At 68.8% G+C, this 42,620-nt stretch carries 47 protein-coding genes and 1 pseudogene (1 of these 48 only partly in view); 29 read left to right on the top strand and 19 right to left on the bottom strand.

Annotated elements, in window-relative coordinates:
* Positions 1-90 precede the first annotated feature (90 nt).
* The gene (locus tag U3653_RS15990; RefSeq protein ID WP_195080539.1) at positions 91-1,896 is read right to left on the bottom strand and encodes an acetyl/propionyl/methylcrotonyl-CoA carboxylase subunit alpha; all 1,806 of its coding nucleotides are present in this window, start codon (positions 1,894-1,896) and stop codon (positions 91-93) included.
* Between the two features lie 197 nt (positions 1,897-2,093).
* Positions 2,094-3,011: a sulfurtransferase gene (locus U3653_RS15985; RefSeq protein WP_195080642.1), complete on the bottom strand. Its 918-nt coding sequence runs from the start codon at positions 3,009-3,011 to the stop codon at positions 2,094-2,096.
* Positions 3,012-3,179: 168 nt separating this feature from the next.
* Between U3653_RS15985 and U3653_RS15980 the strand changes: the two genes are divergently transcribed.
* On the top strand, positions 3,180-3,953 hold the full coding sequence (locus U3653_RS15980; protein ID WP_195080540.1) for a helix-turn-helix transcriptional regulator: 774 nt from the start codon (positions 3,180-3,182) through the stop codon (positions 3,951-3,953).
* Here U3653_RS15980 and U3653_RS15975 read toward each other — a convergent pair.
* The 3 genes from U3653_RS15975 to U3653_RS15965 all read right to left on the bottom strand — a co-directional run bounded on the left by U3653_RS15975 (position 3,882) and on the right by U3653_RS15965 (position 6,676).
* Positions 3,882-4,514: a nucleoside triphosphate pyrophosphatase gene (locus tag U3653_RS15975; protein WP_195080541.1), complete on the bottom strand. Its 633-nt coding sequence runs from the start codon at positions 4,512-4,514 to the stop codon at positions 3,882-3,884. The genes U3653_RS15980 and U3653_RS15975 overlap by 72 nt on opposite strands.
* Positions 4,511-4,834, bottom strand: coding sequence for an acyl-CoA carboxylase subunit epsilon (locus U3653_RS15970; protein WP_323123973.1), 324 nt, complete (start codon positions 4,832-4,834; stop codon positions 4,511-4,513). The genes U3653_RS15975 and U3653_RS15970 overlap by 4 nt, the downstream gene beginning before the upstream one ends.
* 201 nt (positions 4,835-5,035) lie before the next feature.
* Positions 5,036-6,676, bottom strand: coding sequence for an acyl-CoA carboxylase subunit beta (locus U3653_RS15965; protein WP_195080543.1), 1,641 nt, complete (start codon positions 6,674-6,676; stop codon positions 5,036-5,038).
* 203 nt (positions 6,677-6,879) lie between these two features.
* On the opposite strand from U3653_RS15965, the gene U3653_RS15960 reads away from it, so the two are divergent.
* Both U3653_RS15960 and U3653_RS15955 read left to right on the top strand, forming a co-directional pair.
* Positions 6,880-7,068, top strand: coding sequence for a hypothetical protein (locus U3653_RS15960; RefSeq protein WP_195080544.1), 189 nt, complete (start codon positions 6,880-6,882; stop codon positions 7,066-7,068).
* A 27-nt stretch (positions 7,069-7,095) separates the two neighbouring features.
* On the top strand, positions 7,096-7,899 hold the full coding sequence (locus U3653_RS15955; RefSeq protein WP_323123972.1) for a biotin--[acetyl-CoA-carboxylase] ligase: 804 nt from the start codon (positions 7,096-7,098) through the stop codon (positions 7,897-7,899).
* Positions 7,900-7,929: 30 nt separating this feature from the next.
* On the opposite strand, the gene U3653_RS15950 is transcribed toward U3653_RS15955, so the two are convergent.
* Positions 7,930-8,883 (bottom strand): acyl-ACP desaturase, encoded by a 954-nt coding sequence (locus U3653_RS15950; protein ID WP_195080545.1) that lies wholly within the window; start codon positions 8,881-8,883, stop codon positions 7,930-7,932.
* 159 nt (positions 8,884-9,042) lie between these two features.
* Here U3653_RS15950 and U3653_RS15945 point away from each other — a divergent pair, with 159 nt between their 5' ends.
* The 3 genes from U3653_RS15945 to U3653_RS15935 are packed head-to-tail and all read left to right on the top strand — an operon-like array spanning position 9,043 to position 11,586.
* Positions 9,043-9,588: a PH domain-containing protein gene (locus tag U3653_RS15945; protein WP_195080546.1), complete on the top strand. Its 546-nt coding sequence runs from the start codon at positions 9,043-9,045 to the stop codon at positions 9,586-9,588.
* Between the two features lie 17 nt (positions 9,589-9,605).
* A complete protein-coding gene (locus U3653_RS15940; RefSeq protein WP_039796233.1) occupies positions 9,606-10,283 on the top strand; it encodes a response regulator transcription factor in 678 nt (225 codons plus the stop codon).
* A 1-nt stretch (position 10,284) separates the two neighbouring features.
* Positions 10,285-11,586, top strand: coding sequence for a sensor histidine kinase (locus tag U3653_RS15935; protein ID WP_195080547.1), 1,302 nt, complete (start codon positions 10,285-10,287; stop codon positions 11,584-11,586).
* Position 11,587: 1 nt separating this feature from the next.
* On the opposite strand, the gene U3653_RS15930 is transcribed toward U3653_RS15935, so the two are convergent.
* Complete coding sequence (locus U3653_RS15930) at positions 11,588-12,127, bottom strand: GtrA family protein (RefSeq protein ID WP_067803340.1); 540 nt, start codon at positions 12,125-12,127, stop codon at positions 11,588-11,590.
* A gap of 39 nt (positions 12,128-12,166) precedes the next feature.
* Between U3653_RS15930 and U3653_RS15925 the strand changes: the two genes are divergently transcribed.
* From U3653_RS15925 to U3653_RS15915, 3 genes are read left to right on the top strand one after another with little or no spacing between them, the layout of a single operon-like run.
* A complete protein-coding gene (locus tag U3653_RS15925) occupies positions 12,167-13,387 on the top strand; it encodes a 5-(carboxyamino)imidazole ribonucleotide synthase (RefSeq protein WP_397070742.1) in 1,221 nt (406 codons plus the stop codon).
* On the top strand, positions 13,380-13,895 hold the full coding sequence (purE, locus tag U3653_RS15920) for a 5-(carboxyamino)imidazole ribonucleotide mutase (RefSeq protein WP_195045335.1): 516 nt from the start codon (positions 13,380-13,382) through the stop codon (positions 13,893-13,895). Before U3653_RS15925 ends, purE begins: the two co-directional genes overlap by 8 nt.
* Before the next feature lie 3 nt (positions 13,896-13,898).
* Positions 13,899-14,624 (top strand): phosphotransferase, encoded by a 726-nt coding sequence (locus tag U3653_RS15915; protein WP_195080548.1) that lies wholly within the window; start codon positions 13,899-13,901, stop codon positions 14,622-14,624.
* A gap of 27 nt (positions 14,625-14,651) precedes the next feature.
* Here the strand turns inward: U3653_RS15915 and U3653_RS15910 are convergent, their stop codons facing one another.
* Entirely contained in the window at positions 14,652-15,017 is a 366-nt protein-coding gene (locus tag U3653_RS15910) for a helix-turn-helix domain-containing protein (protein WP_323123971.1), read from the bottom strand.
* A 237-nt stretch (positions 15,018-15,254) separates the two neighbouring features.
* On the opposite strand from U3653_RS15910, the gene U3653_RS15905 reads away from it, so the two are divergent.
* The 6 genes from U3653_RS15905 to U3653_RS15880 all read left to right on the top strand — a co-directional run bounded on the left by U3653_RS15905 (position 15,255) and on the right by U3653_RS15880 (position 21,655).
* Positions 15,255-16,454 (top strand): NAD(P)/FAD-dependent oxidoreductase, encoded by a 1,200-nt coding sequence (locus U3653_RS15905; RefSeq protein WP_195080549.1) that lies wholly within the window; start codon positions 15,255-15,257, stop codon positions 16,452-16,454.
* A gap of 175 nt (positions 16,455-16,629) precedes the next feature.
* Positions 16,630-17,589 carry an RNA polymerase sigma-70 factor gene (locus tag U3653_RS15900; RefSeq protein WP_195080550.1) on the top strand — a complete coding sequence of 320 codons (960 nt, stop codon included), beginning with the start codon at positions 16,630-16,632 and terminating at the stop codon, positions 17,587-17,589.
* Positions 17,590-17,617: 28 nt separating this feature from the next.
* Positions 17,618-18,670, top strand: coding sequence for a hypothetical protein (locus U3653_RS15895; RefSeq protein ID WP_323123970.1), 1,053 nt, complete (start codon positions 17,618-17,620; stop codon positions 18,668-18,670).
* Positions 18,671-18,850: 180 nt separating this feature from the next.
* Entirely contained in the window at positions 18,851-19,513 is a 663-nt protein-coding gene (locus tag U3653_RS15890; RefSeq protein ID WP_195080646.1) for a TetR family transcriptional regulator, read from the top strand.
* Positions 19,514-19,678: 165 nt separating this feature from the next.
* Positions 19,679-20,836 (top strand): acyl-CoA dehydrogenase, encoded by a 1,158-nt coding sequence (locus U3653_RS15885; RefSeq protein WP_195080551.1) that lies wholly within the window; start codon positions 19,679-19,681, stop codon positions 20,834-20,836.
* Between the two features lie 219 nt (positions 20,837-21,055).
* Positions 21,056-21,655, top strand: coding sequence for a hypothetical protein (locus U3653_RS15880; RefSeq protein WP_195080552.1), 600 nt, complete (start codon positions 21,056-21,058; stop codon positions 21,653-21,655).
* 159 nt (positions 21,656-21,814) lie between these two features.
* On the opposite strand, the gene U3653_RS15875 is transcribed toward U3653_RS15880, so the two are convergent.
* Together U3653_RS15875 and U3653_RS15870 are read right to left on the bottom strand one after the other, a co-directional pair.
* The gene (locus U3653_RS15875; RefSeq protein ID WP_195080553.1) at positions 21,815-22,036 is read right to left on the bottom strand and encodes a hypothetical protein; all 222 of its coding nucleotides are present in this window, start codon (positions 22,034-22,036) and stop codon (positions 21,815-21,817) included.
* Complete coding sequence (locus tag U3653_RS15870; protein ID WP_323123969.1) at positions 22,029-22,547, bottom strand: DNA-directed RNA polymerase subunit beta; 519 nt, start codon at positions 22,545-22,547, stop codon at positions 22,029-22,031. Before U3653_RS15870 ends, U3653_RS15875 begins: the two co-directional genes overlap by 8 nt.
* 237 nt (positions 22,548-22,784) lie before the next feature.
* Between U3653_RS15870 and U3653_RS15865 the strand changes: the two genes are divergently transcribed.
* Both U3653_RS15865 and U3653_RS15860 read left to right on the top strand, forming a co-directional pair.
* On the top strand, positions 22,785-23,669 hold the full coding sequence (locus U3653_RS15865) for a helix-turn-helix domain-containing protein (protein ID WP_195080554.1): 885 nt from the start codon (positions 22,785-22,787) through the stop codon (positions 23,667-23,669).
* Positions 23,666-23,869: a DUF397 domain-containing protein gene (locus U3653_RS15860; protein WP_195080555.1), complete on the top strand. Its 204-nt coding sequence runs from the start codon at positions 23,666-23,668 to the stop codon at positions 23,867-23,869. Before U3653_RS15865 ends, U3653_RS15860 begins: the two co-directional genes overlap by 4 nt.
* 109 nt (positions 23,870-23,978) lie before the next feature.
* On the opposite strand, the pseudogene U3653_RS15855 reads toward U3653_RS15860, so the two are convergent.
* Together U3653_RS15855 and U3653_RS15850 are read right to left on the bottom strand one after the other, a co-directional pair.
* Positions 23,979-24,278: pseudogene (locus U3653_RS15855) on the bottom strand (GNAT family N-acetyltransferase); the annotation flags it as partial.
* A 31-nt stretch (positions 24,279-24,309) separates the two neighbouring features.
* Complete coding sequence (locus U3653_RS15850) at positions 24,310-25,668, bottom strand: FAD-binding oxidoreductase (protein WP_195080557.1); 1,359 nt, start codon at positions 25,666-25,668, stop codon at positions 24,310-24,312.
* Between the two features lie 232 nt (positions 25,669-25,900).
* On the opposite strand from U3653_RS15850, the gene U3653_RS15845 reads away from it, so the two are divergent.
* Positions 25,901-26,221 carry a hypothetical protein gene (locus U3653_RS15845; RefSeq protein ID WP_195080558.1) on the top strand — a complete coding sequence of 107 codons (321 nt, stop codon included), beginning with the start codon at positions 25,901-25,903 and terminating at the stop codon, positions 26,219-26,221.
* 60 nt (positions 26,222-26,281) lie between these two features.
* The gene (locus U3653_RS15840; RefSeq protein ID WP_195080559.1) at positions 26,282-26,791 is read left to right on the top strand and encodes a GtrA family protein; all 510 of its coding nucleotides are present in this window, start codon (positions 26,282-26,284) and stop codon (positions 26,789-26,791) included.
* 107 nt (positions 26,792-26,898) lie between these two features.
* Here the strand turns inward: U3653_RS15840 and U3653_RS15835 are convergent, their stop codons facing one another.
* Genes U3653_RS15835 through U3653_RS15825 form a run of 3 tightly spaced genes read right to left on the bottom strand, consistent with a single transcriptional unit; the run spans position 26,899 to position 28,850 of the window.
* Positions 26,899-27,552 (bottom strand): Type 1 glutamine amidotransferase-like domain-containing protein, encoded by a 654-nt coding sequence (locus U3653_RS15835; RefSeq protein ID WP_195080560.1) that lies wholly within the window; start codon positions 27,550-27,552, stop codon positions 26,899-26,901.
* A 3-nt stretch (positions 27,553-27,555) separates the two neighbouring features.
* Complete coding sequence (locus tag U3653_RS15830; RefSeq protein WP_195080561.1) at positions 27,556-28,392, bottom strand: maleylpyruvate isomerase family mycothiol-dependent enzyme; 837 nt, start codon at positions 28,390-28,392, stop codon at positions 27,556-27,558.
* Positions 28,389-28,850 (bottom strand): HIT family protein, encoded by a 462-nt coding sequence (locus tag U3653_RS15825; protein WP_195080562.1) that lies wholly within the window; start codon positions 28,848-28,850, stop codon positions 28,389-28,391. Before U3653_RS15825 ends, U3653_RS15830 begins: the two co-directional genes overlap by 4 nt.
* 406 nt (positions 28,851-29,256) lie before the next feature.
* Here U3653_RS15825 and U3653_RS15820 point away from each other — a divergent pair, with 406 nt between their 5' ends.
* From U3653_RS15820 to U3653_RS15795, 6 genes are all read left to right on the top strand, one after another.
* Positions 29,257-30,453, top strand: coding sequence for a Re/Si-specific NAD(P)(+) transhydrogenase subunit alpha (locus U3653_RS15820; protein WP_323123968.1), 1,197 nt, complete (start codon positions 29,257-29,259; stop codon positions 30,451-30,453).
* Positions 30,453-30,770 (top strand): NAD(P) transhydrogenase subunit alpha part 2, encoded by a 318-nt coding sequence (locus U3653_RS15815; protein WP_062971051.1) that lies wholly within the window; start codon positions 30,453-30,455, stop codon positions 30,768-30,770. The genes U3653_RS15820 and U3653_RS15815 overlap by 1 nt, the downstream gene beginning before the upstream one ends.
* Positions 30,770-32,200: an NAD(P)(+) transhydrogenase (Re/Si-specific) subunit beta gene (locus U3653_RS15810; RefSeq protein WP_195080563.1), complete on the top strand. Its 1,431-nt coding sequence runs from the start codon at positions 30,770-30,772 to the stop codon at positions 32,198-32,200. The genes U3653_RS15815 and U3653_RS15810 overlap by 1 nt, the downstream gene beginning before the upstream one ends.
* A gap of 129 nt (positions 32,201-32,329) precedes the next feature.
* Complete coding sequence (locus U3653_RS15805; protein ID WP_195080564.1) at positions 32,330-33,451, top strand: DUF5925 domain-containing protein; 1,122 nt, start codon at positions 32,330-32,332, stop codon at positions 33,449-33,451.
* 171 nt (positions 33,452-33,622) lie between these two features.
* Positions 33,623-34,363 carry an LppU/SCO3897 family protein gene (locus tag U3653_RS15800; protein ID WP_195080565.1) on the top strand — a complete coding sequence of 247 codons (741 nt, stop codon included), beginning with the start codon at positions 33,623-33,625 and terminating at the stop codon, positions 34,361-34,363.
* Between the two features lie 117 nt (positions 34,364-34,480).
* Positions 34,481-34,837 carry a nitroreductase family deazaflavin-dependent oxidoreductase gene (locus tag U3653_RS15795; protein WP_323123967.1) on the top strand — a complete coding sequence of 119 codons (357 nt, stop codon included), beginning with the start codon at positions 34,481-34,483 and terminating at the stop codon, positions 34,835-34,837.
* Between the two features lie 5 nt (positions 34,838-34,842).
* Here U3653_RS15795 and U3653_RS15790 read toward each other — a convergent pair whose 3' ends face one another.
* On the bottom strand, positions 34,843-36,186 hold the full coding sequence (locus U3653_RS15790; protein ID WP_195080566.1) for an MFS transporter: 1,344 nt from the start codon (positions 36,184-36,186) through the stop codon (positions 34,843-34,845).
* Positions 36,187-36,572: 386 nt separating this feature from the next.
* On the opposite strand from U3653_RS15790, the gene U3653_RS15785 reads away from it, so the two are divergent.
* Both U3653_RS15785 and U3653_RS15780 read left to right on the top strand, forming a co-directional pair.
* Positions 36,573-37,538, top strand: coding sequence for an AraC family transcriptional regulator (locus tag U3653_RS15785; protein ID WP_195080567.1), 966 nt, complete (start codon positions 36,573-36,575; stop codon positions 37,536-37,538).
* 58 nt (positions 37,539-37,596) lie between these two features.
* Positions 37,597-38,019: an acyl-CoA thioesterase gene (locus U3653_RS15780; RefSeq protein ID WP_323123966.1), complete on the top strand. Its 423-nt coding sequence runs from the start codon at positions 37,597-37,599 to the stop codon at positions 38,017-38,019.
* A gap of 12 nt (positions 38,020-38,031) precedes the next feature.
* On the opposite strand, the gene U3653_RS15775 is transcribed toward U3653_RS15780, so the two are convergent.
* From U3653_RS15775 to pdhA, 3 genes are all read right to left on the bottom strand, one after another.
* On the bottom strand, positions 38,032-39,465 hold the full coding sequence (locus U3653_RS15775) for a dihydrolipoamide acetyltransferase family protein (protein ID WP_435406570.1): 1,434 nt from the start codon (positions 39,463-39,465) through the stop codon (positions 38,032-38,034).
* 65 nt (positions 39,466-39,530) lie between these two features.
* Positions 39,531-40,514 (bottom strand): alpha-ketoacid dehydrogenase subunit beta, encoded by a 984-nt coding sequence (locus U3653_RS15770; protein ID WP_195080569.1) that lies wholly within the window; start codon positions 40,512-40,514, stop codon positions 39,531-39,533.
* The gene (gene pdhA / locus U3653_RS15765; protein ID WP_195080570.1) at positions 40,511-41,623 is read right to left on the bottom strand and encodes a pyruvate dehydrogenase (acetyl-transferring) E1 component subunit alpha; all 1,113 of its coding nucleotides are present in this window, start codon (positions 41,621-41,623) and stop codon (positions 40,511-40,513) included. The genes U3653_RS15770 and pdhA overlap by 4 nt, the downstream gene beginning before the upstream one ends.
* Before the next feature lie 137 nt (positions 41,624-41,760).
* Between pdhA and U3653_RS15760 the strand changes: the two genes are divergently transcribed.
* The gene (locus tag U3653_RS15760; protein ID WP_195080571.1) at positions 41,761-42,252 is read left to right on the top strand and encodes an Lrp/AsnC family transcriptional regulator; all 492 of its coding nucleotides are present in this window, start codon (positions 41,761-41,763) and stop codon (positions 42,250-42,252) included.
* Positions 42,253-42,398: 146 nt separating this feature from the next.
* A protein-coding gene (locus tag U3653_RS15755) for an SDR family oxidoreductase (RefSeq protein WP_195080572.1) crosses the window boundary here: on the top strand, positions 42,399-42,620 show its beginning. The gene runs 585 nt beyond the window's last position; only the first 222 of its 807 coding nucleotides appear in the window; it begins with the start codon at positions 42,399-42,401; the stop codon falls past the right edge of the window.

The raw sequence follows: 42,620 nt of genomic DNA, 5'->3' as shown, positions 1-42,620 counted from the left end.
GGTTGAGGGGGGGGGCCCGGCGTCTTAACAATCGTGGGGGGGGGGGGCCGGGGGGCCCCCCCCCGCCCGTGTCCCGGCCTGCGCCGGGTACTACTTGATCTCCGCCAGAACGGTGCCCTGGGTGATCGCCGCGCCCGCCTCCACGGACAGGCCGGTGACCACACCCGCCTTGTGCGCGTTGACCGGATTCTCCATCTTCATGGCCTCGAGCACCACGATCAGATCGCCCGCCTCGACCGACTGGCCCTCTTCGACGGCGACCTTGACGACGGTGCCCTGCATCGGAGCGGTGACCGCGTCACCGGAGGCCGCGCCGCCACCCGCGCCGCCACGCTTGCGCGGCTTGGGCTTCTTGCGGATCACGCCCGCGCCGTTGCCCGCGGCTCCGGCCGCTCCCGCGCCGACGGTGAAGTTGCCCGGCAGCGACACCTCGACCCGGCGGCCGCCGACCTCGACGACCACCTTCTGCCGCGGCGCCTCCTCGTCCTCGTCGGCCGGGGCGCCCGAGCCGGTGAAGGGCTCGATGGTGTTGACCCACTCGGTTTCGATCCACTTGGTGTAGACGTCGAACTTCTCGCCGTCACCGATGAACGCCGGATCCTCGACGATCGCCCGGTGGAACGGGATGACCGTGGCCAGACCGTCGACCTCGAACTCGGCCAGCGCGCGCCGCGCCCGCTCCAGCGCCTGCGTGCGGTTCTCGCCGGTGACGATCAGCTTGGCCAGCATCGAGTCGAACTGCCCGCCGATCACGCTGCCGGCCACCACGCCGGAGTCCACGCGGACACCGGGGCCGGCGGGCTCCTTGTACACGGTAACCGGGCCGGGGGCGGGCAGGAAGTTGCGGCCGGCGTCCTCGCCGTTGATGCGGAACTCGAAGGCGTGGCCGCGCGGCGTCGGGTCCTCGGTGATCTCCAGCTTCTCGCCGTTGGCGATGCGGAACTGCTGGCGCACCAGGTCGATCCCCGCGGTCTCCTCGGTGACCGGGTGCTCGACCTGCAGCCGGGTGTTCACCTCGAGGAAGGAGACGGTCTCGCCCTGCACCAGGTACTCGACGGTGCCCGCGCCGTAGTAACCGGCTTCCTTGCAAATGGCCTTGGCCGAGGCGTGGATCTTCGCGCGCACTTCGTCGGACAGGAACGGCGCCGGGGCCTCCTCGACCAGCTTCTGGAAGCGCCGCTGCAGCGAGCAGTCGCGGGTGCCCGCGACGATGACGTTGCCGTGCTTGTCGGCGATGACCTGCGCCTCGACGTGGCGGGCCTTGTCCAGGTACTGCTCGACGAAGCACTCGCCGCGACCGAAGGCGGCGGTCGCCTCGCGCACGGCCGAGTCGTAGAGCTCGGGGATCTCCTCGATGGAGTGCGCGACCTTCATGCCGCGGCCACCGCCGCCGAACGCCGCCTTGATGGCGACCGGCACGCCGTAGGTCTTCGCGAACTCGACGACCTCGCTCGCGTCCTTGACCGGGTCCTTGGTGCCCGCGGCCATCGGCGCCTTCGCGCGCTCGGCGATGTGCCGGGCGGTGACCTTGTCGCCCAGGTCGCGGATGGATTGGGGCGAGGGGCCGATCCAGATCAGCCCTGCGTCGATGACGGCCTGGGCGAAGTCGGCGTTCTCCGACAGGAAGCCGTAGCCGGGGTGGATGGCGTCGGCGCCGGACTTGGCCGCTGCGTCGAGGATCTTGTCGAAGACCAGGTACGACTCGGCCGAGGTCTGCCCGCCGAGGGCGAAGGCCTCGTCGGCGAGCTTGACGAACGGGGCATCGGCATCCGGCTCGGCGTAAACGGCGACGCTGCCGATACCGGCGTCCTTGGCCGCCCGGATCACGCGCACGGCGATCTCGCCTCGGTTAGCTACGAGTACCTTTGTGATCCGCGCGCTGGCATGGCTGGGCACTGAGCCTCCTGTGTGCATTCTTCTGGTCGCTTCGCCGGGGGGTGGGGTCGCTGCGCAGGCTCCGCTCCCGTAATCGACAAACTTACGTCTCGGGCGAGTGTAGGCAGTCTGCCAACAGTCGCCGAACTCGGCTAGCCCTACTGAACAGTAGGTCGCGGATCACAACGTACGCGTCCTGTGTTTGGGAGACACCCCGGCTACCTGCTCCGCGTGCGTCGCGACCCGGCGCGCGCGGGGACTTCGCCGGGTTCGCCGCCCGTGGCGATCGGCATGCGCACCGAGTTCCCCCACTCGGTCCACGACCCGTCGTAGTTGCGTACGCCGCGCCGTCCGAGCAGGTAGGTCAGGACGAACCAGCTGTGACCGGATCGCGCGCCGACTCGACTGTAGACGATCACCTCGTCCGCACCGGTCAACGCGCGGTAGACGTCCTCGAGTTCGGTGCGGGAGCGGAAACGCCCGTCGGCGGTGAGCGCCTCCGACCACGGAATGTTCGACGCGCTCGGGATGTGGCCGCCGCGCAATGCCGCGCCTTCCGGATCGGCCGGTCCCAGCGCGGGCGCGCCGGAGTACTCCTCGGCGGAGCGTACGTCGAGCACCGGTTTGCCGAGGTGGGCGAGCACGTCCTCGCGGAAGGCGCGAAAGGTGCCGTCGTCGCGGCGTACGGCCGGATAGTCGCTGCGCACCGGGTAGTCGGGCTCGAACGTCGTGTCGCGTCCCTCGGAGATCCACGCCGCGCGGCCGCCGTCGAGCAGGCGCACGTCTTCGTGTCCGAACAGGGTGAACACCCAGGCCGCGTGCGCCGCCTGGGTGTTGCCCCGGTCGCCGTAGATCACAACCGTGTCGTCACGATTGATGCCTTTCGCGCGCATCAGTTCGGTGAAGCGCGTTCCGTCGATATAGTCGCGCGTGACCGGATCGTTCAGATCGCTTCGCCAATCCAGTTTGGTGGCGCCCGGAACGTGCCCGATGTCGTAGAGCAGCGTGTCCTCGTTGGCCTCGATGATCTTGAGTCCCCGCGCGCCTATGTTTGCCGACAGCCACTCCGTGGTTACTAGTCGGTGAGGGTGTGCGTAGGAACGGAGTGAGGGATGAGGGTCCGGAGCGACGGGCACGGTGTTGGGTCCTTCACGCATGGGTGGACGGCGGTGGCGGCGGTTCGAGGTCTCACAACGAGGGTAGTTGTGGGGCGACAGTGACTCTCGTTTCAGATCACAAATCGGATGAGGGCCGAATAAAGGGCACCTACATCCGATAAAGTCTCCCGGGAGGAGGGGTGAGCTATGTCCGATTCTTGGCCGCGGCGGCGACTGCTCGCGATCCTACGTGGCGCCAGCGAGCCTCTCGACGCCCAGGAACTGGCCAGAATCACCGGACAGCACGTCACCACGGTCCGCTTCCATCTCGACGTGCTCACCAGGGAATCCCTCGTCCGGCAGTTCCAGCAGCCGCCGCGTGGCCGCGGGCGACCGCGCATCGGATACAGCGCGGTGCAGCGATCAGTCGGCTACCAGGACTTGGCGCAGGTGCTCGCCGACCAGCTCGGCCCCGATCCCCGGCGCAGAGCGGAGGCGGCGAATGCGGCGGGCCGCGCTTGGGGCAGCAGACTCGACGTCGGTGACCATCGGGTCGAGTCGCTGGAGGACGCCAAGGACCTCACGATGACGTTGATGTCGGAACTGGGTTTCGCGCCCGAGCGCGACACTTCCCCGGAGCACGAGGGGAAGGTGCTGATCCGGATGACGGCGTGTCCGCTGCGCGAACTCGCGCGGACGCATTCCGACGTGGTCTGCGGCGTGCACCTGGGGCTGCTCGAAGACGTGCTGCGCCGAGGCGGCGCGCAGGGGATCGACGTGCGGATGCATCCGTTCGTCGAGCCCGAGCTGTGCGTGGCCCGGCTGGAACTCATCGCGGCGCAGCGCGCGGAGGCCCAGGAGACGGCGAAGGTGCCCCCCGGCGGTGACGCCGAGGCGTTGACCACGCCGTCAGGCCGTATGGCCCCACAACTGCGTAACGCCGATCCCAACATCGCCAAGCAATCGGCGCAGCAGTGGTAGCCCGATGCCGATGACGCTGGACGGGTCGCCATCGATGCGATCGACGAACCAGCCGCCGAGTCCGTCGAGGGTGAACGCGCCCGCCACCTCGAGCGGCTCGCCGGTGGCGATGTAGGCGTCCAGCTCGTCCGGCTCCGGCTTGGCGAAATGCACGGTGGTGCTGCTGCAGTCGACCGCCTCGGCGATGATCCCGCCCTCGCGCATCCGCACCACGCAGTGGCCGGTGACCAGATCCGCGCTGCGCCCCGCCATGTCGCCCCAGCGCGCGCGAGCGACCTCGGGGGTGTGCGGCTTCCCCTGCAACTCGCCGTCCACGAGCAGCATGGAATCACAGGCCACCACAACGCAATCGTCGGCGAACTCCGGGATCGCTGCGGCGACGGCCGCCGCTTTGGCGCGCGCAAGCTCCACCACGACGCCCTGCGGAGGGGTGCCGGCGGGAAGGGCCGCGGCGACCGCGTCCTCGTCCACGGCGGAGACCCGGACGATCGGGTCGATGCCCGCCGAGCGGAGCACCTCCCGGCGGGCCGGTGACGCGGAGGCCAGGATCAGCCGCGTCACCCGCGCAGGTGGGACAACTGCGGGAAGGAGTACGGGGAGAACGGGGAAGCGCCGCGATGCAGCAGCGTCGGGTGACCCCACAGGTCCGGCGGGCCGGTCGGACCGGCCGGCGCCGCGCTGTTCGCGACGGCGGAAAGCACGCACACCAGCGCGGCGAGTTCCTCGTCGGTCGGCGAGCCCTTCACGACACGGAAGAACGGCTCCGGGGTGGCCTCGGTGGATTGCGCTGCCGCGTTCGAGCCGGCCGACCCGGCCTCGTCCGCGATCGGGTCGACTGTGAGATCCAGTTCGACGGCGCTCAACACATCTTCTTCTGCCACGGTCGTCACAGTGCCAGGTCCTCTCTTCGCCTCTATCAGCGGAACTGATCAGGCTGTTCCCGTTTTCCGACAAGTTATGGATGAAGCAATCGTCCTCGGAGGCACTCATTGCTTCTCTGCAACAAGCCGGTACACGCCAGCGTAAGTGTTACCGAGGCCGATGCCACCCTTTGCGCGCGGCTTATCGAGGGTATCGCTCGATCACAGCGGGATGTTGCCGTGTTTCTTCGGCGGCAGAGTCACCATCTTGCGCTCGAGCAGCCGCAGCGCGGAGACGATCTGGCCGCGGGTGTGCGAGGGCGGAATGACCGCGTCCACGTAGCCGCGCTCGGCGGCGACGTACGGGTTCACGAGCGTGTCCTCGTACTCGTTCTGGAGCTCGAGCCGCAGCGCATCGACGTCCGCGCCGTCCTTGGCGGCCTGCTGCAGCTGCTTGCGGTAGACGAAGCCCACGGCGCCGGAAGCGCCCATGACGGCGATCTGCGCGGTCGGCCAGGCGAGGTTCACGTCGGCGCCCATGTGCTTGGAACCCATGACGTCGTAGGCGCCGCCGTAGGCCTTGCGGGTGATGATCGTGATTTTGCCCACAGTGGCCTCACCGTAGGCGTACAGCAGCTTCGCGCCGCGGCGGATGATGCCGTTGTATTCCTGTCCGGTGCCGGGCAGGAAGCCCGGCACGTCGACCAGGGTGATGATCGGGATGTTGAACGCGTCGCAGGTGCGCACGAAGCGCGCGGCCTTCTCCGAGGCGTCGATGTCGAGGCAGCCGGCGAACTGGGTGGGCTGGTTGGCCACGATGCCGACGCTGCGCCCGTCGATCCGGCCGAAGCCGACGATGATGTTCATCGCGCGCTCGGCCTGCACCTCGAGGAACTCGTCGTCGTCGAGCAGGCGACGGATCACCTCATGCATGTCGTAGGGCTGGTTCGGCGAGTCCGGGATGATCGTGTCCAGCTCGAGGTCTTCTTCGGTGAGCGAGTCCTCGATCGCGCCATCGATCGGATCGGTGGCCGGGAACCGCGGGGCCTCGGCCCGGTTGTTGCTGGGCAGGTAGGACAGCAGGTCCTTGACATAGTCCAGGGCGTCCTGCTCGCCGGAGGCGACGTAGTGCGCCACGCCGGACTTGGTCATGTGCGTGTGCGCGCCGCCGAGGTCCTCCATGGTGACGTCCTCGCCGGTGACCGTCTTGATGACGTCGGGGCCGGTCACGAACATCTGGCTGCTGCCGTCGACCATCACGACGAAGTCGGTCAGCGCGGGGGAGTACACGTGGCCGCCGGCGGCGGGGCCCATGATCAGCGAGATCTGCGGGATTACTCCGGAGGCCTGGATGTTGCGGTGGAAGATCTCGCCGTAGAGGCCGAGGGAGACCACGCCCTCCTGGATGCGCGCGCCCGCGCCCTCGTTGATGCCGATCAGCGGACGGCCCGTCTTCAGGGCCAGGTCCATGACCTTGACGATCTTCTCGCCGTAGACCTCGCCGAGGCTGCCGCCGAACACGGTGACGTCCTGGCTGAAGATGCAGACGTCGCGGCCGTCGATGGTGCCGTAACCGGTCACAACGCCGTCGCCGAGCGGGCGGTTGTTCTCCAGGCCGAAGTTCACGCTGCGGTGGCGGGCCAAGGCGTCGAGTTCGACGAACGAGCCTTCGTCCAGCAGGGCGAGGATGCGCTCGCGGGCGGTCATCTTGCCCTTCGCGTGCACCTTGTCGACCGCGGCCTCGCCCATCGGGTGCTTGGCCTCTTCCAGCCGATTCCGCAGGTCAGCCAGCTTCCCAGCGGTGGTGTGGATATCGGGGGAACCCGCGGGACCTGATGCGGGCTGCTGCTGGACACTCGTCATGGCTTCGGAGTGTAACCAGTGCCAGTGCGTGTCTGTAACCCAGAGTGGGGCTACCGACGAGTAGAAAACCGCAGCTAGATCAGATTTCGGAGGCAAACTTCCTGGTCGGTAGCAGGGTTGGCGAGGCGGAAAATGAGTATCGCCCGCCGGTTGGGCCCGGCTACCCTGAGGGAACGATTCCGGGCTCAGGGGAGGAGCGCGTCATGTGGGAATGGGGTAGAACGTTCGCCGAATACGCCGCCGCGGCGGCGTGGACGCGGACCACCGAGACGGCCGCGAAGTACGGCGAGCCGGAGCGCTGGACGGAGACCGGGGAAGGCGAGCGGGAGGACGACGGCGCGGGCATGGCTGCCCGCGACCCGGTCGTCTCCGGATACGACCTCGCCGGATAGCCGCCGCGCGGCGAGTAGCCTGCCGGTGTGCAGAGGCCACCGTTGGATGCAGAGCAGTTGCGGCGCAGTGCCGTCGACTCGCCCGAACTGTCGTTCTTCTCGCGGATCGACGTGGTGGAGTCGACCGGGTCCACGAACGCGGATCTGATCGCGCTGGCGGCCGATCCGGCCGCCGACCGCGTGGTTCTGCTGGCGGAAACCCAAGTGCGGGGGCGTGGCAGGCACGCGCGTGCCTGGGTGAGCCCGCCGCGGGCGCAGCTGGCGATGTCGATACTCGTGCGTCTGCCCGGGATCGGCCCCGCCTCGCTGGCCTGGCTGGCGCTGCTCACCGGCGTCGCCGTGGTCGACGCGCTGCGGACCACGGCGGGCGTGGCCGCGGAGCTCAAGTGGCCCAACGACGTGCTGATCGACGGCCGCAAGGTGGCGGGCATCCTGGCCGAGGTCGCCGCGAGCGGGGGCGGCGCGCCCGCCGTCGTGATCGGGCTGGGGCTCAATGTGAGTCTGACCCGGGAAGAACTGCCGGTGCCGCACGCGACGTCGCTGACCGTCGCGGGCGCGCGGCAGACCGATCGCACGGTGCTCGTGCGGTCTCTGCTGACCGAGTTCGCACAGCGCTTCACCGCTTGGCGCGACGCGGACTGGGCGACCGACGAACTGGCCGCCGCCTACCGCGAGCGCTGCGCCACGATCGGCACGGAGGTCCGCGCCGAACTGCCCGGCGGCCGGATGCTCACCGGCATCGCCGAGGGCGTCGACGACTACGGCCGCCTGATCATCGGCGGCGAAGCGGTGTCGGCGGGCGACGTGACGCATCTGCGCGCCCAGTACTGAGGACATCCGCCGCCCTGATCGGCCGCGGTCTCAGACGGGCTGGACGGCGCCGCGAGCGGCGTCCCTGGCGAGCGCGCGATCGCGCTGCTCCTCGAACTTGATCACGTTCTTGCCCAGTTTCTCCAGGAACTCGCCCAGTTCGTCGCGCGCTTGCTCGCCGCGCGGCCCGAAATCCGCGCGTTCGAAGACGTTCCACTGCTTGAGCACCGGTTCGAGGACCTCGTCCAGGTGCTGGCGCAGGTCGTAGATGCCGTGCTTGGCCATCAGCACGCCGTAGCGGCGGAAATTGGGCATCCCGGCGCCTGGCATCAGGAAGTTCGTCACGATCTTGGTGATCGCGGGCATGGCCTGATCGGGGACCAGGTCCAGCGCCGCGCCGCACACCGAGCGATAGAAGATCATGTGCAGGTTCTCGTCTGCGGCGATGCGCTGGAGCAGGCGATCGGCCACGGCGTCCTCACACGCCTTGCCGGTATTGCGGTGCGAGACACGGGTGGCCAGTTCCTGGAAGGTGACGTAGGCGACGCTCGCCAGGAATCCGCCCCACCCGTCCGGCGACTGGACGCCGTTGCTCATGTGCACCATCCGAGCGTCTTCCAGGGCGACCGGGTCCACGGCGCGGGTGACGACCAGGTAGTCCCGCATGGCGATGCCGTGGCGGTTCTCCTCGGCGGTCCAGCGATCGACCCAGGTGCCCCATGCGCCGTCCTGGGAGAAGTTCTCGGCGATCTCGCGGTGGTAGGAGGGCAGGTTGTCCTCGGTGAGCAGGTTGGTGATCATGGCGACCCTGGCGACCTCGCCGAGACGCGATTGCTCCGGCGCCCAGTCCTCGCCGCCGAGGGCGGCGAAGTTGCGGCCCTCGCTCCACGGCACGTAGTCGTGCGGATTCCAGTCTTTCGCCATGGACAGGTGCCGGTGGACGTTCGCTTCGGCGACGGGTTCGAGTTCGGCCAGGATCTGCAGCGGGGTCAGGTCTTTGGTCACGCGTTCCTCCACGGTCGGAATCGGCGATGATGGTGAGCCGGGCGTTGCGCGATACAGAGAGCCACTGCGCGGAATCGTCACACGCAGGGTGCTGATTGTGCAGCATGACGCGCTGCGGTGTCAGCCGTTCCGGCATCTCGACGCGGTAGTGTTCCTGACATGGGTTATCCCGAGGATGTGCTGGCGCCCGACGAACGGTTGCTGCTGCATCGCCACCCGCATTGGAAGATGCTCTTCTGGCCGATCGTGACACTCATCGTGGCCACCGCTCTCGCGGGTTTCGCAGGGGGACTCATTTCGCAGAAGGCCACCGGCACCACCGGCTCGGCGCTGCTCATCACGGTGCTCGTGGTGTATGTGGCGATTCTGCTATGGCGTTGCGCCGTACCGATTATCAGCTGGAAGTCGACGCATTTCATCGTCACCGACCGGCGGGTGCTGGTGCGTCAGGGCGTGCTCACCCACAGCGGCATCGACATCCCGATGAGCCGGATCTCCAGCGTGCAGTTCCGGCACGGGCTTTTCGATCGGCTGCTCGGCACCGGGACCTTGATCATCGAGTCGTCCTCGTCGGAGCCGCTGGAATACGACGACATCCCCTCGGTCCAGCAGGTGCATTCGCTGCTGTACCACCAAGTGTTCGAGGTCGAACGCCACCGGGACGGGCGCGACGAGCGCTGGGACGACCGCCGCAGCTACCGGTGAGCCCGTAACCTGGGCGTATGACCGCTGTACTGCTGGCCGAGGACGACGACGCCATCGCGGCCCCGTTGTCGCGCGCGCTCGGCCGCGAGGGCTACTCGGTGACCGTCGAGAGTTTCGGCCCCGCGGTGCTGCAGCGGGCCCTGGAAGGCGGGCACGACCTGCTCATTCTCGATCTCGGTCTGCCCGGCATGGACGGGCTGGAGGTGTGCCGTCAGGTGCGCGCCCGCGGCGCCGATCTGGCCGTGCTGATGCTCACCGCGCGCACCGACGAGGTGGATTTCGTCGTGGGGCTGGACGCGGGCGCCGACGACTACGTGGGCAAGCCGTTCCGCCTCGCCGAGCTGCTCGCCCGGGTGCGAGCGCTGTTGCGGCGCAGCGGGATCGGCGACGACACGGTGGAGGTGGGCGGTATCCGGCTGGAGCCTGCCGCCCGGCGCGTCCTGGTCAACGGGGTCGAAATCGGCTTGGCGAACAAGGAATACGAGCTGCTCAAGGTGCTGATCGACCGGGCAGGTCAGGTGGTGCCGCGCGAGACCATCCTGCGCGAGGTCTGGGGCGACGCGGAGTTGCGCGGTTCCAAGACGTTGGACATGCACATGTCCTGGTTGCGCCGCAAGATCGGGGACGAGGGCCCCATGGCCGAACGGCGCATCGTCACCGTCCGCGGTGTCGGATTCCGGCTGAACACCGACTGACGTGCGCCGCCGCATCCTGCGTTCCATGCTCACCGTGCTGACCCTCACCACGGTGGTGCTCGGCGTGCCGCTCATCTACACGGCGTGGTTGTGGGTGGAGGACATCACGCGCAACGACCTGCAGAACCGGCTGGACCGGATCGCCGCCGAGATCATCGCGCAGGAACGCGACGGCACCGTCTCCGGCGAGCTGGATGTCCGGTCGGTGGCGCCGCTGGTGCCCGAGAACGGCCGGCTCACCATCGTCTATCCCTCGCGGCAGGACAACGCGGTGCGTCGCGACATCGGTGTCGCCCAGGTGTCCGACCCGCTGGTCGAGTCGCTGTCGATGGGCAAGTCCGCGTCGCTGCGCCTGGAGGTGCCATCCGCACCGATGCACGCCATGCAGCGTCAAGCGGTCGCGGTGGTCGCGCTGGCGGTGCTCGCCTCGCTCGGCGCGGCGGTGTCGGTCGCGGTGGTCACCGCCCGGCGGGTGGCCGATCCGCTCCGGGACGTCGCCGCGCGCGCGGCGCGGCTGGCCATGGGCGATTTCCGGCCCGACCCGCGCAGGCACGGCATCTCCGAACTGGATCGCGTCTCCGACGTGCTCGACTCGGCGACGGTGGAGATCGCCGGACGACTCCAACGCGAACACGCGTTGGTGGCGGACGTCTCCCATCAGCTGCGCAGCAGGTTGACCGCCGTGCGGTTGCGCCTGGACGAGTTGTCCGCGCACGCCGACCCGGAGGTGGTGCACGAGGCCGAGGAGGCGATGGCCCAGGTCGACCGGCTCACCGACGCGATCGACGACCTGGTCCGCGCCTCCCGCGACGAGGACGCGGCCGACCGCGATCCGGTTCCGGTGATGGACGAGCTGCGCGGCGTCGTGGCCGAATGGAAGCACCCGTTCACCGAGGCGGGCCGCACGCTCACGCTCACCGGCGACGAGTCGTTGCGCGCCCCGATCACGGGTTCGCGCCTGCGCGAGGCGGTGGCGGTGCTGGTGGACAACGCGCTCATGCACGGCGGTGGCACGTGCACGGTGTCGGTGCGTTCGGTGCGGCCAGGAGCCGATCGCGAGCCGCTGGTGTGCGTCGAGGTTGCCGACGAGGGGCACGGGGTGCGCGACGAGCTGGCCCCGCACATCTTCGACCGGGGTTTCTCCGCGGGCGGTTCCACCGGTGTCGGGCTGGCGCTGGCGCGGGCGCTGGTCGAGGCGGACGGCGGGCGGCTGGAATTGCAGCGGCGCAGGCCCGCGCTGTTCGCGGTGTTCCTCGGTTCGAAGGCCCGTCCGGCCAGCTCGGTGGCGCCCGAGCCGCGGTGACTCAGCCGCGGCCGAGTTCCTCTTCCACGAGGTCGACGAATTCCGCTTCCAGTTCGCTCATTTCGTCCGGGAAGACCCAGCGGCGCATCGCCCAGAAACGGAACGCCATCTGCAGCAGATTGCCGATGATGAACGCGCTGATGAAGTCGGCGATGTTCTCGACCGTGAAGCTCACGTTGGGCTGGCGCAGGTCGAAGACGTAGCTGGAAATCCACAGCGGGGTGAAGGCGAGAACGACGCCGACGCCGCTGACGACGAAGAACAGCAGCGCTTCGTGATGACGTTCCCGCCCGCCGCGATTCTTGAACGACCATTCCCGGTTCAGAATGTAGGACGCGATCACGGCGATGACACCGGAAATGATCTTGGCCGTGACCGGTTTCTCCGCGAGCACCGTCCACTTGAGTACGTAGAAGATGCCGCTGTCGATCACGAACGTGGTCGCGCCGACGATCGCGAACTTGATCAATTCCCGCTGCCGGTACGCGATATCTTGCAGCGGCTGGGGGAGGACGCTGACCACGTCGTCGACGAATGACACAAGACCGGAGTGTACCGGTCGCTGTCATTTGCGCCGGACATGACAATATTGTCCGACGTGAGCGCACGTTCCTTCGATCCATCGGCCATGCCCACCGTCACCATGATCGGCGGCGGCCAGCTGGCGCGCATGACCCACCAGGCGGCGATCGCGCTCGGCCAGCGGCTGCGCGTGCTCGCCGAGAACCCCGACGACCCGGCCGCCCAGGTCAGCCCGGAGGTGGTGCTCGGCAGCCACACCGATCTGACCGCGCTGCGTAAAGCGGCGGTCGGCTCGCACGCGCTGACCTTCGACCACGAGCACGTGCCGACCGAGCACCTCGAGGCGCTGGTCGCGGAAGGCGTCAACGTGCAGCCGCCGCCGCAGGCGCTGGTCTACGCGCAGGACAAGCTGGCGATGCGGGTGAAACTGAGCGAACTCGGGCTGCCCGTGCCCGCCTTCACGCCGGTGGCCTCGGTCGATGACGCGGTGCGCTTCGGCGACGAGCACGGTTGGCGGATCGTGCTGAAGGCGGTGCGCGGCGGTTACGACGGGCGCGGCGTCTGGATGCCCGAGTCCGCCGAGGAGGCCGCGGCGATCGCCACCGATCAGCTCGCCTACGGCGTCCGGTTGCTGGCCGAGACGAAGGTCGAGCTGAAACGAGAGCTCTCGGCGATGGTGGCCCGTTCGCCGTTCGGGCAGGCGGCGACCTGGCCGGTGGTGGAGACCGTGCAGCGCAAGGGGCAGTGCGCGGTCGTCATCGCGCCCGCGCCCGGCCTGCCGGAGGACACGGCCGCCGCGGCGGAGACCATGGCGTTGAATCTCGCCGGGGAACTCGGCGTCGTCGGTGTCATGGCGGTGGAGCTGTTCGAAACCGCCGAGGGGGAGCTGCTGGTGAACGAGCTGGCCATGCGCCCGCACAACTCCGGGCACTGGGGCATGGACGGCGCCCGCACCGGGCAGTTCGAGCAGCATTTGCGCGCCGTGCTGGACTACCCGCTCGGCGACACCGCGCCGCTGGCGCCGGTGACCGTGATGGCGAACATCCTCGGCGCGCCGCAGGCCCCGGAGATGTCGATGGACGAGCGGCTGCACCACCTGTTCGCCAGGATTCCGGAGGCGAAGGTGCACCTGTACGGCAAGGGCGAGCGCCAGGATCGCAAGATCGGGCACGTCAACATCCTCGGCGACGACGTGGCCGAGGTCAGGGAGAAGGCCGAGCGGGCGGCGCACTGGATGTCGCACGCGATCTGGACCGACGGATGGGATCCGCATGAGTGAGGAACTGGCCATCGCCCCCGCGGTCGGCCTGATCATGGGCAGCGACTCGGACTGGCCGACCATGGAGGCCGCCGCGGAGGCGCTGGCCGAGTTCGGGATCCGGTTCGAGGTCGGCGTCGTCTCGGCGCACCGCACCCCGCAGCGGATGCTCGACTACGCGCGTTCGGCGGCGGGGCGCGGGTTGAAGGTCATCATCGCGGGCGCGGGCGGCGCGGCGCACCTGCCGGGCATGGTCGCCTCCGCGACTCCGCTGCCGGTGATCGGCGTGCCGGTGCCGCTGAAGTACCTCGACGGCATGGATTCGCTGCTGTCCATCGTCCAGATGCCCGCAGGCGTTCCGGTCGCCACCGTCTCCATCGGCGGCGCCCGCAACGCGGGCCTGCTCGCCGCCCGCATCCTCGCCGCCCACGACCCTTCCCTGCGCACCCGCATGGAACAGTTCCAAGCCGGGCTCGAGCAGATGGTCCTGGAAAAGGACGACGCGCTGCGCACCAAACTCCTGGGCTGAGCGGTGCCCGAGGTCCCCTTACCTGGGGGTTCGGTCAACGTCGTGGTGCGGGTCGGCGACACCGTTCGCCGCCGCCCGGCCGCGCGCGCGGATTTCGTGCACGGACTGCTCGCATGGTTCGAGCAATCCGGCTGGGCGGGCGCACCTCGCTTCCTGGGTACGGACGAGCGAGGGCGCGAAATCCTCACCTACCTCGACGGGCAGGTGCCGCTCGATGGACTCCGCTCGCCGTCGACCGGCTCCTACGCGGCCTTGTCTCAGGTAGCGGAGCTGATCCGCGAGTTTCACGATCTGACCGCGGGTGCCGACCTCGCCGGGGCTGCGGAGGTGGTGTGTCACAACGACCTCTCGCCCCGGAACACGGTGTACCGCGATGGCATCCGGCCCGTGGCATTCCTGGACTGGGACCTCGCCGCCCCCGGTCGCCGCATCCACGATCTCGCGCATGCCTGCTGGCAGTTTCTCGATCTGGGTCCCGGCGTCCGCGATCTTGCCAGGACCGCCGCGCTGCTGCGCCTCATGTGCGACGCCTACGGAACCGACGAACGCGCCGAACTCGTCGACACGATCCTGTGGTGGCAGCAGCGCTGCGCGCGCGGCATCGAAATCGCCTCCGTTGCCGGCGAACCCGCCATGGTGCGCCTCAGCGCGAACGGCGTGCCCGCACGCATTCGCGCCGCACAGCGATGGGTCACCGAGCATCGCGCCGAGCTGGAAGCCGCGTTGTAGCGCGACGAAGTCGACCTGCGGCCATGGTCAGATGCCGAGGTCTTGGCCGAGTTCCGCCAATTCGTCCATCGCGGCTCGGCTCTTGACCTCGGCTCGCTGCTGGTACTGCTTCAAGTCGTCGTATCGGATCCGGCGATGGCGACCCACCAGGCGGAAGGGGATCTCGCCTGTCTCCAGCAGCGTCACGACGTAAGGCCGCGACACGTTCAGCATGTCTGCCGCCTGCTGCGTGGTGAGTTCGGCGTGCGAGGGCACCACGGTGACACCGCGACCCTCTGCTGCTTGCGCCAGGATGAAGGCCAACATGCTGACGGCCTGCCGGGGCAACACCAAGGCGTCATCCCCTGGATGCTCAGGGGCCACCTGAATGGTCTGCTCGCCTGGGTGTCGCATCAGATAGTCCTTGATCCGGCGCATCGCGCGAGCTGCGACGTCTGCGTCGATGGCTCCTGGCTCGGCGCGCTTGGCGTCTCGGAAATCGAATGGCCATGCGGCGGCTGCGCGCTGTCGTGTGCGGATACGGTGCGCGCCGCCCAGCGGCCATAGTTCAGTGATCTGCGTCACATCGTGTCAGGATGGTCGGGGATGCGGTGTCTTGTGCTCGAGCCTCTCGGAGCGAAGGAGACACCCATGAGCGAGAACATCGATGTGGTCGTGATCGGCGGCGGGTATGCCGGGGTGATGGCGGCCAATCGCCTGACGCAGCGTGACGACGTGCGGGTGACCGTCGTCAATCCGCGCCAGGTCTTCGTCCCACGGCTGCGGTTGCATCAGTTGGTGGGCGGCACCCACGATGCGGTCGTCGACTATCAGGACGTGCTGGCCGAGGGCGTTCGGCTGGTTGCGGACAGCGTGACGCGGATCGACGCGGCCGAGCGCAGTGTGACGCTGGCCGACGGTGGCAGCCTTCGCTACGACTACTTGGTGTACGCGGTAGGCAGCGGCAGCGCGGGGCCGCGAGTGCCGGGCGCGGCCGAGTTCGCCTACCCGGTCGCCACTTTGGAGGCGGCGCAGCGGCTGCGGTCGGTGCTCTTCGACACGCCGATGACAGCTCCGGTGACGGTCGTCGGTGGCGGCCCGAGCGGCATCGAGACCGCCGCGGAGCTGGCCGAGCGGGGGCGCGCCGTCACGTTGGTGTGTGGCGGTGTCGTCGGTCCGTACCTGCACCCGAAGGCGCGGCGCAAGGCTCGCAAGTACCTTGCCGGGCTGGGGGTCACCGTGCTGGAGGGTCCGGATGCGGCGGTGGCGGCGGTGACGAGCGATGCCGTGGAACTCGGTGACGGCCGTGGGTTGGCGAGTCGGGTCACCATCTGGACCGCCGGGTTCGGTGTGCCGGATCTGGCCGCCCGCAGCGGGCTGAGCACGGACACCGCGGGGCGGCTGCTCACCGATGAGACGTTGACCAGCGTCGACGATGAGCGCATCGTGGCGGCCGGTGATGCGGCGGCGCCGTCGGACCTGCCGTTCCGGATGAGCGCCTATGCCGCGGGTTGCCTCGGCGCGCATGCCGCCGACACGGTGCTGAATCGGATCGCGGGTGAGCATCCGGAGCCGATCGATCTGTCCTTCCCCGCGATGTGCATCAGCTTCGGCCGGGGCGCCGGAATTTTCCAGCTCGGCCGCAAGGACGACACCGCGATGCCGCTGTACTTCAGCGGTCTGGCGGGCAAGAAACTCAAGGAGTTCGCCTGCCTCTCCAGCGTGAAGCACTTGGCGAACGAAGCGCGCAAGCCCGGCTCGCACCACTGGCCCAAGGACGGCAAGCACCGGCCGCAGTTGTTGCAGGCCCAGCGTGGCGGTGCGCAGGCCGCCGCCGAGCAGGTTGTGTAACAGCGCTACAAGAGGTCGCCGGTCGAACTACCTCGACCGGGGAGGGTGCTGCGGCGTCGTCCCTTGCCGCCGCGCCCGTGCGACCTCGGCGATCCGCCGCGAGCGGTGACGTGCGCCGGGGCTGTGTATCGACCTTCCGATGAGCCGGATCGAATTACCAACAGAAGAGGACCTCATGGAAGCAGCCAGTGGAGCCGGTGGGCAACAGTCGGCCGATCCGGAGTCGAAACGCCGCGACAGCGGCGAGCACGCCACCGCCGTGGCGACCGAAACGTTCCTCGCCCACCGCAACCTGCTGTTCACCGTCGCCTACGAGATGCTCGGCTCGGTGGCCGACGCCGACGACGTCTTGCAGGAGACCTGGTTGCGTTGGGTCGGAGTCGACGCGGCGCACGTCACCGAGCCGCGCGCCTACCTGGTCCGGATCACCACGAGGCAGGCGCTCAACCGGCTGCGCTCGGTGCAGCGCCGCAGGGAGGCGTACGTGGGCCCTTGGCTGCCGGAGCCGCTGCTCACCACACCCGACGTGGCCGCGGACGTCGAACTCGCCGAAAGCGTGTCGATGGCGCTGATGCTCGTGCTCGAGACACTGAGCCCCACCGAGCGGGCGGTGTTCGTGCTACGTGAAGCGTTCGGGTTCGACTACGAGGAGATCGCGGCGGCGGTCGACAAGACGCCCGGCGCGGTTCACCAGATCGCCCACCGGGCCCGCCGTCACGTCGAAGCGCGCCGTCCACGCCGGTCGGTGACGGCGCGCCAGGTCGAGGCGGCGGCCGAGGCGTTCCGGCGTGCGCTGGAGACGCGCGACCTGCAAGGCTTGCTGGACATTCTGGCCCCCGACGTCGTCGCCATCAGCGACGGCGGCGGTATCAAGCAGGCCACACCGCACCCCGTCACCGGCGCCGACAAGGTGGCCCGTTTCATCGTCGGCGGACTCACCAGAAACGATGTCGCGCTCACCGTCGAGGTGACCACGGTCAACGGCGGCCCCGCGCTGGCTCTGCATATGAACGGCGAACTGGACGGCGTTCTCGCGATGCGCGTCGAGGACACCCGTATCACCGGCCTCTACTACGTGCGCAACCCGCAGAAACTCACCCACGTCGATGCCGAGACCCCACTCACCCTGCACTGAATCCGGCTCACCTGCTCGAGGAGAAGACATGACCACGCGGGCGCTGCTCGCCGCCGATTCCCTTCCGTCACGATGGCCCACGGTGGCCGGAGCGGTGCTCCTGCTCACGGCGATCGTCAGCGTGTTGCTCGCCGCTTTCGCCTGGCCGTCGGTGCGGTCGTCGGTCCACGATGTGCCGATCGCTGTCGCGGGTCCCAGCGCCGCGGTCGCGCAGGTCCGCGCCGCGCTCGATCGACAGCTGCCGGGCGGCTTCGTGATCACCGAAGTCGCCGACACCACGGCTGCCGAACAACTCGTCCGCGACCGGCGGGTCTACGGGGCGATCGACCTCGGCTCCGGCGGTGCGCAGGTGATCGTCGCCTCGGCCGCCAGTCCGGCGGTCGCCCAGACCTTGCAGGGGGTGGCCGGTGGCCTGGCTCGGGCAGGGAGTCCCGGCGCGACGGTCCGCGACCTCGCCGCCCTGCCTGCCGGTGATCCGCGAGGAGCCGGTCTGGCCGCAGGCGCCTTGCCTTTGGTCATGGGTGGTCTGTTGGCCGCGGTGCTGCTGACCAGGCTTGTTCGCGGCACGTTCCGCAGGGTTGTCGGAGCGCTGGCCTTCGCGACCACGGGCGGCCTGGCCGTGGCCGCGATCCTGCAGTTCTGGCTCGGGTCGGTGAGCGGTTCCTACCTCGCCAACGCCGGCGCCGTCGGCTTGTCCATCGCGGCCATCGCTTCGACCGTTCTCGGGCTCGAGGCGCTGCTCGGATACGCCGGGATCGGGATCGGCGCCGTCGTCATGATGCTCATCGGCAACCCTCTCTCCGGTACCGCCACCGCGCCCGAGATGCTGCCCGGCTGGTCCGGCGCGCTCGGCCGGATGTTGCCGCCCGGTGCCGGTGGGTGGTTGTTGCGGTCCACCGCGTTCTTCGACGGCCGCGGCGCCACCCACGCTGTTCTCGTCCTGCTGGCCTGGCTCCTGCTCGGGCTGTCGTTGTGCCTGGTCGGGGGGCTGCGTGCGCGCCGTGCGGCAGGTGGCGCGAGAGGACTGCGCGGGACGCACGGATCAGCGGCGCCGGGCCATGTCGGTACCCTCGCGAGTTGACCTGCACTGCCTTCGAGATGGTTCGGGCATGTAGTGCCTATCTTCCCGCGGCGCAATCGAATCCACGGCGCGACTCGGCACCCTCGCCTGCCGATACGGCGAAAGCTCCCGGTGTGGGGACTCGCGCTCTCGGCCCGCTGACTACGGTGTGAGGTCGTGACTACAGGGGATATCGCTCGGATGCGGGGAGGCGACGACACCGCGCATTTTCGGCTCACGGTGGTGGATCAGGCGCTGCGGTTGTTCGCCGAGAAGGGGTACGAGGCGACGACCGTCGACGAGATCGCGGAAGCGGCGGGCATCTCGCGGCGCACGTTCTTCCGGCAGTTCCGGTCGAAAGAGGACGTGATCTTCGCCGACCACGAGTCGCAGCTGGCGCAGGCCGCGGAGTTCCTGGCCGCCTCGCGCGAGGACCCGTGGGAGGCGGTGTGCTCGGCGGTGGTGCAGGTCTTCGAGCGGTTCACGCAGTGGCGGGAGATAGCGGCGCGGCGCTATCAGGTGGTCCGGCGGGTGGCCGCGCTGCGGGAGCGCGAGATCGTCACCGTGTTCCGCTACGAACGGCTGTTCACCGACTACCTGCGCGAGCGGCTGCCCGATGCCCCGGATCTGGCGCGGGTGCAGTTCACCGCCGCTGTGACGGCGACACACAACTATCTGCTGCGCCGGATGGTGCGCGGCGAGTCGGACGCGGGTGCGGCGGACCTGCGCATGGAGCTGGCCGCCATCCCGCGCGGAGCCGGGCGCGCCGCGGACGCCGACGAACTGGTCGTCGCGGTGTTCCCGCGCGACGTTCCGCCCAGGCAGATCGCCGACCTGCTGGTCCGCAAGCTCGGTTCGCTGTGATCCGGCCCGGAGTGCGACCTATCTGACACTGAGTGCCACCTCATTGGCCCACTTGATCGGCCCCCATGGGGGTATACTCGACTCATATGTGGCACTGAGTGCCGATTTGCTGCTTTTGTTCCACGGAAAGCGGCGCCGACCACCGACGATCAGGAGTGAAGCCCGATGGCGGGAAACCCCGATTTCGACCTGTTCAAGCTCGAGGATTTCCACGATGAGCTGCGCGAAGCGATCCGCGCCCTCGCGGAGAAGGAGATCGCCCCGCACGCCAAGGACGTCGACGGCAACTCCCGCTTCCCGCAGGAGGCGCTGACCGCGCTCAACGCCTCCGGCTTCAACGCCGTGCACGTGCCCGAGGCCTACGGGGGTCAGGGCGCCGACTCGGTGGCCACCTGCATCGTGATCGAAGAGGTCGCGCGCGTCTGCGGTTCGTCCTCGCTGATCCCGGCGGTCAACAAGCTCGGCACCATGGGCCTGATCCTGAACGGCTCCGAGGAGCTGAAGCAGAAGGTGCTGCCGGACATCGTCAACGGCGAGATGGCCTCCTACGCGCTGTCCGAGCGCGAGGCGGGCTCCGACGCGGCGAGCATGCGCACCCGGGCCAAGCAGGAGGGTGACGACTGGATCATCAACGGCTCCAAGTGCTGGATCACCAACGGCGGCAAGTCCTCCTGGTACACCGTGATGGCGGTGACCGACGCGGAGAAGGGCGCCAACGGCATCTCGGCATTCCTGGTGCACAAGGACGACGAGGGCTTCGTGGTCGGCCCGCTCGAGCACAAGCTGGGCATCAAGGGCTCGCCCACCGCCGAGCTGTACTTCGAGAACTGCCGGGTGCCGGGTGACCGCATCATCGGCGAGCCGGGCACCGGCTTCAAGACCGCGCTGCAGACCCTCGACCACACCCGCCCCACCATCGGCGCGCAGGCCGTCGGCTTGGCCCAGGGCGCGCTGGACGCTGCCATCGCCTACACCAAGGACCGCAAGCAGTTCGGCAAGTCGATCGCCGACTTCCAGAACACCCAGTTCATGCTCGCCGACATGGCGATGAAGATCGAGGCCGCCCGCCTCATGGTGTACACCTCGGCCGCCCGCGCCGAGCGCGGCGAGCAGAACCTCGGTTTCATCTCCGCCGCCGCCAAGTGCTTCGCCTCCGACGTCGCCATGGAAGTCACCACCAACGCCGTCCAGCTCTTCGGCGGCGCGGGCTACACCACCGACTTCCCGGTGGAGCGCATGATGCGCGACGCGAAGATCACCCAGATCTACGAGGGCACCAACCAGATCCAGCGCCTGGTGATGAGCCGCGCCCTGCTCAAGTGAGGTTGTTGTAGATCGCCGGATGTTCGGGCGTGCCTGCAACCGCGTCTCAGGCCGTCTCCAGGCCGTCGAGCAGCACAGGCCGCCCGAACATTCTGTCGATCGCATCGCCGCGCCCGCTCAAAGCTCGACGGCCCAACTGTCAGCGGGGCCATCCCGTGCGTGCTTCACCTGCCTGCACCGAAAAGCGCAGATACACAGTAGAAGCCGTAGGCTATCCCCATGGCATGGCAGGAACTCGTGGTCAAGCTTCTCGAGATTGTTGTGTCGTGGCCGGTCGTGGTGGTGGTTGGGCTGGTTATTCTTCGCAAACCTCTTAGAAGCGTGGTCGAGCGCCTCACCCGAATCGAGGCGTTCGGTGTCACGGGAGATTTCGGCGAACGACTGGCCCAGTTGGAGGAACATGTCGACGAGCTCGAGGCTCCATCCACCAACGGAGAAGGCGATACCGCGGAGCGGCGATCGGGAACGCCGGCCGATGACTTCAGCGGCTACGACGGTCTACTCCGCATCGTGCAGGCTATGCCAGAGCTGGGTGTTGTGAAAGCGTGGATGGACGTCGAACGCGCGATAGACCTGCTCTACGAGCAGCTCGAGCCCGGAGACCGTCGGCCGAAGCCGATCTACGTCAAGGCCAGAAGCCTTGTGGGTGCGGGAGTTCTTCCTGACCGTGTCGTCAAACCACTCGATGAACTCAGGGCCCTTCGCAATCAAGTCGCACATGGGCTGCACAAGCCGAACGTCGGCGAGGCGTTGACCTACGTACAACGAGCGGAAGAGGTGACCCGCCTCTTGGCCGCAGCGGGCTCGCTCGACTCGTAACCCGGCAAGACGACTTACTCCAGCGAAAGTCCCCATCCACCATGGATGGCCGCCACGAGTGGCACATGGTTGCGGCAAAACGCGAGTGCACCTCTCGCTGGTGTGCCACTCGTGTACGTATGTCGCCGACTTTGCCGGGGCGATGACGGTGGGGTGCTGTCAGGGCTCCAGGTAGAGGCGTTCGCATGGGAGCCTCGGGTAGGCGTCGGTGGTGTCTGTGGATACTTCCACCGCGTCGTGCCAGTGCCGGGCGCGCCATTCCTGGACGAAAAGGCATGCGGCCGTTACGCAGGCGACGAAGTCCATGCGGGCTCCGTGCCAGAACACCGACAGGTGGACATCCGGCTCGGACGGGATGGGGGAGACTGCGCGGTCAGGCATATGTGGTCACCCGCCGACCACGCGCGAGCTTCGCGGCCACGCAATGGCGGACCGCCGCGATGACTACGCAGCCAGATGGGCGAAAGGCCGTGTTCGGGTTGGTAATCCACGCGCGGAACTTGGTCCCTCGGTCAGCGGGGCTCGGCAGCGCGATCATGCCGCCGTAACGGATGATGGACACGTTCAATCGGAACATCTCGGCGAACAGCGGCACGTCGTCCGGCAGATCGGGGCGGATGAGGAACGTCCATCGATTCGAGCGCGGATGCGACAGGATCGGCCCCAGCTCGTGGCCGTGGTCCTGCATCCACACCTTCACGTGCTGTCCGAGCACGGCGGGCATGGTTATGCCCCAGACCATTCCGGTGCGGACGACGATCCGCCCGATCTGGGGAGGGTCCACGATGGCGGGTAGACCGCATACCTGCCGGTAGTAGTGGCAGCGAGACAACGGCGTGTCTCCGAACGCTATGTGGCGCATCGAGACCTCTGCTTCATCGGAGGGGTTCATGGTGCGCCCGAGGCTGCGGCAAGTCCCCGGTCCACAGCCGGGTCGAGGACGAACTATGTTGCGGGATGTCGCTTTCCGCGATCCCTCTGCCGGGCGCTCATTCAGAGAACCACTGGACCAAGCCGATGAACTACGTCACTATGAGATCTCATCAGCTCCACCAGCATGTTTTTCATTTTGAGATGAGAATCGGCCCGGCGATGAGAAGCCAGGGCCGCCCGAGTGGACAGGAATCGCATGGCCGAAAGTGGTGGCTCCACCCTCCCGCGCCGTCAGCTGGGCAGGCATCTGCGGAACGGACGTGAAGCGGCGGGATTGACATTGGCCGATGTCGGTGAACGGATGCAGTGGAGTGTCAGCACCGTTCAACGGATGGAAGTCGGCAAGACCGAGCGCATTCGCACCGTCGATGTGGAGGCGCTGTGCAAGATCTACGACTTCACCGAGGAGTACACGAACGCGTTGGTCGGCCTGGCGAAACAGGCCAGCGTGAAGTCCTGGTGGCACGAGTTCGGCGACCTGATTCCCGAGAACTTCGATGTGTTCGTCGACCTGGAAGCCACCGCGCGGTCGCTGACCTGGTACGAACCGGAACTGGTGCCGGGAATCTTCCAGACGCCCGCGTACGCGAGTGGGTTGATTCGTGCCGTCTACCCGGATGACACAGCGCTGGAACACGAGCGTCGAGTACATCTCCGGCGCAAACGCCAAGCATTGATAACGCGAAAAACGAAACCTGTGAGCGTGAACGCCATCCTTCGCGAGTCGGTGCTACGCGGGCTGGTTGGCGACGATCGAGTCATGTCCGCCCAGCTCCGTCATCTTGTGGACCTCATGGGTTTGCCCAACGTCACGATTCGGGTGCTTCCCTTCTCGGCTGGATTCCCCATGGGCGTGGCTGTCGGTCCATTCGTGATCTTGAAGTCTGGGGGCGACGGCAAACGACAACCGAAAGAGCCTACTGTTGTCTACGTTGAGAGCTTCACAGGTGATCTGTACCTGGAGAAGCTCCGCGCCGTGAATCGGTATGTCGACGCCTACCGGCAGCTCGAGCGCGCGGCGCTGGATCCGGATCAGAGCAAGAATCTGCTCCGGCAGATGGCAAGGGAGTACACACGGTGAATGCAGACCTCTCTGAGGCGAAGTGGTTCAAGAGCAGCCGTAGCGGTGGCGACAAAGCATGTGTGGAGGTCGCGTTTCTCACGGGCGGCGTCGGTGTACGGGACTCGAAGAACCCGGCCGGCCCAGCACTGATCTTCACGCCGGACGAGTGGGACACCTTCACCACCGGCCTTGCTGACGGCACACTCGAACGCTCCTGACCCAACCATCCCCACGGGAGCCTGCGGAGCACCCCGCGAGTGGCACATGGCTGCGGCGAAACGCGACTAGACCTCTCGGTGGTGTGCCACTCGCGGGTGCGTCGAAGGTCTACTTGACCAGGTCGGCGTATTCGCGGTGCTGGGAGATGTACTGCTCGACGTACCAGCAGGTGGGGATGACCGAGAAACCGGCGGCGCGGGAGTCGTTGAGGGCGTATTCGACGACTTGGGCGGCAACGCCTCGGCCTCGGAATTCGGGGAAGGTCAGCGTGTGGTGGAAGTCGCGGGTCTTGGTGTCCTCGCGTTCGGCGTAGTCGGCGTACCCGGCGAGGGTGTCGTCGATGTAGATCTCGAAGCGGGTGTCGTCGACGTTGTGTTCGAGCCTGGTCGTCATGTCGGGGTAGAACTCCTCGTGCGAAGGGAATGTTCCGGCGGGGCGGTCAGAGGATCGCGCCGGGGTTGAGGATGCCGTCGGGGTCGAGTGCGTCCTTGATGCGGCGGGTCAGGGCCATCACATCGGGGCCCAGCTGATCGGGCAGCCAGGCCTTCTTCAAGCGGCCGACGCCGTGTTCGCCGGTGATGGTGCCGCCGAGGGCGATGGCGAGGTCCATGATCTCGCCGAAGGCGCGGTGCGCTCGCGCGGTGTGATCGGCGTCGGTGGGGTCGTGCACGATCAGCGGGTGGGTGTTGCCGTCGCCCGCGTGCGCGATCACCGACACCGTCACCGCGTTGCGCTCGGCGATCTCGGCGACGCCGCTCACCAAGTCGCCGAGCCGGGGCAGCGGCACGCCGACATCTTCGAGCAGCAGCGGCCCCAGCTTCTCCACGGCGGGAATCGCCAAGCGTCGTGCGGCCGTGAACGCCTCGCCCTCGGAAGGGTCCTCGGTGTGGAAAACCTCTGTCGCGCCTGCCTTCTCGCAGGCCGCCGCCATGATCTCGGCTTCGCGCCTGGCGAATTCGCCGGGGGCGTCGGATCGGGCGACCAGTAGCGCGGCCGCCTTCCGGTCCAATCCCATCCGCAGTTCGTCTTCCACGGCGTTGATCGACACCGAGTCCATGAACTCGAGCATGGACGGGCGCAGTTCGCCGGTGATGGCCAGGATCGCGTCGGTGGCGGCGGTGAGCGTGGGGAAGCTGGCGACGACCGTGCTCTGCGGCGGTTGCGCGGGCAGCAGCCGCAGGGTCAGCTCGGTGATCACGCCCAGCGTGCCCTCGCTGCCGACGAACAGCTTGGTGAGCGACAACCCGGCCGAGTCCTTCAAACGAGGACCGCCGAGCCGCACGACCGTGCCGTCGGCGAGCACGACCTGCATGCCGAGCACGTAATCGGTGGTGACCCCGTACTTCACACAGCACAGGCCGCCCGCGTTGGTCGCGGCGTTGCCGCCGATCGAGCAGATCTCGAACGACGACGGGTCGGGCGGATACCACAGCCCGTGCTCCGCGACCGCGCGCTTGACCTCGGCGTTGAGCAAGCCCGGCTGCACCACCGCGGTGCGGGTCACCGGGTCGACGGAGATCTCCCGCATCCGCTCGGTGCTCAGCACGATCGCGCCGTCGACGGCCGTCGCGCCACCGGACAGCCCCGAGCCGGCCCCGCGCGGAATCACCGGGACGCGCCGGGCGGTGGCCCAGCGCAGCGTCGTGGCCACGTCGTCGGTGCGGGTGGCACGCACCACGGCCAGGGCGGTGCCCGCGCCGGGATCGCGGGCCCAGTCCTGCCGGTAGCTCGCCAGCAGGTCGGCATCGGTGAGCACCGCGCCGTCGGGGAGCGCGGCGATCAAGTCATGCAGGTCCACCACCTCACGCTAGCTCCCCGTGCCCGATATTTGCTGATCGGGCGACCCGCGCGCCCGTGGCGAACGGAAGCCCCGGAATGTGATGTCACCCGCCACAGTGGTATTACCGCCTACGGGAGACCAGAATGCCGACAGGGGCTTGACTGTTCGGGGCATCGAGTTCTCCTGGCGCTGTGTCGTGGCGCCGGCAGTCCATGCGGTTCGCCGCGTACCACTTGGAGGGATGGAACGGATGCAGGGCGAACAACCGAGTCGCCGGGAACTGGTCGCCGCGATGTTCTCCAGCGAGTTCGTCGAGGACGGCTTCGACCCGGACGCGCTGCGCCGGGTGCACGCGGGTGAGCACGAGGAATGGCTGACCGCGCTGGACCGCTCCGGTGTCTTCGGCAAGGAGGCCGTCGCCGAGCTGGCCGACCTGTGGCGGCGCGAGCCGCGCGAGTTGCTGGAGGCGCTGCTCGCGGAGGCGGACGATGTCGCGCGGCGGCGGTGCATGGCGGCCTGGGCGAGCCTGGAGCACGCCGCGGAGAATCCCGGCCAGGCCCAGATCGGCTGAGCCACCCCGCGGTCGCCGTCCGCTCATCTGCCGGACATCTGCCGCTGGCACGCTGGCCGCGTGCACGAGCTGTCCGAGACCGCCGACACCATCGCCGACCGGTTCACCCGCTGGTGCGAGGCGGTCGCGCACCGGCTGCCGTTCGGGGTGAACCGGCTCGTTCCGCCGACCTTGCTCGGCTTCGCGCTGATCAACAGCGGCACCTTCGCCGTCGACTTGGCACTGCTCACCGTTCTGCACGGCTGGTTGGATCTGCCGGTGTGGTCGTCGGTGACGGTGGCCTACGTCTGCGCGTTCGGGCTCGCCTTCGTGCTCAACCGCACGTTCAACTTCCACTCCCACGCTCCGGTCGGCAGGCAGGCCGCGGTGTACGTCGTGGTGGTCGTCGTCAACTACCTCGCGTTCATCCTCGGCATCGGCAGCGGACTCACCGCGCTGGGCCTGGAGTACCACCTGTCCCGATTGCTGGCGGGTGCGTGCGAGGCCGTCTACATGTACAGCGCGATGCGCTGGGTGGTCTTCCGCCGCGCGGCCGAACCGGAACCCGGACTCGCGCCCGACGCGATGTAGGTGTCAAGGTTTTCGCAGACGCCGCTAGCTGAGCGGATGCTTCGAGTGAGCCGCGTGCGGACGAGGTGACCGCCGCTCTGGAGAGCCCGAGTGCGAGCGGGGAACGATTACGACGCGGCCCGATCGACCAGCACTTCGGTGCGCTCGCCGTCGACGACGATCGCGTCGTCGTCGGTCAACGCCCAGTGCGCGACGCCATCGGCGCGGTAACGAGCCGCGAGGCGAGTGCAGTCACCGGTGGGGTCGGTGGCCGAATCGATGTGCGGCACGATCCGGCGGTCCACCAAACCCAGTCCGTCCCATCGGGGTTCGACGCCGCACGCCGGTTGCACCTCGGCCGGATCATCCACCGATTCCAGGCCGTGCAGGTCCGGGGTCATCACACAGGCCCCGGCGCTGTAACCGGCGTAGACGAGCGCGTCGGCGGCGAGCAGCCGGGGCAGAATCCGATCCGCGCCGCTGCGGGCGAACTGGGCGCGCAACACGAACGTGTTGCCGCCGCGCACCCACAGCAGCGGGAACTGCGCCAGCTTGCGTTCCAGCTCGGCCTCCCGGCCGACGTACTCGCGCAGGTCGAGCACCTCGGGCCGGTAGCCGAGTTTGCGCAGCGGCGCCAGGTCGCTGGTCACCGCGCCCGCCCATGCCCGCGGCCAGGCGTCGCAGGCGTTCGGGATCAGCGCGACCCGGCCCGGCGGGCCCGCGAGCGCGGCGAGCCGGTCGTAGTGCGCGCCGAACCGGTAGCTGGACAGGAACAGTCGCACGGGTCAGATGGTGAAGGCCAAATGGCGGACGAGGCGCTGCCCGAGTTCGTCGTCGCCCTCGATGGTGATCTCGTCCACGTGCTCTTCGGCGGTCGTCCGGCCGCCGCCCAAGCGCACGAAAAGCCCCGAATCAACGGTGATCTCGACGGTGGCGGGTCCGTCGAACGCGTCCACGTAGCTCGCCCGGCCCGCCACCTGGATGCGCAGGGTCCTGGCCAGCGGACCGGTGAGCGCGAAGGCGATCCGCGCGCCGTCCGGCGCCTCGCCCTTCTTCGCCACCACACGCGGGATGCTGCCGGCGAACTCGGCGAACGCCATCTCGCCGCGGGGGCCGCCCTCCGCCACCCGCACTCCGAGCGCGTCGGCGATGTCGAGTTCGTGCATCCAGCAGTCGAACAACCGCACCCGCATGAACCTGCCGTAGGTCACCTGGCCGATCGGCGACACCGTCTCCTTCTCCCACTCCGCATCGTCCATCGCCGCGAGCGCCGTGCGCCTGCGGTCGATGACCTCGCGATACAGCTCGAGCAGGCGGGCGCCGGGCAGCGGGCGCAGGCGGTCGACCCAGATCTCGTTGAGCACCGCGGTCTCGTTGCGCACGTAGGGCAGCGTGCGCACGTCGGTCTTGGCCCTGGTGGGGTCGTGCGCGGGCGGCCGGTCACCCAGCAGGAAGGATTCGGTGCCGATGACGTGGGCGACGATGTCGAACACGGTCCAGCCGGGCAGCGACGACGGGGTGCGCCAGCGTTGTTCGTCCAGCGGGGCGATCAGCGCGTCGATCGCCTCCCACTGCCGCGACAGCAGGTCGATCAGCGTGGCCCGATCGATCGTCTCGGTCATCCCTCGTTTTCCTTTTCCGGGCTCGCGCCCTCGTTGTCCAATGCCGCGATGCCGTCCCGGATGGCCGCGGCGGTGGCGACCGGATCATGCGGACGGCGCAGGAGAAAGCCTTTTGCGAACCGCAGCGTGTCTCCGTGTCTGCGCGGGATCACGTGCAGGTGGACGTGCGCGACGGTCTGGAACGCCGCCCTTCCGTCGTTGAGCACCAGATTGGCGCCGTCGGCGGCCAGGCTGCTGCGCCGGATGGCCAGGGCGAGCCGATGACCGACGCGGAAGATCTGCGCGCCGAGTTCGGCGTCGAGGTCCTCCAGCTCGGCGGCGTGCCGCTTCGGTATCACCAGCGTGTGCCCACGCGCGATCGGCCGGATGTCGAGAAACGCGCACAGCGTGTCGTCCTCGTACACTTTCGCCGCCGGTGCCTCGCCCGCCACGATGCGGCAGAAGACGCAGTCGTTCACACGCTGGACCATACGGCGTACGAGCCGAGCCGAACACCCCGGATCCTCGATCGGCATGACGCACGTCACTACTCCGCTGTGGGATACACGTCTCACCTGGTGGCCAACCTCGAGGTGGGTAACCAACTTCTCTGTACGGTCTTGCCGTGTTCACCTGGGGAGACCACGATCACACACGAGAAAGGAAAAGATGGACCGTCCCCGGCGGCCCGCTGTTCGCTCGGTGGCGACCCGACGTTTTCGGGCGTCACCGGCGCGATTCGTCCGGCGTGTGTGACGGGCATCTCAGCTAGGCTCACCGCGGGCCAGGTACAGTGGCGAGGATTTGGGCGAACTTACTCATCGGTAACATCGCCCGGTCGTCTACCCGTTGCCTGAAGCTCAGTAAGAGAAGGAAGTCTGACAAGTGGAGACAACGCAGAGCGTAGGCGATCCATCGCCGCGCGGCGCGCGTGTCGGTGTCGTCCGCGAATCCAACGCGGGCGAGCGACGTGTCGCATTGGTGCCGAAGATCATCCCGAGCCTGGTGAAGCAGGGCGTCGAGGTCGTCGTGGAGTCGGGGGCGGGCAAGGGCGCGCTGATTCCCGACGAAGCCTATGTCGAGGCGGGCGCGTCGATCGGTGATCCGTGGTCGGCGGACGTGGTGGTGAAGGTGGCTCCGCCCAGTGACGCCGAAGTCGCGAAACTGTCGTCGGGGCAGACGCTGATCGGGTTCCTCGCGCCGCGCAACGCCGACAATCAGATCGGCGCGCTGAAGGCGGCGGGAGTGCAGGCCTTCGCGGTGGAGGCGATCCCGCGGATCTCGCGTGCGCAGGTGATGGACGCGTTGTCCTCGCAGGCGAACGTGGCGGGCTACAAGGCGGTGTTGCTGGCGGCGTCGGAGTCGACGCGGTTCTTCCCGATGCTGACCACCGCGGCGGGCACGGTGAAGCCCGCGACGGTGCTGGTGCTCGGTGTCGGCGTCGCGGGTTTGCAGGCGCTGGCGACCGCCAAGCGCCTCGGCGGCCGGACCACCGGTTACGACGTGCGTCCCGAAGTCGCCGATCAGGTGCGGTCGGTGGGTGCGCAGTGGCTGGACCTGGGCATCGACGCGGCCGGTGAAGGCGGGTACGCCCGTGAGCTCACCGACGAGGAGAAGGCCAAGCAGCAGCAGGCGCTCGAGGACGCGATCAAGGGCTTCGACGTGGTGATCACCACCGCGCTGGTGCCGGGGCGTCCCGCGCCGCGACTGGTGACGGCCGCCGCGGTGGAGGGCATGAAGCCCGGCAGCGTGATCGTGGATCTGGCCGGGGAGACCGGCGGCAACTGCGAGCTGACCGAGCCCGGTGAGACCGTGGTCAAGCACGAGGTGACCATCGCCTCGCCGTTGAACCTGCCCGCCACCATGCCCGAGCACGCTTCGGAGTTGTATTCCAAGAACATCGCGGCGCTGCTGGAGTTGATGCTGGTCGACGGCAAGCTGGCCCCCGATTTCAGCGACCAGGTGCTGGCGGATTCCTGCGTCACCCGCGAACCGGACGCGCCCGCCGCGGCGGCAGGCGCGACCGATGTGGCGGAGTCGGCGCAGGTCAAGGACGCGACCGAGGCGAAGGTGGAGAACTGATGTATACCGAATTGCTGGCGAATATCGCGATCCTGGTGCTGTCCGGGTTCGTCGGTTTCGCCGTGATCTCCAAGGTGCCCAACACCTTGCACACGCCGCTGATGTCGGGCACCAACGCCATCCACGGCATCGTGGTGCTCGGTGCGCTGGTCACCCTCGGTAACGTGCAGGATCCGTCGATCCTGACCCAGATCATCCTGTTCGTCGCGGTGGTGTTCGGGACACTGAACGTGATCGGTGGTTTCGTGGTCACCGACCGCATGCTGGGCATGTTCAAGGGCAAGAAGCCCGCTGCCGCGCAGAAGGCGGGTGAGTGATGCACACCTTCGACAACGTGACCTACCTGGTCAACGGTCTCTACATCGTGTCGTTCGCGCTGTTCATCTACGGTCTGATGGGCTTGACCGGCCCGAAGACCGCGGTGCGCGGCAACTTGATCGCGGCGGTCGGCATGGTGATCGCGGTGGTCGCGACGCTGATCTCGATCCGCCACACCAGCAACTGGATTCTCATCGTCGCCGGTCTGGTGGTCGGCGTCGTGCTGGGCGTGCCCCCGGCGAAATACACGAAGATGACCGCGATGCCGCAGCTGGTGGCCGCGTTCAACGGTGTCGGCGGTGGCACTGTCGCGCTCATCGCCTGGTCGGAATTCATCAATTCCCAGGGGTTCTCGCACTTCGACGAAGAGCCGACGGTGCACATCGTGATCGGATCGCTGTTCGCGGCGATCATCGGTTCGGTGTCGTTCTGGGGATCGCTGATAGCGTTCGGCAAGTTGCAGGAGATCCTGCCCGGCCGTCCGATCGGGATCGGCAAGTTGCAACAGCCGTTGAACCTTCTGCTGCTGCTCGGCGCGATCGCCGCGGCGGTCGTGATCGGCGTCGGCGCCACCGGTGAGGGGGTGTCGCAGCTGTGGATGATCGCGGTGCTCGTGCTCGCGGGCGTGCTGGGGTTGATGGTCGTGCTGCCGATCGGCGGCGCGGACATGCCCGTGGTGATCTCGCTGCTCAACGCGCTGACCGGGCTGTCGGCCGCGGCGGCGGGTCTGGCGCTGAACAACACCGCCATGATCGTGGCGGGCATGATCGTCGGCGCGTCCGGCACGATCCTGACCAACCTGATGGCCAAGGCGATGAACCGGTCCATCCCGGCCATCGTCGCGGGCGGCTTCGGTGGCGGCGGCGCGGCCGTCGGCGGCGCGGGCGGCGAGCAGAAGCAGGCCAAGGCCACTTCCGCCGCGGACGCCGCGATCCAGATGGCCTACGCCAACCAGGTGATCGTCGTGCCCGGCTACGGCATGGCGGTGGCACAGGCGCAGCACGCGGTCAAGGAGATGGCCTCGCTGCTGGAGGCCAAGGGCGTCGAGGTCAAATACGCCATCCACCCGGTGGCCGGTCGCATGCCGGGTCACATGAACGTGCTGCTGGCCGAGGCCGAGGTCTCCTACGACGCGCTCAAGGAAATGGACGACATCAACGGCGAATTCGGCCGCACCGACGTCGCCCTGGTGATCGGCGCCAACGACGTCACCAACCCCGCCGCCCGCGAGGACGCCTCGAGTCCGATCTACGGCATGCCGGTGCTCAACGTCGACCAGGCCAAGTCGGTGATCGTGCTCAAGCGCTCGATGAACTCCGGCTTCGCCGGCATCGACAACCCGCTGTTCTACGCCGACCACACCTCCATGCTGTTCGGCGACGCCAAGAAGTCCGTCGGAGCAGTCACCGAGGAACTGAAGGCGCTGTAGGCGAAGCGTTTCCGCGCAGTGCCCCCCTCCGCCGTGGCGCGGAGGGGGGCACTGTCGTAATTCGATGGACACCGTGCCACGCCGCCCCGGATCATTCTCCGAGTGTCCGCACGTCATGAGCCTCTTCGGTTGATCGGTCCCGGGGAGCCCTCGGCCGATCCGGCCGAGCGGCTGCCATGGACCGTCGTAGTCGATTCCACTTACTCCATCCGCGACGCGATCGATGCCCTCGCGCTCGGGCCGTTCCTGCGCGGCGATCATCCGTGCGCGCGCACCGCGCATCTGGAACGGGTGCGGCCGGACGCGCCGTTGCGTCCGAGTCGTGGCCGCGTGGTGCGCACCGTGCGCGACAACGACAGCGGGGCCACGCTGGTCGTCGGCCCCGGCTGGTCGCTGCGGTCGGTGCGCTGGTCGGGCGGCTCGGCGATGGTCGAGGTCACCGCCGTCACCGACACGCTCGCGGACGAACTGCTCGCCGAGGCGATCCGGGACGCGGCGGCGCCGCCCGAGGTGGGCGAGACCGTCGAGATGGGCTTCTGGCACATGCACAATCACGGTCCACAGCGGCGGGCGCGCTCGATCACGGCCCCGGAGTGGTCGACGATCCGCGGCAACTACGGGGGACCGGTCGCCACCGCCCTCGATCGGCTGATGTCGCTCACCGCCGACGACGTCCGCGGCAGGCTGGTGCTGCTGCACGGCCCGCCCGGCACCGGGAAGACCACCGCGCTGCGCGCACTGGCGCGTGCCTGGGGCGGCTGGTGCCAGCTGGACTGCGTGCTCGATCCCGAGGTGATGTTCGGCAAGCCCGGCTACCTCATGGAGGTGGCCGCCGGTGTGGACAACGCCGACGAGGAGGCGCCGCGCTGGCGGATGCTGGTGCTAGAGGACTGTGACGAGCTGATTCGCGGGGAGGCGAAAGAAGCGGCGGGACAGGGTCTCTCGCGGCTGCTGAACCTGACCGACGGCATGCTCGGCCAAGGCAGGGACGTGCTCGTCGCCATCACGACCAACGAGGACCTGTCCCGTCTGCATCCGGCGGTGACGCGGCCGGGACGGTGCCTGGCGCGGATCGAGATCGGGCGGCTGTCCTCCGCCGAGTCGGCGGCTTGGCTGGAGCGGGAGCAGCCGGGCGCGTCCGCCGCGTTTCCGAACGGCGCGACCTTGGCCGAACTGGTCTCCGCGCGCGACGGCGAGGCACGGATCGACGCCGTCGCCGTGGACGCGGTGAATCCGGGACTGTATCTGTGAACCCGCCGCGACGGCTTCGGTGAGCCGAATCCGTTGCGGCGGTTCGCCGATGCGGTCTGGGAGACCGGCTGGCGTCCGGCACGGCGCCACTGACGCCGATCGGCTAGATTCCATGGGTTCGCCCGTCGCCCCTGCGCGCACGGAACCAAGCGAGACCCGGGGAGGGGATCCATGACCACACCACCGAATCAACCGTATCCAGGCCAGCCCGGCTATCCGCAGCAGCCGCCTGCCGGTGCGCCACAGGGCTTGCCGGGGCAGCCGGGCCAGCCGCAGGGTTATCCGCAGCCCGGTTATCCCGGTCAGCCGCAGCCGGGCTATCCGCCGCAAGGTGGTTTCCCGCAGCAGCCGGGCTACCCCGGCGGCGGATTCCCGCCGCCAGGACCCCCGCCCCAGCAGAATCGCGGCGGGAGCAGCGTCGGCAAGATCCTCGGCATCCTCGGCGTCGTGCTGGTGATCGGGTTGCTGATCGTGGGCGCGCGCACCGTCTTCCGCTCGGACGGCGAGAAGATCGATATCGGTCAGTGCGCGAAGTTGTCCGGCACCACCGTCAAAGCCGAGTTCGCGACCAAGGAATGCTCCGATCCCGAAGCCAATTACGTGGTGGCGCAACGGCTCGACGGCGCGAACGCGAACTGCCCCACCAAGGACTACGCCAGCTACTACCAGACCGGCAGCAACGAGTACACGCTGTGCCTGCGGCTGAATGTCAAGGAGGGCGACTGCATCGACGGCGGTTTCCTCGGCGCGAGCACCAAGGTGGCCTGCGGCTCGTCGGCGGACTTCAAGATCGGCCGGATCGTGCGCGGCACCGCCGACAAGTCCGCGTGCGGGGCGAAGGCGACCGAGAACGACACGATCGTCTACCCCAAGCCGGAGCCGATCACCCTGTGCCTGGTGGCCCCCAAGTAGCGGTCGATGAACGCTAGCCTGAAGCGATGACGAGCGTCGGCGCGCGGTTGCTGCGGACCAGATGGTTCGTGCGCGCGCCGATCGCCGTGTTCCGGGCTCGGCTCGGTTTCCTGTTCGGTGGACGGCTCCCTGCTCGAGCACACCGGCCGTCGCTCGGGACGTCCGCGCTATGTGGTGCTGGAGACGGTGGCCCGGCCGGGCCGCACTCGCGCGGTGATCGCCTCCGGGTTCGGCGCGCAGGCGCAGTGGTTTCGCAATCTCGCCGCCGATCCGCATTGCTACGTGAGCATCGCGGCGCGCCACCGGGTTCCGGCGGTGGCCCGGGTGCTGAGTTCCGGCGAGTCCGCCGCGGTTCTCGACGACTACCGGCGCACGCGCCCGCGGGCGTACCGGAATCTGAGTCGCATCATCGAGGAAGCCACGAGCACGGCGATCGGCCGGGTGCCGATGGTCGAGCTGTCCTGGGATTCGTGATCCGGTCAGCGTGCCGGCTCGCGCGGCGTGGCGACGACGCCCGCGTACCCGCAGCACAGCAGCACGGCGAGCATCGGCACGACCATCGCCGTGGTCAGCGGCACCACGGCGGTGAGCCAGCCGATGATCGTCGGCCCGGCGAGCAAGCCCAGGTAGCCCACGCTGAACACCCGTGACATATCGGTCGCGGCCGTGTGGGAGCCCAGATTCCCCGCCGCGCTGAAGATCTGCGGGACACCTCCGGCAAGGCCCAGTCCGGTCATGGCCCAGCCGAACAGCGTCAGCGGTATCCACGGCGAGACCACGATGACGGCCAAGCCGACGGCCGCTAGGAGCGAGCCGTAGCGCACCACCGCGACCCCGCCGAAGACGTGGTTCACCCGGTCGGCGCCGAAACGCCCGACCGTCATCGTGGTGGAGAAGGCGCCGAAGGCCAGTGCCGCGGTGGCCGCGTCGGCGCCGAGGTGTTCGCGCAACTGCAAGGCGCTCCAGTCGGCGGCCACGCCTTCGGCCAGCAGGAGGGCGAACGCGATAGCGGCCAGCGTGAGCACTTTTCGGCTGCGCGCTCGGGCGTCGAGGTGGGTCGGGGCATGGGGGCGGGAGACCTGGTCGCGGCCCTGCGGCCGCGCGGTGGACTCCGCGCCGGCCCCGATCGGCACGTTGTCGTGCCGGGACGAAGCGCGTTTCCCGCTGTGTTCCGGTGGCGTGGCGTCGAGGCCGCCGCTGTGGACGGACGCGACGTCAGGGGACTCCGCGGCTTCCGCGCCGGTTGCCGACTCGCGCAGCAGCCGCGGCACCAGCGTGAGGGTCAGCGCGACGCCGCACGCCGCGGCGACGACCAAGGTGACCCGCAGGTCCATGCCCGCCCGCAGAGCGGCGGCGCCGAGCAGTGAACCGAGCAGGCCCCCACCGGAGAACAACGCGTGGAAGGCGGCCATGATCGGACGCCGGTAGGCCCGTTCCACGTGCACCGCTTGGGTGTTCATCGACACGTCCAGCGCCCCGTTGCCGAAACCGAAGCAGGCCAGCGCGAGCGCCAAGGTGAACGGCCCGGTGGCGAAGCCGGGACCGGCCACCGCGACCGATCCGAAGCACGCCGCGGCCCCGACCAGCGTCCTGCTGCCGAACCGATCGGCGAGCGGGCCGGCCAGCCGCATCCCGATGATGCCCGCCCCGGACATCAGCAGAATGAACATGCCCAGCGTCGATTTGGAGACGCCCGTGCGGTCGGTGACGACCGGGATGTGCACCACCCACATGGCGAGCAGGAAGCCGTTCAACCCGAAGACCGTGAACACCGCGGCACGCGCCACGCGGATCCGGCGATCGACCGTCGGGCTCAACACCATTTCGACGGTACCGAGAAAATCTCCCCCATGGGCAGCCTCGCCCGCGGAACCGGTCCAGGGCGCCGTTGACCTGGTCGTGCGACCGTGCGGGACGCTCGACATTGCGCGTCTCGTCCGCGAGCGAGTCCTTTGCACAATGTGAAACGTGTCACGCACCCGGGGTATTCCGGATTCCGATGGTTTCCATGACGAGTAGGTGCGATCCTTCGGACTCCGGCGCGGCGCGCACCGGCACGCTATCGGCGTGCTCCGCGTTGCGGCCGTCGAGCACCGTGCCGAACAGGTCCGGGAGCCGACTCCCGAATGCCCGTTGTCGGAGCCGGTCACGCCGAGACGGAGCATTGCGCAACAGCTCGTGATCATGCGCGTTCGTCTACCGTGGAGGGGTGGATGCGCTCGCCAGTCTGCTCGAAGGCCCTCGCGCTCGCGGCGCGTTCCTGATGTGTTCGCTGCTGGATCCGCCGTGGTCGCTGCGCATCCAGGACGAAGCTCCGCTGACCGTGCTGTCGATGATTCGCGGCGGCGCCTGGATCGTCACCGACGCGGGCGCGCCGCGGCAGCTCGGCGCGGGCGATGTGGCGATCTTCCGCGGGCCCGCGCCGTACACGGTGGCCGACGACCCGGCGACCGAACCGCAGATCATCATCCATCCCGGTCAGGTGACGAAGACGCCGCAGGGCGAAATTCTCTGCGAGACGCTGAGTCTGGGCGTGCGGCAGTGGGGCACCGATCCGGACGGAGCCACCCTGATGGTCACCGGAACCTACGAGTCCGCGGGCGCGGCCAGCCGTCGCCTGCTGCGCGCGCTCCCGCCGGTGCTGGTGTTGCGGCGCGGCGAGTTCGACAGCAGGGTGCTCGACCTGCTGGTCGACGAGGTGACCAAGGACGAGCCCGCGCAGAGCGCGGTGCTGGACCGTCTGCTCGATCTGGTGCTGATCGCCGCGCTCCGTGCCTGGTTCTCCCGCAACGACGCGCCCGCCTGGTACCACGCTTACGGCGACCCGCTGGTCGGGAAGGCCCTGCGCCTGTTGCAGCACAATCCGGCGCACGGGTGGACGGTCGCCGGCCTGGCCGAGGCGGTGGGGATGTCGCGGGCCGCGCTGGCGCGCCGGTTCACCGACCTGGTTGGCGAGCCGCCGATGGCGTTCCTCACCGAATGGCGGCTGGCGCTGGCCGCCGATCTGCTGCAGGAATCCGACGCCACCATCGAGGCCATCGCCCGTCAGGTCGGGTACGGCAGCGCCTTCGCGCTGAGCGCCGCGTTCAAACGGCACTTCGGCGTCTCCCCGCGCGACCACCGGCACAGCCGCGTGCGGTCAGGCCCGGAGGAGGGAGCTCGCGTAGCCACGTAGGGCCCCGCACGCGGCACGATCGACACAGCGGGACGACTACTGAGCTATCGTCGGCCGGGTGACGCAGCAGTATCCGGTGCTCTGGCCGGTGCCGACCCGGTGGGCCGACAACGACCACTACGGGCACGTGAACAACGTGACCTACTACTCGTACTTCGACACCGCGGTCAACGCGTGGTTGATGCACGCCACCGGAACCGACATCCGCGAGCTGCCCGCGCTCGGCGTGGTGGCGCAGACCTCCTGCCAGTACCTGGGCTCGATCAGTTTCCCGGACCAGTTGCAGGTCGGCTTGCGCATCTCCCGGCTCGGACGCTCCAGCATCACCTACGACCTGGCCATCTTCCGCGAGGCCGACGGCGAGCTGGAACTGTCGGCCACCGGTGTCTTCGTGCACGTCTACGTGGACGCCGAGACGCGCAAGCCGGTCGAGATTCCCGAGGTCATCCGCACGGCCGCGGCCGCGCTCGTCACCGAGTGACCGCCGGGCCGGTCAGACGCGGCTGAGCAGGGTGAGCGGGTCCTCCAGGAATCCCGCGACCGTGGCGAGGAAGCGGGCGGCGAGTTCGCCGTCGACCATGCGATGGTCGAAGCTGACGCCCACGGTGGTGACCCACCGGACCGCGATCTCGTCGCGCACAACCCACGGCCGCTTGCGGATCGAGCCCAGGCACAGGATCGCGGCCTCGCCCGGATTGACCAGCGGGACTCCGGCGTCCACACCGAAGACGCCGACGTTGGTGATGGTGAACGTGCCGCCGCGCAGCTCCGCGGGCGTCGCGCCGCCCGCGCGCGCGGTGTCGGCCAGCCAGCCGATCTCCTTGGTCAGGTCGCGCAGGCTCAAGGTCTGCGCCTCTTTGATGTTCGGCACCAGCAGCCCGCGCTCGGTGGCCACCGCGATGCCCAGGTTGACGTAGTGCTTGGTGACGATCTCCTGAGCGGCTTCGTCCCAGCAGGCGTTCATGCCGGGGAAGTCGGCGAGCGCGGCCAGCGCCGCCTGCGCGACCAGGGCCAGCGGGGTCAGGGTGAGGCCCGCGAAGGATTTCGTACTGCGCAGATGATCGAGTAGCTCCATCGAGGCGGTGCCGTCCACGGTGACGAACGTGCTGGCCTGGGGAATGGTGCGCGCGCTGGTGAGCATCGCCGCCGCGGTGCGCTTGCGGATGCCGCTGATCGGGGTGCGCTCTTCGCGAATGGACGGCCGGACCGGTCCGGCATCCGCGACGGTGGGCGCGGTTGCCGCGCGCGGCTGCGAGACGGGTACCGCGCCGCGCACGTCCTCGACGGTGACCGCGCCGCCGGGACCGGAACCCGCGATGAACCACAGGTCCAGGCCGAGTTCGCGCGCCAGTTTCCGCGCGGCGGGCGTCGCCGCCGCGCGGGCCGGGCCGGGCGCAGGATCCGGTTGTCGCCGGTGCGGTTCCTCCGCCGCGCCGACATCGCCGGGCCGCGAGACGCCGGGCTCCTGCGCCTCGCCGCCCGTGCCATCGGGCCGCGAGGCGCGGGATTCTCCTGGTCGGCCGCCTACGCCACCGGGCCGCGAAAGGCCGGGTTCCGCCGGGCTGTTCATGCTTTCGGTTCGCGAGACGCCGGGCTGTGCCGGAGGGCGCCGCCGGGACGTCGCCTCCGCCTCGGGGCCGTAGCCGACCAGGACCGACGTGCGGCCCGCTTCGTTCGTCGTCTGTTCTGTTCCCGCTGTTCGTATGCGAATGAGCGGCGCTCCGACCGCCACGGTGTCGCCCGGCTGCGCCAGCAGTTCGACCACCCGGCCCGCGAACGGCGACGGCAACGAGACGACCGCCTTGGCCGTCTCCACGTCGGCGATGGCCTGGTTCAGCTCGACCGTGTCGCCCACGGCCACCGCCCACGAGACCAGTTCGGCGTCGGTCAGCCCTTCGCCGAGGTCCGGCAGCCGGAACTCCAGCACGGAGGCCGGAAGATCCTGGCCGGCAGAGTTCTCCACGCGGCACCTCTCACTACGGCGAGCCCGCCTCACGCGGCGAGGGAACGGTCGACCGCGTCGAGAATGCGGTCGGGGTCGGGCAGATGGTGCTTTTCGAGCTTAGCCGGGGGGTAGGGGATGTCGAATCCGCCGACGCGCAGCACGGGCGCTTCCAGGTGGTAGAAGCAGCGCTCGGTGATCCGCGCGGCGATCTCGGCGCCGAGCCCGGCGAATACCGGAGCCTCGTGCGTGACGATCAGCCGCCCGGTCTTCGCGACCGACCGCTCGACGGTGTCGAAGTCGATCGGCGAGAGGCTGCGCAGATCGATCACCTCGAGCGAGTGCCCCTCCCCTTCAGCGATCTTCGCGGCCGCCAGCGCGGTCGCCACGGTCCCGCCGTAGGCGACGACGGTCGCGTCCGCACCCGTGGCGCACACGCGCGCGCGATCCAGCGGCAGGCCGCCGTCGCGATCGAGCGCGGCGAAATCGACGTCGGCCTTGTCCCAGTACCTGCGTTTGGGCTCGAAGAAGATCACCGGATCGTTCAGCGCGATCGCCGCCCGGATCATCGAGTACGCGTCGGCCGGGTTGCTCGGTGACACGACGCGCAGTCCGGCGGTGTGCGCGAAATAGACTTCGGGAGATTCGGAGTGGTGCTCGACCGAGCCGATCCCGCCGCCGAACGGGATGCGAATGGTCAACGGCGCGTGCACCTTCCCCTGGGTGCGGTAGTTGATCTTGGCGACGTGCGAGACGATCTGGTCGAAGGCGGGATAGACGAAGCCGTCGAACTGGATCTCACACACCGGCCGGTACCCGCGCAGCGCCATGCCGAAAGCCGTTCCGACGATGCCGGATTCGGCCAGCGGCGTATCGATGACGCGGTTGTCGCCGAAGTCCTTCTGCAAGGTGTCGGTCACCCGGAAGACCCCGCCGAGGCGGCCGATGTCCTCGCCCATCAGCAAGACCTTCGGATCATCCTCCAGCGCGCGGCGCAGGCCGGTGTTGAGCGCGGCGGCGAAGGTGGTGATCATCGCGGGACTCCTTCTCCTCGTGCGGAGGACCCGCCGGGATCGCCGGCCAGGTATTCCGCGTACGCCCGCCGCTGTTCGGTGATCAGCGGATGCGGGGTGGTGTAGACGTGGTCGAAAAGCTCGCTCGGCGCGGGATCGGGCATGTCGATGGTCGCGCGGCGCACCGCCGCGGCCACCGCGTCCGATCGCTCGGCGACCCGCGTGCCGAACGCGTCGTCCCAGTGGCCCTCACGTTCGAGCAGTCTGCGGATGCGGTCGATCGGATCGCGCCGCGCCCATTGCTCGGTCTCGGCGGCCGAACGGTAGCGGGTGGGATCGTCCGCCGTGGTGTGCGGGCCCATCCGGTAGGTGAGCGCCTCGATGAACGACGGTCCGCCGCCGGTGCGCGCCCTGGCGATCGCCTGCCTGGTCACGGCGAGCACGGCGAGCACGTCGTTGCCGTCGACCTGCCTGCCAGGCATGCCGTAGCCGTAGGCGCGGCGGGCGATCGGCGTCGCGCTCTGCACCCGCACCGGCGCGCTGATCGCCCACTGGTTGTTCTGGCAGAAGAACACCACGGGCGCGCTCCAGGTCGCGGCGAACCCGAGGGCTTCGGCCAGGTCCCCCTGGCTGCTGGCGCCGTCGCCGAAGTACGCGATGGCGGCTATCTCCGCGCCGTCCAGGTGCGCCGCGAACGCGTAGCCGGTGGCGTGCAGGCCCTGGGAGCCGACGACGATGTTGGGGTTGGTCATGTTCACCGCGTGCGGGTCCCAGCAATGGTGCGCGGCGCCGCGCCACAGCCGGGTGAGATCGGTGGGCGGCACGCCGCGGCAGTAGGCCACCGCCGTCTCGCGATAGCTGCAGAAGACGTAGTCGTCGGGATGCAGCGCGTGCGCGGAGCCGACCTGGGCGGCCTCCTGCCCGAGCATCGGCGCCCACAGGCCGAGCTGGCCTTGCCGTTGCAGGGCGGTGGCCTCGAGGTCGATCCTGCGGGTCACCACCATGTCCGCGTACAGCGCCCGCAGCTCGTCCGGCCCGATGTCGGCGACCAGCGCGGCGTGCGCACGGTCGAGGACGCGGCGACCGTCCGGCTGCACCAGCTGCACCGGATACTCGGGTTTGCCCGGCATGGGTGATCGCCTCCTCGACTGGTCGGATTGTGTCCTAACTCACAGCATCCACCCCAATGCGAACTGCGCAAGTGGTCGGCCGCGGCATGGGCAGAATGCTCAATTGCGACCCGCGCGGTGGTGTCATACTGCGTGGTATGACCAGAGAAAGCGCCGGCGTGAGCCTGGACGCCACCGACGCCAGGCTGTTATTGGAACTGGTCGCCAACCCCAGGGCGACGGGTGTCGAGCTGGCCACCCGGCTGGGTCTGTCCCGCAATACCGTGCAGGCCCGGTTGTCCCGCTGGGAGGCCGGCGGCGTGCTGGGCAGCTTCGAGCGGCGCGTCGAGCCGCGCGCGCTCGGTTATCCGCTCGCGGCGTTCGTCGCGGTGGTCGTCGACCAGCACCAGCTGGATTCGGTGGTGGACGAACTCGCCGAGGTGCCCGAGGTGACCGAGGTGTGCGGCATGACCGGACTCACCGATCTCACCGTGCGGGTGGTCGCGCGCGACGCCGACGACCTGTATCGCATCGCCGGGCAGATCCTCAAGATCCCCGGCGTCGAGCGGACGAACATGGCGCTGGTGATGCGGGAGCTGGTCGGTCCGCGCACCGCTCCGCTGCTGGAGCGGCTGGCGAATTCGGGCTGAATACCTTGTCGCCGAGTCCGATCGAGAGCCCACGAATTCTCGGCCGGGCACCGGGTTCCAGTTCGCGCAGATACGCCACGCGACCGGTATCAGGTGGTCGCGGTCTTCTCGGCGGGGGGGCGGTGATCTGCCGCTAGGGTGCGGGAATGGAGATTTCGGGCAAAGTTGCCATTGTCACGGGGGCTGGCGCGGGGATCGGGGCGGCGTTGGCCGCCCGGCTGGTCGCCGCCGGTGCGCGTGTGGTGCTCGCCGACCTCGACGGCGAGAGCGCCGCGCGGGTCGCGGAGTCTCTCGGGGCGGATGCGGTCGCGGTCGGCGGGGACGTGGCCGACGAGGCGGTGATCCGCGCGTTGCTCGAGCGCGCCGAG

The organism is Nocardia implantans (assembly GCF_035544775.1).
Taxonomy (GTDB): Bacteria; Actinomycetota; Actinomycetes; order Mycobacteriales; family Mycobacteriaceae; genus Nocardia; species Nocardia implantans.
The sequence above is the reverse complement of the archived record's forward strand: the minus strand, read 5'-3'. Positions and strand labels throughout refer to the sequence as shown.

Bases quoted from the DNA above. Each gene is read 5' to 3' on its own strand.
- U3653_RS15980 (WP_195080540.1), top strand. From the start codon at position 3,180: ATGTCCGATTCTTGGCCGCGGCGGCGACTGCTCGCGATCCTACGTGGC.
- U3653_RS15965 (WP_195080543.1), bottom strand. From the start codon at position 6,676: ATGACGAGTGTCCAGCAGCAGCCCGCATCAGGTCCCGCGGGTTCCCCC.
- U3653_RS15960 (WP_195080544.1), top strand. From the start codon at position 6,880: ATGTGGGAATGGGGTAGAACGTTCGCCGAATACGCCGCCGCGGCGGCG.
- U3653_RS15945 (WP_195080546.1), top strand. From the start codon at position 9,043: ATGGGTTATCCCGAGGATGTGCTGGCGCCCGACGAACGGTTGCTGCTG.
- U3653_RS15940 (WP_039796233.1), top strand. From the start codon at position 9,606: ATGACCGCTGTACTGCTGGCCGAGGACGACGACGCCATCGCGGCCCCG.
- U3653_RS15925 (WP_397070742.1), top strand. From the start codon at position 12,167: ATGACAATATTGTCCGACGTGAGCGCACGTTCCTTCGATCCATCGGCC.
- purE (WP_195045335.1), top strand. From the start codon at position 13,380: ATGAGTGAGGAACTGGCCATCGCCCCCGCGGTCGGCCTGATCATGGGC.
- U3653_RS15910 (WP_323123971.1), bottom strand. From the start codon at position 15,017: ATGCGACACCCAGGCGAGCAGACCATTCAGGTGGCCCCTGAGCATCCA.
- U3653_RS15905 (WP_195080549.1), top strand. From the start codon at position 15,255: ATGAGCGAGAACATCGATGTGGTCGTGATCGGCGGCGGGTATGCCGGG.
- U3653_RS15900 (WP_195080550.1), top strand. From the start codon at position 16,630: ATGGAAGCAGCCAGTGGAGCCGGTGGGCAACAGTCGGCCGATCCGGAG.
- U3653_RS15895 (WP_323123970.1), top strand. From the start codon at position 17,618: ATGACCACGCGGGCGCTGCTCGCCGCCGATTCCCTTCCGTCACGATGG.
- U3653_RS15890 (WP_195080646.1), top strand. From the start codon at position 18,851: ATGCGGGGAGGCGACGACACCGCGCATTTTCGGCTCACGGTGGTGGAT.
- U3653_RS15885 (WP_195080551.1), top strand. From the start codon at position 19,679: ATGGCGGGAAACCCCGATTTCGACCTGTTCAAGCTCGAGGATTTCCAC.
- U3653_RS15880 (WP_195080552.1), top strand. From the start codon at position 21,056: ATGGCATGGCAGGAACTCGTGGTCAAGCTTCTCGAGATTGTTGTGTCG.
- U3653_RS15875 (WP_195080553.1), bottom strand. From the start codon at position 22,036: ATGCCTGACCGCGCAGTCTCCCCCATCCCGTCCGAGCCGGATGTCCAC.
- U3653_RS15870 (WP_323123969.1), bottom strand. From the start codon at position 22,547: ATGAACCCCTCCGATGAAGCAGAGGTCTCGATGCGCCACATAGCGTTC.
- U3653_RS15865 (WP_195080554.1), top strand. From the start codon at position 22,785: ATGGCCGAAAGTGGTGGCTCCACCCTCCCGCGCCGTCAGCTGGGCAGG.
- U3653_RS15845 (WP_195080558.1), top strand. From the start codon at position 25,901: ATGCAGGGCGAACAACCGAGTCGCCGGGAACTGGTCGCCGCGATGTTC.
- U3653_RS15830 (WP_195080561.1), bottom strand. From the start codon at position 28,392: ATGACCGAGACGATCGATCGGGCCACGCTGATCGACCTGCTGTCGCGG.
- U3653_RS15815 (WP_062971051.1), top strand. From the start codon at position 30,453: ATGTATACCGAATTGCTGGCGAATATCGCGATCCTGGTGCTGTCCGGG.
- U3653_RS15810 (WP_195080563.1), top strand. From the start codon at position 30,770: ATGCACACCTTCGACAACGTGACCTACCTGGTCAACGGTCTCTACATC.
- U3653_RS15800 (WP_195080565.1), top strand. From the start codon at position 33,623: ATGACCACACCACCGAATCAACCGTATCCAGGCCAGCCCGGCTATCCG.
- U3653_RS15790 (WP_195080566.1), bottom strand. From the start codon at position 36,186: ATGGTGTTGAGCCCGACGGTCGATCGCCGGATCCGCGTGGCGCGTGCC.
- U3653_RS15770 (WP_195080569.1), bottom strand. From the start codon at position 40,514: ATGATCACCACCTTCGCCGCCGCGCTCAACACCGGCCTGCGCCGCGCG.
- pdhA (WP_195080570.1), bottom strand. From the start codon at position 41,623: ATGCCGGGCAAACCCGAGTATCCGGTGCAGCTGGTGCAGCCGGACGGT.
- U3653_RS15760 (WP_195080571.1), top strand. From the start codon at position 41,761: ATGACCAGAGAAAGCGCCGGCGTGAGCCTGGACGCCACCGACGCCAGG.